Here is a 42,908-nt window from a genome sequence, read left to right as displayed (position 1 = left end):
CCGTTCCAAACCGGGTTTGGCTTGCTGACATTACTTACGTCGATACGGACGAAGGATGGCTCTACGCCGCCGCTATCAAAGACATGGCAACACGTGAAATCGTCGGCTGGGCAATGGACGATCATCTACGATCCGAACTGTGCTGTGATGCCTTGAACATGGCCCTGGGGCGCCGTGGACCGGTTCCAGGGCTCATTCATCATTCGGATCGCGGCGTGCAATACGCAGGAGAAGAATACCGCAAATTGCTCGGGGCGGCACGCATCACGCAATCCATGAGCCGTACGGGCGAATGCCTGGATAACGCTCCAATGGAAAGTTTCTTCGCATCACTGAAAAAGGAACTGGTTCATAGGGAGCGCTTCAAAACGCGCGTCCAGGCAAAGGCGGCGATCTTCGAATACATTGAGGTCTTCTACAATCGCCAGCGGCGTCATTCCGCAATCGGCTACCTAACCCCCGCGCAAGCCTACGAAACCATGACTTGGAAAAGCGCAGCATAGGGTCAATAATCAAACTGTCCGGATATCGGGACGAACTCCACACCTCGGCGCTGGACGTGTCGGTGCAGGCGCAGATCCTGAACCTGATGCGGCGGCTGCAAAAGGAGCTGGGGCTGACCTATCTGTTCATCAGCCACGACCTGAGCGTGGTGCGGCACATGTCGGACATGATCGCGGTGATGTATCTGGGGCGGATTGTCGAGATGGCGCCGGTGGAGGCGCTGTTCAGCCAGCCGCTGCACCCTTACTCGCAGCTGCTGCTGAACACGATCCCTGACATCCATGCCCCCAAACGGGACCGCTGCGTCGACAACGGCGAGCCGCCAAGCCCGTTGAAACCGCCGGCGGGATGCGCCTTTCACCCGCGCTGCGCGCTGGCCACCGAGGCCTGCCGGGAAACAGTGCCGCCGCTGCGGCCTATTTCAGACGGGCATCAGGCAGCCTGCCTGCTGGCGGGCTGAGGCAAGGCGGGGGGGGGGGGCGTGTTCCGCGCGCCACCCGCCTTCCTGCGGATCTGCGTTTACGCACATATGTCCGAAGAAGGTTTCGAAGAATGTTTCCCTGTGCGCATCCTGACAGCGAAATCAGGCGCATGCCGAAGCCTTCTCCGCTTCGCTACAGGGGAGACGCTTCTCGTTTAATGGGGGCGCAGGATTGCTTCCCGGCCGGACCAGAAAATACCTGCCGGGCAGAGCCGCTCCGATCCGGCCGCAAAACCGTGCCCGAGTGACCTGCCATGCTTCAGCAGCCAAGCCAGCCGTGGACGGCGGCTTTGCCCCGGCGGCAGGCCTCCGGCAGGCTGTCTCCCCTGGCCAGGCGGCAGGCGATCGCGGTGGCCAGGCTGCAGCCGGTGCCGCGTTTGGAGCCTGGCAGCCGCGCCGCGGCAAAGGGCGTTGCCGCGCCATCGGCGGTGTAGAGCACATCAATGCTTTCAGCGCCGGTGCCATGGCCGCCTTTGACCAGCACCGCACGGGCACCCTGCGCAAGCAGCTGCGCCGCCTGCGCCTCGATGCTGCCGGTCGAGCCGGAGATTGCTTCAAGCTCCACCAGATTCGGTGTGACCAATGCGGCCCGCTGCAGCAAGGCGCCAAAGCCGCCGGCCGCCATCAGCCTGCCGCCGGAGGAGGCTTTCAGCACCGGATCCAGCACGATGGGCAGGCCTGCGGGCAGGGCGTCATTCACGGCCTCCGCCACCCCGGCCGAGCCCAGCATGCCGATCTTCACGGCGCCGGGTGCAGGCGGTGTTGCCAGGGCAGCGCGCGCTTGGTCCGCAACGGCCTGCGGCGGGCTGGGGTGAATCGCCAGAACCGCCTCCTCGGTCTGCACCGTTACCGCTGTTACAACCGGACGCACTGCCGCCCCAAGCCCGGCTGCCATGGCGGTATCCCGGGTCAGGCCGGCGCCGCCGCTGCTGTCGGTGCCGCCGATTGCCAGGATCACAGTCATGCGCTGTGTCCTGCGGCCAGCAGGGCGAGGTTGCCGTAACCCGCAGCCTTCAGCTCCGCGGCCGCCGCCCAGGCGCGCAGGCCGGTGCGGCAGCACAGAACGATCCGCCCTTTGGTCGGCAGCTCTGCCGTCAGCAGATCCGCCCGGGCAATCCGGCGTGCGCGCGGGGCGGGCAGGCCGGGCGCCTCGGCGGCATCGCGCAGTTCGATCACCGTATCCGCCGCAGTGATTTGCGAGGCCGCGACAAAGGGCAGGGCCCCCTCCGGCTCTTCCGCCTCGTCAAAGCGGAAGCTGCTCACCTGCAGGTCCTCCAGCCGGAAAACAAACAACTGTCCCCGCGGGGACGGCTGGTGATTCAGCAGAGACTTCAGGGCCAGCTGGGCCTGCAGCGCGCCGATCATGCCGACCGACGGGCCCATGACACCGGCGGTTGCACAGGTCGCCGCACGCGCAGGCAGGTCCGGGAACACCGCCCTCAAGGATGGCCCGCCGCCGCAAAATCCCCCGGCATACCCCGATTGCCCCAGGGCAGAGGCCGAGATCAGCACCTTGCCCTGCTGCCGGCATGCATCCGAAAGGACATAGGACACCGCAAAACTGTCGGCTGCATCCACCACCAGATCAGCTGCCGCCACCATACCGGCAGCATTGGCCGCATCCAAAGGCGCAACCTGCGCTGTCACCTGCAGCGACGGATTGGCCGCCAGCAGCTGCCGCCGCGCGGCCGCTGCCTTGGGCCGGCCAAGGTCGCCCATGGTATAAAGAACCTGCCGGTGCAGGTTGCTCTCTTCCACCATATCGCCGTCCATCACGGTGATACGGCCGACCCCGGCGGCGCCCAGATAGAGCAGCACAGGGCAGCCCAACCCGCCGGCGCCGACCACCAGCACATGCGCGCGGGCCAGCCGTTCCTGACCCTCAGTGCCAACATCGGGCAGGATCATCTGGCGCGCGTAGCGGCTCATGTGCGGCAGGCCGCAACCCATTCGCGGGTGCGGAACTCGGGGTCATCGGCCAGCTGAATGTCGGTCACGACCGCCGCGCTGTCGGCGCCTGCAGCAAACACCCCGGGCAGCCGCACGGGCGTCAGCCCGCCAATCGCGACCAGAGGAGTCTCCCCGGCTATCTGCTTCCAGCGCGTCACCCGCTCCAGCCCCTGCGGGTCCCATTTCATCTTCTTCAGCAGCGTCGGATAAACCGGCCCCAGCGCGACATAGGCAGGTCCGAAGGACAGGGCACGCTCCAGCTCGCTCTCGTCATGGGTCGACAAGCCAAAACGCACGCCTTTACGGCGTAGCGCGGCAAAGTCGGCACTGTCCATGTCTTCCTGCCCCAAGTGGACAAAGTTGCAGTTCAGATCCAGCGCCGCCTGCCAGAAGTCATTCACCACCAGCTGTGCGTCATGCACTGCACAGAAGTCGCGGGCGCGGGCGATCTGGCGGCGCACTTCGGCCTCAGGCTCATCCTTGATGCGCAGCTGCACCAGTTTGGCCCCATGGGGCACCAGCAGCTCCAGCCGGCCGACGTGGCCCGTGATCAGGTAAAACCGTTCCATCATGCAAACTCCGCCAAGCCGAGAACAGGGGTCGAGGGCACTGCCATGTCGCGCCGCTCCATCGGGTCGGCCTCATATCCCGCGCGCCCGGCCTCAATTGCCTGCGCCATGGCCGCAGCCATCCGGGCCGGGTCGCCGGCCTTGGCAACGGCGGTATTCAGCAGCACCGCGTCCATGCCCAGCTCCATCGCTTGCGCGGCATCCGAGGGCCGCCCGATGCCGGCATCGACAATCAGCGGCACTTCCGGGAAATGCGCCCGCATCGCCCTGAGCGCATCCGGGTTGCGCATTCCCTGGCCGGAGCCGATCGGCGCCCCCCAGGGCATCAGCAGCTCGCATCCGGCCTCCAGCAGCTTCTCGCCGACCACCAGATCGTCAGTGGTGTAGGGGAAGACCTGAAAGCCGTCTGCACAAAGGACGCGCGCCGCCTCGACCAGCCCGAACACATCCGGCTGCAGCGTGTCCGAATGGCCGATCACCTCCAGCTTGATCCAAGGCGTGCCGAACAGATCCCGCGCCATATGGGCGGTGGTCACCGCCTCCTGCACGGAATGGCAGCCTGCGGTATTGGGCAGGATCCTGCAGCCGGTCTCGCGCAGGCCGTCCCAGAAGCCGGCGCCGGAGCCGTCAGTGCTTTCCCGGCGCAAGCTGACGGTGATGATCCCGGTGCCGCTGGATTTCACCGCCGCCGCCAGAATGGCAGGCGATGGGTATTGCGCCGTGCCCAGGAGCAGGCGGGAGCTGATTTCTGTTCCGTAGAATTGCATCTCAGCCTCCTTGCATCGGGGCGAGCACTTCCAGTCTGTCGCCTTCGCTCAGCTGGACCGCTTCGCGGTTGCCGCGGGCGACGAAAGTGCCGTTCAGTGCAGTCGCCACGGACGAGCAGGCAAAGCCCAGCTCGTGCAGCGCCGCTTTCAGGTCGGTTGCGGATATCTCATGCGGTTTGGCGTTCACGATGATTTTCATCCGATGTCTCCGGTAACAGTTGATCCGCGGCCTGCTGTGCCATCGCGGGCGCCAGCAGAAAACCGTGGCGGTAAAGCCCGTTCAGGTAGAGCGTGCCGTCCTGTTCGGTCAGCCGCGGCAGGTTGTCGGGATAGGCCGGGCGCAGCCCTGCGCCGGTCTCCACCACACTGGCCTCTGCAAAGGCGGGATGCAGGGTAAAGGCGGCATTCAGCAGCTCACTGAGTGATCGCAGGCTGATGGCCCGGACCGAGCTGCTCTCGATCATGGTGCCGCCGATCATGAAATGCCCGTCCCCGCGGGGAACAAGGTACAGCGGCATCCGCGGATGCAAGAGACGCAGGGTGCGGCTGATCTCCACCTCAGGGCACTGCAGGACAGCCATCTCGCCGCGCACCGGGCGCAGGCCGGGCAGGGGTGCCGCCATGCCGGTGCAGTCCAGTGTGACACCCGCCGGGGCAGGGGTGCCATAGCGGATCTCACTCCCCGTTTCTTGCACCTTGGCACTCAGGTCGCGCAAGGCGCGCCGCGGGTCCAGGTGCGCCTCGCCGTCAAAGAACAGCCCCTGCGCGAACCGCCCCGCCAGCACCGGTTCCAGCGCCGCGATCTCCGCCCCCTCGACGCTGCGATGGCCCGTGGTGCGGCGGGCAAAGCGGCTGAGCTCTGCCCGGTCGCGGGGTGGCGCCACCACCAGCGTGCCGCGCCTGTGGACCGGGGTGACCCTGGCCCACCAGTCGAAGGCGCGGCTGCCGAGGGTGATCACTTGCTCCTCGGCGCTTTCGCGTTCGCACCAGGGCGCCAGCATGCCGCCGGCAAAACGCGCGACGCTGCTGTCCCCGGGCGCTTTCCCCCGTTCATAGACAGTGACCCGCGCCCCGCGCTGCGCCAGCTCATAGGCGCAGGCGAGGCCGGCAAGGCCCGCGCCTGCAATGGTGATCATTCCGCCGGTTCCGTCTTGGCCGCGGCGGCCTCGGCGGCAGGCACATACAGCTCGCCGCCCTCACGGAACTTGGCGGCCATCGCCTCCATGCCTTCCTTCTGCGCCTCGGCACGGATGTCGTGGCTGATCCGCATCGAACAGAACTTCGGCCCGCACATGGAGCAGAAATGGGCGACCTTATGGGCTTCCTTGGGCAGAGTCTGGTCGTGGAACTCCCGCGCGGTGTCGGGGTCCAGAGACAGGTTGAACTGATCCTCCCAGCGGAATTCGAACCGGGCGCGGCTCAGCGCATCGTCGCGGCGCTGTGCGCCCGGCAGACCCTTGGCCAGATCCGCCGCATGGGCCGCGATCTTATAGGTGATGACCCCGGTTTTCACGTCGTCGCGGTCTGGCAGCCCAAGGTGTTCCTTGGGCGTCACGTAGCACAGCATCGCGCAGCCGAACCAGCCGATCATCGCCGCCCCGATGCCGCTGGTGATATGGTCATAACCCGGTGCGATGTCGGTGGTCAGCGGGCCAAGCGTGTAAAACGGCGCCTCGTGGCAGCACTCCAGCTGCTTGTCCATGTTTTCCTTGATCTTGTGCATGGCAACATGGCCCGGCCCCTCGATCATCACCTGGCAATCCTTGGCCCAGGCGATCTTGGTCAGCTCGCCCAGGGTTTCCAGCTCGGCAAACTGCGCCTCGTCGTTGGCATCCGCAATCGAGCCGGGGCGCAGCCCATCACCCAGCGAGAAACTCACATCGTACTGGCGGCAGATGTCGCAGATTTCCTCGAAATGCTCGTACAGGAACGACTCCTTGTGGTGATGCAGGCACCACTTGGCCATGATCGAGCCGCCGCGCGACACGATCCCAGTCACCCGCTCCACCGTCATCGGCACCATGTGCAGCCGCACGCCCGCATGGATGGTGAAGTAATCGACGCCCTGTTCCGCCTGTTCGATCAGCGTGTCGCGGAACACTTCCCAGGTCAGGTCCTCGGCAATACCGTTGACCTTTTCCAGCGCCTGATAGATCGGCACGGTGCCGATCGGCACGGGGCTGTTGCGCACGATCCACTCGCGGGTGTTGTGGATGTTGCGGCCGGTCGACAGGTCCATCACCGTGTCGGCGCCCCAGCGGATCGACCAGACCAGCTTGTCGACTTCTTCCTCCATCGAAGAGGTGACGGCGGAGGTGCCCATATTGGCGTTGATCTTGACCAGGAAGTTGCGGCCGATGATCATCGGTTCGATTTCCGGGTGGTTGATGTTGGCCGGGATGATGGCGCGGCCGGCGGCGATTTCCGAGCGCACAAACTCCGGGGTCACGTAGTCGGGGATATTGGCGCCGAAATCATTGCCGTCGCGGGTGCCGTGGCAGGGCGACAGCTCGCGCAGCTGGTTTTCGCGGATCGCGACGTATTCCATCTCGGCGGTGATGATGCCGGCGCGGGCATAGGCCAGCTGGGTCGGCGCCGCGCCATCCTTGCCGCGCAGCGGCGCGGGTTTCACGGGAAACTCCGGCACCAGCCGGTCCCCCGCGACAAAGCCGTTGTCCTCGGGTTTCACGTCGCGGCCCTGGTATGCTTCGACATCGCCGCGGGCTTCGATCCACTGGCGGCGCAGTTGCGGCAAGCCCTGGCGGATATCGGTCAGCACGTCCGGGTCGGTATAGGGGCCGGAACTGTCATAGACCGGCAGCGGCGCTTCGCCCGCGGTGGGGTGGGTGGAGATTTCCCGCATCGGCACGCGGATGTCCTGGTGGACCTCGCCATTGACGTAGATCTTGCGCGACGCAGGCAAGGCGCCCGTGGTGATCTTGGGGTTGGGGACGTTCATTTTGGTGCTCCTCAAAGCCGAAAACTCAGAAAAGACACCAGATGAGGTGTGGCTTGGGAAACCGGCAGGCGAGGAGGCCTGCTTTACCGGAGTGCGCCCGTTTCAAACGGCTGTCCCCGCGGGGACAGGGGGCCAAAAGGCGCGTCCTTGCTTCCTACGCCAGTATCAACTGGGTCAGGTTCAAAGGGTCGCGCCGCCGGTTCGGGTTGCCCCGCACCTAAACGCCTCTCAGTCCCCTTGGCGGGACTCCCCTGCGTGGCTTTAGGGGTAGGGGAGGCGCAGGGGGCGCGTCAACCGGAATCTTTGTAGATTATTTTTATTTATTAAAATCATGGCGTTGTGTGGTGTGTTGGTTAAAATGCGGGGCAAATCGCTGCGGCGCGGCTTTGATGCTTGATCGCGGGTCATGAAATTATCTATAAAACTTGGCAACGCCATCCGCGCATGGCCAACAGGTATACGAGAACAGGAGACAGCATGCTGGACGCTGCACCCATCCGCACCGACTGGACCCGCGAAGAAGCGGAAGCGATTTACAACACGCCCTTTATGGACTTGCTGTTTCAGGCGCACACGGTGCACCGGCAGTATTTCGACCCTAATCAGGTGCAGAAATCCAAGCTCCTCAGCATCAAGACCGGCGGCTGCGCCGAGGATTGCGCCTATTGCTCGCAGTCGGCGCGCAACGGTGCGCAGCTGTCGGCCTCCAAACTGATCGAGGTTCAGCGCGTGATCGCCGAGGCGAAGAAGGCCAAGGAAGGCGGCGCGACACGCTATTGCATGGGCGCCGCCTGGCGCTCGCCCAAGGACCGCGACATGGCCGCACTCGAAGCGATGGTACAGGGCGTCAAGGACCTAGGCATGGAGACCTGCATGACCCTGGGCATGCTGGACGAGGATCAGGTGTTCCGCCTGCGCGATGCCGGGCTGGATTACTACAACCACAACATCGACACCTCCGAGCGTTATTACTCCGAAATCATCACCACCCGCACCTTTGCGGACCGGATCGACACCCTGAACCGGGTGCGCGAGGCGGGTATCAAAGTGTGCTCCGGCGGTATCGTCGGCATGGGTGAGCAGCAGCTGGACCGGATCGACATGATGCTGGCGCTGGCAACGCTGGAGGCACATCCCGACTCGGTGCCGGTCAATATGCTGATCCCGATCGCCGACACGCCGCTGGCCAATGTGGAAAAGCTGGACCCGATCGAATTTGTCCGCTCGGTGGCGCTGGCCCGCATCCTGATGCCGAAATCCCACGTGCGCCTGTCCGCAGGCCGCACCGATATGTCGGACGAAATGCAGGCGATGTGCTTCTTTGCCGGTGCCAATTCGATCTTTGTCGGCGACACGCTGCTGACCGCTGACAACCCGGAAGAGGACAAGGACCAGCAGCTGTTCGACCGTCTGGGCATCACCGCAATGGCGGTGGGATGTGACGGCAGCCGCTGATGGCGGGCGCCTTCCCGAGGCATGAAAAGTCGCTGGAAGCGCTGCGCAGCCGCGGGCGCTACCGGCAGCTGATGCCGCGGGACGGGCATGACTTTGCTTCCAACGACTACCTCGGCCTGGCGGGCAGCGACGTGCTGCGCGCGGCCGCCGCCGATGCGCTGGCGCGCGGCGTGCCGGTGGGGGCGGGCGGCGCGCGCCTGCTGCGCGGCAATGACGCGGAGCACGAGCGGCTTGAGTCTGAGGCTGCAGAATTTTTCGGCACCGAAGCCGCGCTGTTCATGGGCGGCGGTTTCAACGCCAATCAGGCGATCTTCTCGACCCTGCCGCAACAGGGCGATCTGGTCCTGTACGACGCGCTGATCCACGCCAGCACCCATGACGGCATGCGGCTGGGCCGGGCCGAGACCCGCAGCTTTGCCCATGGCGATGCTGCTGACGCTGGGCAGGTGCTGCGCGACTGGCGCGCAGGTGGCGGCACTGGGCAGGTCTGGATCGCGGTTGAGGCGGTCTATTCCATGGATGGCGATCTGGCGCCGCTGGACGCGCTGATGGCCTTGGCCGATGCAGACGGCGCCGTGCTGGTCGTGGATGAGGCGCATTCCTCCGGCCTGTTCGGAGATCTGGGGCGCGGGCTGGCGCATGGCATAGCCCACCGCCCCAACGTGCTGTCCCTGCACACCTGCGGCAAGGCGCTGGGCGCGTCGGGCGCGCTGATCTGCGGCCAGCGGGTGCTGGTCGAAACGCTGATCAACAAGGCGCGCGGGTTCATCTTTGCCACTGCGCCTTCGCCGTTGAACGCGGCGCTGGTGCGCGCGGCCTTGCAGGAGCTGCAGCAGAACCCCGCCCGCCGCGATCAGGCGTGGCAGGGGATCACCCATGCCCAAGCAGAGGCCAGACGCCTGTGCGGGCTGGAGGGCTTTCAAAGCCAGATCCTGCCGGTGGTGATCGGTGATGATAAGCGCACAATGGCGCTGGCGTCCGCAATGCAGGCGCAGGGATATGACATTCGCGGCATCCGCCCGCCGACAGTGCCGCGCGGCACCGCACGGCTGCGGCTGTCGATCACGTTGAATACGGGGGCAGAGGTCATCACCGCGATGTTCGAAGACCTCGCCCGCGAACTGGAGGCAAGCCCATGACGTCCATGACGCCCATGAACACGCTGGTCGTAACCGGAACCGATACCGGCATTGGCAAGACCATCTTCTCTGCCGGGCTGGTGCAGGCGCTGGAGGCCACCTATTGGAAACCCGTGCAATCCGGGCTGGAGGAAGAAACCGACAGCCAGATCGTCACCCGCCTGTCCGGCCGCCCGGCACTGCCGGAAGGCTATCTGCTGCAACTGCCCGCGTCGCCGCATCTGTCGGCCGAGGCAGAGGAGACAGAGATCGATCCGGACAGGCTGGAACTGCCCCAGGTGGATGGCGTGCTGGTGGCCGAGGGCGCGGGCGGGCTGATGGTGCCCTTGAACCGGCGCGCCCTGTATCTGGACCTGATTGCGCGCTGGGGCGCCCCGGTGATCCTGTGCGCGGGCACCCAACTGGGCACGATCAACCACACGCTGCTGTCGCTGAAGGCGCTGCAGGATGCAGGCAGCGACGTGGTTGGCGTCGCTTTCATCGGCAACCCGGAGCCTGAGGTGGAGGAAACCATCTGCCAGTTCGGCAAGGCGGCGCATCTGGGGCGGCTGCCCTATATCGAGGCGCTGCGCAGCGCACCGGGTGTCGGAAGTGACGCAGGCGGCCCGGCTGCGGGCGGTCCAGGCGCAACGCGCCCCGAAGAGGGTGCCGAGGCGCTGGCCACGGCCTTTGCCGAGAACATCAACCTCGACCTGATCCGCGAGGCGCTGAGCAAGGGAGATCCGGCATGACGGCCGACCTCAGCCAGCTGGAATTCGATCAGCAGCATCTGTGGCACCCCTACACCAACGTCGCCAAACCCGGCCCGACTTTTGTGGTCAAGGAATCGGAGGGCGTGCATATTACCCTCGATGATGGCACCCGGCTGATCGACGCCATGTCGTCCTGGTGGTGCATGATGCACGGCCACAGAAACCCGGCGATCACCCAGGCCATCCACGACCAGCTCGACACGCTGCCGCATGTGATGTTCGGCGGGCTGACCCATGATCCGGCGATTGAGCTGGGCCGCAAGCTGCTGGAAATCACCCCCGAAAGCCTCAGCCGCATCTTCTACTGCGACAGCGGCTCAGTCTCGGTCGAGGTGGCGATGAAAATGGCAGTGCAGTACCAGCACGCCATCGGCCAGCCCGGGCGCAAGGAGTTTGCCACCATCCGTTCCGGCTATCACGGCGACACCTGGAAGGCGATGAGCGTCTGCGATCCGGACACCGGCATGCACCACCTGTTCCAGGGCGCGCTGAGTGTGCAGCATTTCGTCAGCCGCCCGCCGATCCGCATCCATGAGGATTGGGTGGATGATCCGGCGCAAAACGGGCTGGGAGAACTGCGCGCGGTGCTGGAGGCCAACACGGATCGTATCGCCGCCTTCATTCTGGAGCCCGTGGTGCAGGGCACCGGCGGCATGTATTTCTACCACCCTGAATACCTGAACCAGGCACGGCGCTTGTGCGATGAGCTGGGTATCCTGCTGATCTTTGACGAAATCGCCACCGGCTTCGGCCGCACGGGTGAGCTGTTTGCCACCGGCTTCTGCACCGTGGAGCCGGACATCATCTGCCTCGGCAAGGGGCTGACCGGCGGTCATATTTCCTTTGCCTGCACCATGACGAACGACCGCGTTGCGGAAGGGGTTGGCGGCGGTAATCCCGGGATCTTCATGCATGGGCCGACCTATATGGCCAATCCGCTGGCCTGCGCTGCGGCCAAGGCCTCGCTGGATTTGCTCACCGGGCAGGACTGGCGCGGCACCGTTGCCGCGATTGGCCAGCAGATGCTGGCTGAACTGGCGCCTGCGCGGGATCTGCCGAATGTGGCGGATGTGCGGGTTCTGGGTGCGATCGGTGTCATCGAGATGGCGCATGCGGTCTCGGCGGACGAAGCCCATGCCCGGGCGCATGACATGGGCGTCTTCCTGCGCCCGTTCGGCAAGAACATCTATACCATGCCGCCCTTCATCACGTCCCCGGATCAGCTGAGCGAAATCACCGCGGGCATGCTGCGGCTGGCGCGGGAGCTGTAGCGATGGAATTCCGCTGGCTCAAACAGAACAGTGCGGCCGAGGCCATCGTGGTCTTCGGCGGCTGGGCTGTGGGGCCGGAGGTGTTCTGGCATCTGGACGGCGCGCAGGACATCCTGTTTGCCAGCGGTTACACCGATTTGGACGCGGAATTGCCGGACCTGTCCGGTTACGGGCAGGTCAGCCTGCTGGCCTGGTCTTTCGGCGTCGCCTCTTATGGCCATTGGCAGCAGGGGCGGCCTGACCCGTTCCGGCGCAAGGCGGCAGTGAACGGCAGTTTGCAGCCTGTGAACCGCGGTGCGGGCATTCCGCCTGCGGTGTTCCGCAGGACAATGGAGACGCTGAGCCTGGAAAGCTACCAAAGCTTTCTGACCCGCGTGTTCGGCGCTGAGCAAAAGGCCGAGGCGCTGGACGTGGAGGCGCGCCGCACCGAGCTCCTGGCGGTTGAGCGCCGCGGGGATGCGCCGCAGATGCGTTTTGACAGCGTCTGGATCAGCTCCGGCGACAAGATATTCCCGCCGGCCAACCTGGCACGGGCCTGGGCAGGGCAGAACGTATCGCATCTGGATGCGCCGCATGCGCCCTTTGACCGCTTCTCGCACTGGGAGGAGCTGTTCCAGTGAAAGACACGCTGCCGCCTCAGCTGGATCAGGGACGTGTGCGCCAAAGCTTCCGCCGCGGGCTGAAAAGCTACCATGGCACCGCATCCGTGCAGGCGGACATTGCGGCGCAGCTTGCCGGTCTGCTGCAAGCACAGGGCGCGCCCCGCCGGTTCGAGGCGGTATTGGAGTTCGGTTGCGGCACCGGCCATCTGACCCGGCAATTGCTGCAGCGGTTCACGGCCGGCAGCCTGCTTTTGAATGACCTGGTGCCCGAGGCGGCGCAGGCGCTGCAGGCGCTGGGGGGCGCAGCCCCGGCGCAGTCCCGGTTCGAGGCCGGCGCTGTCGAGACCCTGCCGCTGCCGCAGCAGTTTGACCTGATCGCCTCAGCCTCGACTGTTCAGTGGGTCGCGGACCTGCCGGCCTTGACCGCCCGGCTGGCGGCGCGGCTGAAACCCGGCGGCTGGCTGGCGCTGTCCGGCTTTGGCCGCAACCAGTTCCGCGAGTTGGCTGCGCTGGGGTCAGCCGCCGCCGCACCCAGCTATCTGGACGCCGGGGAATGGCCGTCGGTGCTGCCGGAAGGCTTGGAGATTCGGGCCGTCAGGCAGCAGCCGGCGGTGCTGGAGTTCGATACCGCCCTGGACCTGCTGAAACACCTGCGCCGGACCGGCGTCAACGGCCACGCCCAGCAAAGCTGGAGCCGCGGGCGGCTGCAGGAATTCGAGGACAGCTACCGGCAGCGCTTCGGCCGGGGCGGCAAGCTGCCGCTGACCTATGATCCGGTGCTGCTGGCGGCGCGCAGGACCGGCTAGCCGGCCAAGGCAGCCAGTTTGCGTGCTCCGCGGTTGAGGCAAGTTTTAGGTTTTTTCCGCGCCATAGGACCGCCGCTTCCGGCCGCGTGTTAACCTTTGTCAACTCCCGCCCGCTATACCGGATCCAGAGCCGTGCCCGGGGGTGCGGCGGGTGGAAATACTGGCAGTACGGGAGTGGCGCTAATGAATTTCAAAGCGTTTGCGGCAGCGCTGGGGGCGCTGGCGGTTTCAGGGGCTGTTCACGCAGCCGACATGGGGGATGCGGGGACGCCGATCCGGTTGTCGCTGAACAACTGGACCGGCCAGCATCTGTCGACATACATCGCCGGCGGCATGCTGGAAGAGGCAGGCTATACGGTGGAATACGTGGAGTCGGATCCGGCCGCCATCTATGACGAGCTGGCCGCAGGTGATGTCCACGCTCTAATGGAGATCTGGACCACCAGCAGCCCGGAGGACTATTACGCCGTGCGCGATGCCGGCCGCGTTGATGAGTTGGGCGACATGGGGCTGGACGCCCGCAATGGTGTGGTTTTCCCGCCCTATGTGGCGCAGATGTGCCCTGGCCTGCCGGATTGGGAGGCGCTGCGCGACTGCGCAGGTATCTTCTCGGCAGATGGCAAGGGCAAGCGCGGTATCTACGTCGGCTATCCGGAATCCTGGGGGTCGCCGGGGGCGGACCGGATCCGGGCCCTGGGCCTGCCGTTTGATGTGGTTGCCGCCGACTCCGAGGCCGCAATCATTGAGCAATTCCAGAACGCCTATAAGGAAAAGCGCCCGGTGATCGCCACCTTCTGGGCGCCGCACTGGGCGATGTCATCTTATGCGTTGCAATTTGTGCGCCTGCCGAAGCCGGAACCCGCCTGTTTCACTGATCCCTCCTGGGGGCCGAACCCCAAGGCCGCAGGCGATTGCGACTTTTACCGCGGCGGGGTGATGAAGGCGAGCTGGTCCGGATTCAAGGCGCGCTGGCCGGCTGCCCATGAGATCCTGAAGAACTATCAGCTGAGTATCTGGGACCAGCAGCCGCTGATCGGCCTGGTGGATGTCCGGGGCGAAACCCCGCAGGGCGCGGCCCGCGGCTGGCTGGCAGTGAACCGGGCCAAGTGGATGCCGATTGTCGAGGAGGCCACCGGCAAGGGCCGGTCCTGACCCGCCGGGCCCGGTTTCCGGTTTCAGTGCTCCCGCCCCGGGCGGGGGCGCTGCTGTTGTTTGCGCGCAATGGCTTGAAGCGGTATCCGCTGCCGCGCTATGCCGGATGCAGGCGTCAGTTGCGCGGAGCAGGGTGCTTTTGGAACTTGACTGATTGCACAAGAACTTAAACCGTTAATCGGAATATTTCGCATTTCCTGCCGCATCGGCTCGACAAACCGTCGTAATATGTTCCAATACTTGCATTATCCCCGGCCACACTTGGAACGTGGGCGTCTGATGGCAACAACAAGATCAGCCGCAAGGCCAGCGGCAGCCATGAACCACCGGGGTCCAAAACAGGCGCCAAGCCGGGCAATCGGCGGCGCAAGGCCACTGACAGGGAGTAGAATAATGAACTTCAAAGGATATGCGCTGGCGCTGGGCGCCGCATCAATGACGGTTGCTGCGGGTTTTGCCTCGGCGGCGGAACTCGGCGATACCAGCAAGCCGATCAAGCTGGCAGTCAATGAATGGACCGGCCAGCATGTGACCACCCATATTGCCGCCGGGATGCTGGAGGCCGCGGGCTATGAGGTGGAATTTGTCTCGGCCGGGATGCTGAACCAGTTCCAGGCGATTGCCGATGGCGACATTCACGCGACGCTGGAAATCTGGTCGTCGAACGTCTCGGATGAATATGCCAAGAAGATCGAAGAGGGCACCGTGGTCGAACTCGGCGATCTGGAGCTGAACGCGCGCGAAGGCATCGCCTATCCGGCGCATGTGGCCGAGATCTGCCCCGGCCTGCCGGCCTGGGAAGCGCTGAAGGACTGCGCGATGCAGTTCGCCACCGCGGAAACCCTGCCCAATGGCCGCCTGGTGGATTATCCCGCCGACTGGGGCACGCCTGGCGCCGACCGCATGGCCGGGCTGGACCTGCCGTTCAAGGCCGTGCCTGCGGGCTCCGAGGCCGCCCTGATCGTTGAACTGCGCGCTGCGACTGAACGCAAGACGCCGCTGCTGGTCACCTTCTGGCAGCCGCATTGGGCGATGTCGGCCTATGATGTGAAATTTGTCGATCTGCCGCCGGGCGAAGAGGCCTGTTTCACGGATCCGGCCTGGGGCCCGAACCCGAACGCGGTGAATGATTGCGATTTCTCGCCCTCGCGCATCTTCAAGGCGGCCTGGTCCGGCACTGAGGAAACCTGGCCTGCAGCCTATGAGATCCTGTCGAATTACACTTTGGCTGTGGAAGACCAGCAGCCGATGATGGGTGCGATTGATGTGGACGGCGGCAAGGTTGAAGAGGTGGTTGCTGCCTGGTTGGCCGAGAATGAGGCCAAGTGGCGCCCGGTTGTCGACGCCGCGATCAAGTGAGCCCTGCCCAGTGAGCGGCCCTGAAGCCGGCACCGGCACGCCTGCCATCACCTGCCGGAATGTCTGGCAGGTGTTTGGCAATGACGCAGGCAGCGCCTTGAAAGAGGCGCTGGCAAACCATCACTCGCCGCATGACGCTGCCGGGGAGCTGCGCCGCAAGGGGCTGATCCCGGCGGTTCAGAATGCTTCCTTTCAAGTGAGGGAAGGGGAGTTGTTTGTGATCATGGGGCTGTCGGGCTCCGGCAAGTCGACCCTGATCCGTTGCATCTCGCATCTGCTGCACCCAACCGGTGGTGAAATCCGCATCGACGGCGAAAACATCGTCGAGGCCAGCGCCAAGCGGCTGATCGAACTGCGCCGCAAAAAGCTGGGTATGGTGTTCCAGCATTTTGGCCTGTTCCCGCATATGACGGTCGTCGAAAATGTTGCTTATCCCTTGCGGGTCCAGGGGGTGAAGAAAAAGCAACGGCAGGCCAAGGCGGAAGAGGTGATCACTCTGGTCGGCCTGCGCGGCCGCGAAAACCACTACCCGCGCGAGCTGTCCGGCGGCCAGCGCCAGCGGGTCGGCATTGCCCGCTCACTGGTGGCGGATTGCTCGGTCTGGTTCCTGGATGAGCCGTTCTCGGCACTCGACCCGCTGATCCGGCGGCAGCTGCAGGATGAATTCCTCGAGATCCAGGCCAAGCTGAAGACCACCATCGTCTTCATCACCCATGACATCAACGAGGCGCTGAAACTGGCCGACCGCATCGCCATCATGCGCGATGGCAGGATTGTGCAGATCGGCACGCCGGCCGACATCGTGCTGCGCCCGGTGGATGATTACGTGCGCGAGTTTTCCAAGGATGTGGCTAAGGGCCGCCATGCCCGTGTGGCCTCGGTGATGGAAACCGGTGCGGAGCTGGTTTATGGCGCCGATGATCCCGGCCTGCGTCAGGACATGACGCTGGATGCCGCCCTGGCACGCTGCATGGAGCTGTACGATCCGGTGCCGGTCCGGTCGGCGGACGGCCAGCTGGTTGGCGTTGTGAACCCGGCAGACCTGGCGGCGGCGCTGCAGGTGGAGCAGGGCTGATGGCGGGTCTGACAAAAGGCGCCGCGGCGGCGCTGATCGCAGCGGCGGTTGGCGCTCTGTGCCTGCTTTTGGAAAGCAGTGTGCCTTGGCTGATGAAATTTCCCGCCGCCTGGGTGCTGCCCGCCACCGACTGGGTGGGGGCCGCCATGGAGTGGTTCCTGGCGCTGATCAAACCTGCGGCCCGCAGTTTCTCGGCGCTGATGTTCTATCCGATGGAAGCCGCCAATTACGTGCTGAGCAACACCCCCTGGCCGCTGGTCATCTGCGCCACCGCGGCATTGGCCTGGACCCTGGGCGGGGTGCGGATGGCGCTGATGGCCATCGCAGGTCTGGGGTTCGTGCTGGCGTCGGGCTACTGGCCCGAGAGCATGAACACGCTGGCGCTGGTCGCGGTCTCGGTACCGCTGGCGCTAATCATCGGCGGCAGCATCGGCATCCTGGCCAATGAATACCCGAAGATCCGCAAACCGGTGCAGGCGCTGCTGGACATCATGCAGACGGTTCCGACCTTTGCCTATCTCACCCCCTTGCTGGTGCTGTTCGGCTTTGGCCCGGTGGTGGGGCTGATTGCCTCCGCCATCTATGCCGCGCCGCCAATGGCCCGCAATGTGCTGCTTGGCCTGGAGCGGGTGGAGCCCGAGATCAAGGAGGCCGCCGTCATGGCCGGCGGCACCCGCCTTCAGCAGCTGTTCCAGTGCGAGATCCCCTCCGCCGGGCAGCAGATCATGGTCGGTGTCAACCAATGCCTGATGGCGGCGCTGTCGATGGTGATCATCGCCGCCGTGATCGGCGGCTTTGACGATATCGGCTGGGAGGTCCTTTTGACCATGCGCAAGGCGCAGTTCGGCCAAAGCCTGCTGGCGGGGCTGGTGATCGTGATCTTTGCAATCCTGATCGACCGGATGAGCGGCACCCTGACCGAAGACCGGCGCGAGAAACACGACCCGCGCATCGCCTGGGGCATTCTGGCCACCGGCGCGGCGGTGAGTGCGGCCTTCTGGGGCAGCCTTCAGCAGCCCGGCGCCTATGCCCTGTTCAACCCGGTGGCGGACAGTGTGGACAGGGGGCTGTCGGCCTTTACCACTGCAAATGCCGATGCGCTGACGGCGCTGAAGACCAACGTGCTGTTCTATGTGCTGCTGCCGCTGCGGATCGGGCTGGATCAGGCGGTGCTGCCCTTCACCTGGGGCTTTGCCTGGACCCCGGCGATGAGCCTGGGACTGTTTGCGGCGGCCGCCGCTGCGGGGCTGGTCCTGGCCCTGCGCGGCCGACTGGCGCTGGGCGTGATGCTGCTGATTGCCGCCGGCATGCTGGAAACGGGTATCTCGCAGCTGCCCTGGCCCTTTGTGCTGGTGGGCGCCGGGGCGCTGGGCTGGGTGGCTGGCGGGCGCGGGCTGGCGATCCTGACCGTGGTCCTGCTCGGTACCATCCTGATCTCCGGCCTGTGGGAGCGGGCGCTGCTGTCGCTGTATCTCTCCGGTGCTGCGGTGTTTGCCTGCGCGGTGATGGGCGGCGCGATCGGCCTTGCCTCGGCGGTGTCGCCGGGCCTGTGGCGGGTGGTGCGCCCGATCTGCGACATGCTGCAGACGATCCCGCTGTTCGTCTTCCTGATTCCGGTGCTGATGGTGTTCCAGATCGGCGAGTTCTCGGCCTTCCTGGCGATCATCGCCTATGCCATCGTGCCGATGATCCGCTACACCCGGCATGGGCTGGTCGCAACGCCGGAAGAGATGATCGAGGCCGCAACCGCCTCCGGTGCCACCAGATGGCAGACGCTCAAGGACATTCGCGCGCCTTATGCGGCGCCGTCGATCCTGCTGGGGCTGAACCAGACCATCCTTTACGCCTTTGCAATGCTGGTGATTGCGGCGCTGATCGGCACCACCGGCCTGGGCCAATCGATTTATCTGGCGCTGGGGCAGGCGGATGTCGGGCTGGGCATTTCCGCCGGGGCGGCGATGGCGATCCTGGCGCTGATTGCCGACCGCATGGTGCAGGGCTTTGCCGAGGAGCGGCGCAAGGCGCTGGGGCTGTAAGCCTGGCTGCAGCGACATGAGAAGGGCGCCCCGGCGGCGCCCTTTTTTGATCTGGGGCAACGTTCTATACTGCCCGCCCGCGTATAGCCTTGATCGAGACTGATCTAATTCTGGAGAAACCCCGATGGGCTGGCTTGAATTCACCGCGGCGCTGGCACTGTTTCTGCTCAGCCACGCGATCCCGGTGCGCCCGCCGGTGCGGTCCTGGCTGGTGCGCCACTTGGGGCTGGGCGGCTATACCATCGCCTACAGCCTGCTGTCGCTGGCAATTCTGGCCTGGCTGGCCGTGGCGGCGGCACGGGCGCCTTATGCCGGGGTGCTGCCACATTGGAACCTCTTGCGCTGGGCGCCGCTTCTGCTTATGCCGCTGGCCTGCCTGCTGGCTGTGGCGGGGATGATGCGGCAGAACCCGTTCAGTTTCGGGGGCCTGGGGCTGCGGGCCTTTGATCCGGCGGATCCCGGCATTCTGGCGGTCAGCCGCCATCCGCTGCTGGCCGCGATGGCGCTGTGGGCCGGGGCGCATCTGCTGGCCAATGGCGATCTGGCACATGTGATCCTGTTCGGCCTGTTCGCGGGGTTTGCCTGGATCGGCATGGGACTGATCGACAGCCGCACACAGCGCCGGCTGGGGCAGGGCGAATGGAACCGTCTCAGCCGCAATACAGCGCGGCTGAATCTAGCGCGCCTGCGCCCTGCAATGCTTGAGGCGGTGCCGGCGGCAGCGGTTTTCCTGATCCTGCTGATCCTGCACGCGCCGGTCATCGGCTATCAGCCTCTGCCCTGGTAGGGGTTGACCCTGCACGCCGTATGACCACCTATGAAAAGACACGAGACTGGAGAGAGTAACCGATGCACCTGGCCTATGTGATGACCCAAGAACGCGGTGCCACCGACCGATTGCTGAGTGAGCTGGCAGAGAAACTGCGAGCCAAGGGCTTTCGCCTGGCGGGCATCGTGCAGACCAATGTGGAATGCTACGACAAGGAACTCTGCGACATGGATGTGCGGGTTCTGCCAGACGGCGAAACCATCCGGATTTCGCAATCCCTGGGCGCGGGTGCCCGCGGCTGCCGGCTGAACCCGGAAGCGCTGGAGCGGGCGGTCGGGAAGGTCTCGGCCGCGCTGCAATCCGAACCGCGGCCGCAGCTGATGATCGTCAATAAATTCGGCAAGCATGAGGCCGACGGACGCGGCATGCGCCCCATCATCGGGGAGGCGCTGGCATTGGGCATTCCGGTGATTTCCGGCGTCAACAAAATGAATGTGGAGCCGTTCCAGGCTTTTGCCGACGGCATGGCGGTGGCGGCGGGGCCGGATCTGGACGCGTTGATCGCCTGGGCAGACCAGGCCGTGGCCGAAACCGCCTGACCGGCACATTCGCATTCTAAATCAATTGGAAAGCCCGCGAACTTCATGCGGGCTTTTTGCTGTGCCGGGCAGCGTTCAGCCTGTTCAGCTTGCAGCTGAACCACCATCGTCCGGTCTGTAAAAGAGAGAAGATGGTGGGCGACCCTGGAATCGAACCAGGCGTGCGTCTCCGCGAGGGAGTTACAGTCCCCTGCCACACCTTGCGGCCTGTCGCCCACTGTCAGGTGAGTGTTGCACCTGACGTGGAGGCGTGATTACTAGCAGGCCAAACGGGCGTCAACAGGAAAATCGCAAGTTTTTCAAAGCGCCCGGAAATTCTTTCTGCTGGAGAGCAAAATGTCCAAGAAACCCAAATGGGTCGTCGAAAAAGAACAGTCCAAAAAGGCCGCTACGGCAGAAACTGTATGGCTGTTCGGGCTGCATGCGGTGCGCGATGCGCTGATGAATCCCCAGCGGGAAAAACTGCGCCTGATGGTGACCATGAACGCCGAAGTGAAACTGTCCGATGCGATTGCGGCCTCGGGCGTCGAGGCCGAGGTGATCGACCCGCGCAAGTTCAATCCGCCGATCGATGCGCAGTCGGTGCATCAGGGCGCGGCGCTGGAAGTGAAGCCGCTGAACTGGGGCGGCCTGGCAGAAAATTGCATCGGCCGCGAGGCGCCGCGGGTCTTGCTGCTGGACCGGGTGACCGATCCGCATAACGTCGGCGCGATTCTGCGCTCGGCCGAGGTGCTGGGTGCCAGCGCGGTGATCGGCACCCGCCATCACTCGGCGCCGGAAACCGGGGCGCTGGCCAAGACCGCCAGCGGCGCGCTGGAACGCCAGCCCTACCTGCGGATGCGCAACCTGTCTGATACCATCACCGAACTGCAGCGGATGGGCTTCATCGTGCTGGGGCTGGACGGCGAGGCGGATCAGACCGTCGAGGCCGCGCTGGACGGCAAGAAGCACCTGCCTGTGGCCCTGGTGCTGGGCGCCGAAGGCCCGGGACTGCGGCAGAAAACCAAGGAGACCGTTGACGGGCTGGTCAAGATTGACGCCGCGGGCGGCTTTGGCTCGCTCAATGTGTCCAACGCGGCCGCCATCGCGCTTTATGCCTCTATCGCCCGGTAGGGCCGCGGTGCCGGCCGTCACAGGCTGATCACATCTGCGTATGCCGCCTTTGCAAAGGCGGAGCGGTGCGGCAGAGTCAGAAGTCTGTTGCAGCAAGTGAATGGAGTGCAATGTGACCTTGCGTCTGGTCCTGATGGCCGTTGCGGTGATGGTGATGTCCCTGCCGGGGACGGTGCGGGCGGATGCTGCTGTTTACTCCTCTCGCGCAGGGGTCGCTATCGGCGGCTATGATGCAGTTGCGTTCTTCGAACACGGCGCGGCAGAGCCCGGACGGCGCAGCCATGCGGTGATGTGGAAGGGTGCCGTCTGGCGCTTTGCCTCGGCCCGCAATCAGGCGCTGTTCGAGGCCAATCCCCGGGCCTTTGCGCCAGCCTTTGGCGGCTATTGCGCCTATGCAGTGTCGCAGGGGCAGCTGCATGACGGAAACCCGCAGATCTGGGCCATCGTGGACGGAGATCTGTATCTTCTGAACAACCGAAGGGTTCATCATCTGTGGCGCGCAGACACCGTGCAATTGATTGCGGATGGGCGTGCCCACTGGCCTGCGGTTCTGCGCAAATAGCCTGTCACCTCACAAATGCGAGAGGTGGTCTTTTATTTTTTCAACTGTGGCCCATATTCAATAGGGACTGCGGAATGGAACCACCGCAGATCTTTTTCACTGTCCCTCGTTCCATACCTAGCGCCCGGTTCGTCCGGGCGCTTTTTTCTGGGCCGGAGGTGAATCCGGCTTTGCGGATGCGGAAGGCAGGGCTAGGGTGCGCGGCATGACGGAATACAGTGATAACCATCTGAAAGCGGTCCTGCAGCGGGCCAAGACAGTGGCCGTGGTCGGTGTGTCGATGAACCCGGTGCGCCCCAGTTATTACGTGGCGCGGTATCTGGGGCTCAAAGGCTACCGGGTGATTCCTGTGAACCCCGGCCATGCAGGCAAGATGCTGTTCGGGGAAACAGTGCGGGCCGGCCTTTCTGAAATCGATGTGCCGGTGGACATGGTCGACATCTTCCGCCGTTCCGAGGCGGTGCCGCCCATTGTGGACGAGGCGCTGGAGCGGTTCCCTGAGCTGCAGACTATCTGGATGCAGATCGGTGTGGAACATGCCGAAGCCGCTGCAAGGGCAGAGGCGCGCGGTGTCACTGTGATCCAGAACCGCTGCCCCAAGATCGAATACCAGCGCCTGTTCGGAGAACTGCGTTTTGGCGGTTTTGCCACCGGGATCATTTCCTCGAAGCTTTGAGGCTGCGGCAGGGCGGAGGTGCTCCCGCCCATGCCTGCCGCCCTTCGGGGCGGCCTTCACGGTTGGGCCGGGCGCCGCTGCGCGGCGCGGCTTGCCATTTACATGGCAAGCCTCAAAACAATCGTGAAAGGGCCTAAGGGAAATCCTGACCTTTAAGGGCCCGGCAGCGGAGGCTCTGCGCCGCGCAGCGGCGCCACGCCCAAGGCGGAGAGCTTGTGCTTGCCGCAGGCAAGTGCATCTGTCCGGCGCGGGAGGCCTGGGCTGCCTGCATGTGTCCGGGACGGATCAGCCCTTGGGGCGGCTGGCCTTCTCGGCGATGCCGCTCAGGCCCTGACGCTCGGTCAGCATCTGCAGGACATCCTCCAGCGCCACATCCCGGGCCGCCAGCATCACCAGGAAATGATACAGTACATCAGCGCCTTCCGAGGCCAGTTTGCCGCGGTCGCCTTTCACCGCTTCAATGATCGCCTCGATCGCCTCCTCACCGAATTTCTCGGCGCATTTTTCCGGCCCCTTGGCAAGCAGCTTGGCGGTCCAGCTGCTGTCCGGATCTGCCCCCTTGCGGGACAGGATGGTGGCTTCGAGATCGTGCAGAATACTCATGACAGCCTCATCGGGATGCCGGCCGCGGCCATGTGCTGCTTGGCTTCCTGGATGGTGTATTCGCCGAAGTGGAAAATCGACGCCGCCAGCACCGCCGAGGCGCCGCCCTTGGTCACCCCCTCCACCAGGTGATCCAGGTTGCCGACGCCGCCTGAGGCAATCACCGGCACATCCACCGCGTCGGAAATCGCCCGTGTCAGCGGCAGGTTGAAGCCCGACTTGGTGCCGTCGCGGTCCATCGATGTCAGCAGGATCTCCCCGGCGCCCTTCGCTGTGACCAGCTTGGCAAACTCCACCGCGTCGATGCCGGTCGGCTTGCGGCCGCCATGGGTGAAAATCTCCCAGCGGCCCGGCGCCACCGTCTTGGCGTCGATGGCGCAGACGATGCATTGGCTGCCGAACTGATCGGCGGCTTCGGCAATCACATCCGGATTGGCCACGGCCGCGGAGTTGAAGGAGACCTTGTCGGCGCCTGCCAGCAGCAGCGCGCGCACGTCGTCCTTGCTGCGCACCCCTCCGCCCACGGTCAGCGGCACAAAGCACTGCTCGGCGGTGCGGCGCACCACGTCGAACATGGTGCCGCGGTTTTCATGCGTCGCATGAATGTCGAGAAAGCAGATCTCATCCGCACCGGCCGCATCATAGGCCTTGGCCGATTCCACCGGATCGCCCGCATCGCGCAGGCCGACAAAGTTGACACCCTTGACCACGCGCCCGTCGGCGACGTCGAGACAGGGAATGATACGGGTTTTCAGCATGATGCCGTGCCTTTCGAACTGCTTGGCCCCGTGGGTACGCAAACCATGCTGGAATCGCAACAGATATGGCAGCCTGTGCGCGTTTTGGTCCGGGATGCGGGCCGTGGTGTCCAGCGCATTGCGGCGCCCGCTGTATTTTCAGGGCGGCGAGGACACGCCGATGCCGCAGATGTGAATTGCCTGCCGGCGCCCGTTCCCTTGTTTTCGTATCATCACCGTACATTTTGGAGCAGCCGTTATGACAAAACCCCTTATCGTTGCCGGAGCCATCGCCCTCATGTCCGCATTGCCCGCCGCCGCAGACCTGATGCAAATACCCAGCCATAAACCTGTGGCGGAGACCATGGATGCGCTGCAGGCCGCCGTTGAGGGTGCCGGCGCCACCGTCTTTGCCCGCGTCGACCATGGCGCAGGCGCCCGGAAGGCGGAGCTGGAGCTGGGGGCTTCGCAATTGCTGATTTTCGGCAACCCCAAGCTGGGCACCCCTGCGATGCAGGCCGACATGAGGGCGGGCCTTTACCTGCCGCTCAGGGTGCTGGCCTATGAAGATGCGGAAGGCCAGGTCTGGCTGACCTATGAGGACCCGGCTGAGATGCTCTCCGCCCTCGATATCCCCGCGGATGCCGGCTTCCTTGCCAAGATGCAGGGCGCCTTGGGCAAACTGACGGCTGCTGCCGCGCAATAGTCCCGGGTACCGGGCTGGCCTTTCTGTTCCCTACCGGGGCGCGCGGTTGCGGTGGCGGTCGATCGCCACCGCAACCGCCCAAAGAAACCCGCCGCCAAGGGAGGCCGGTCCGAACATCAGCGGCCCCCAAGCGGCAAACAGGCCCAGGGAATAGGCGGTCTCGCTCAGGTCCCGGCCAAGTACCACGCAGGGGGTGGCAAAACCTTCGTTGATGTCGCAGCCAAAGCCAAACCCCAGCAGCATCACACAGGCGATGCACAGCATCCACAGGGCAATGGGCGCCAGCGCCACGATGGCAAGGATACGGCGGATCAGGCGCATGCGGCCTCCCGGTTCCTGCGCCGTGTCAGCCCTTCAGAACCGCCAGCGCCTCATTCAGATCAATGGCGCCATCATAGAGCGCCCGCCCGGAAATCGCACCATTCAACGGCGCACCGCAGGACTTCAGCGCCCTGAGGTCGTCCAGCGAGGACACGCCGCCCGAGGCAATCACCGGGATGCTGACCGCATTTGCCAGATCGGCGGTGGCCTCCACATTCGGGCCTTTCATCGCGCCATCGCGCAGGATGTCGGTATAGATGATCGCAGCAACGCCTGCGTCTTCAAAGCTTTTGGCGAGGTCGGTGACCATCACGTCCGTCTCTTCGGCCCAGCCTTTGGTCGCGACCTTGCCGTTGCGGGCGTCGATGCCAACCGCGACCTTGCCGGGGAACTCCCGTGCTGCCTCGCGCACCAGGTCGGGGTTCTCCACCGCCACGGTGCCCAGGATCACCCGCGCCAGGCCCTTGTCAATCCAGCGTTCGATGGTCGCCATATCGCGGATGCCGCCGCCCAGCTGGGCGGGCACCTTGGTCTGCTTCAGGATCTCCTCGACCGGTGCGGCGTTCACCGGCTCGCCGGCAAAGGCACCATTGAGGTCCACCAGATGCAGCCACTCGCAGCCCGCCGCGACAAACTCCAGCGCCTGGGCGGCGGGGTTGTCGTTGAACACGGTGGTCTTGTCCATCTCGCCATGCAGCAGGCGCACGGCCTGGCCGTCTTTGAGGTCAATCGCAGGGTAGAGGATCATCCGGGCGGTCCTTGGTAAAGATATGCTGGCGGTGTTTTGCACAACGTAAGGGCAGAATGCAACGCGACCCAAAGTCAACCTTGCCTCAGCGGGCGCATCAGGGACAGGCTGCCTGAAAAACAGGGAGGAATTGGAATGAAACATCTTCTGGCAGGTTTGGCCGTTGGCTTGGGGCTGGCAGGCGCCGCCGCGGCGGATCCGGTGCTGGGCGTTTGGAAAACCCAGCCCGATGACGGTTCTTATGCCCATATCCAAATGGATCAATGCGGCGCCGCCGTCTGCGGCAAGATCGCCCGCACTTTCAACAGCGAGGGAGAGTATCAATCCCCCAACATCGGCAGGACGCTGGTGATTGACATGGTGCCGAACGGCGACGGTTCTTACGAGGGCAAGGTCTGGCGGCCGTCAAATGACAAGGTCTACATCGGCAAGATGGACATGGCCGGCAATAACCTCGCCCTGCGCGGTTGTGTGGCGGGCGGGCTGATCTGTTCGAAACAGACCTGGACCCGGATCGAATAAAGCTAAAGCAGACCCAGCTGCACCGGGATCGGCGCATAGCCACGCTTCATCTGCCGGTCCCGGAAGCGTTCAAAGATCGCCATCGCCTCAGCTTGCGCGGCAAAATACGCGCGCTTCTGGACCCCGCCCGGCGCATTCAGCGGTCCCGACACACGCTCAACGCACCAGTCGCCGAACAGGGTCGGCGTCAGGCTCAGCTGGCAATAGCGGTGCTTGCCTTCAGTATGGTCGTATTTCTCGAAACGGATGTGCAAGGGGAAACCTGAAGCGCGGAAAAAGGTCCGTCCCGTATGCATGGAAGCGGACCCCTTGTCCATTGCCGGACTCAGCCGATTTTACAGGCTGGCGGCGGTGCTACACAGCACCGGTATACTCGCCGCGCGCCGGGTAGTTGTTGGGGATCGCGAAATCCAGCGCCGCGACCAGCTCGGCGAAATGCGGGCGCACAAACGGCATCGTCTGCACCGCGCCGTAATACAGCGTCTGCTCCGGCGTCACCAGAAACAGGCCGGGTTCGGCAAACAGCGCCGGCTCCTCAATCCCGATCGAAGTCTTGCCGCGCGAGGTCGAGATGTACAGCCCCCAATCCCTGGCCACGGACAGCGGCAGACCGAAACCGAACCGCAGATCCTTGGCGTCGATCTTCTCGGCCATCGCGCGGGTGCGCTCTTCCCCGTCAGTACTGACCGCAATGCAATTGACACCGCGCTCGGCAAAGGCCGCGACCTTCTTTTCGAACTCTTTCAAATAGGTCGCGCAGATCGGGCAGTGCAGCCCGCGGTAGAAACAGATCACGGTGCCGCGTTCTGCCGTTTCCGCAGACAGGTCGAACGGGCCGTGGTCCAGCGTCGGCAGGGTCAGGCCGGGGGTCTTTTGGCGGGGGATCAGCATGGGGTGTTCCTTGTGCGTGATGACGTGAGTGGTGGTTGCTTCTCTGTATCGTACAGCTTACTGTCGGATAAATCCGAAAAACCTGACTGAAACACCGGAAATATGGACCGCCTCACCACCTTGATCGACCGCTTTCAGCTTGCAGTGCAGGCCGCCGGGCCTGCGGAGTCCAATCTGATTGCACTGGCAGATGCAGCGGGGCAGCCGGTGCGGATCCTCTATCGCACCAGGAGCGCGCCGGCGGACCCGGCTCCGGGCGCGGTGATGTGGGCTGCGCGGGTGACCTGGTCGGGCAACAGCAATCCGTTCCTGGCGGCGCTGCCGCCGGTGGTGGATTACAGCATCAGCGGCAATGCCGAGGCGCAGGGGCTGGTGCGCCTGATGCGGGACGAATCCGAAGGCCGGCACTGCGGCGCGCAATCGGTGGTCAACCGGCTGGGCGAGGTGCTGATGGTGCGCCTGTTGCGCAACCAGATCCGCAAAGGCGCCACTGAACCGGGGCTGCTGGCAGGCCTCGCGGACCCGCGCCTCAGCCGTGCGATTGTGGCAATGCACGACCGCCCCGGCAGGCTTTGGACCAACGCCGATCTGGCGCAGGAGGCCGGGCTTTCACTGTCGCGCTTTGCGGAACTTTTTTCCACCGAAGTCGGAGAAACCCCGATGGGCTACCTGCGCCGGTGGCGGTTGATCCTGGCTCATCAGGACCTCAGCCGCGGCGACCGGGTCGAGGCGGTGGCGCGCCGCTATGCCTACGGTTCTCCCGAAGGCTTCACCCGCGCCTTTCGCAAGGTCTATGGCGTGGCGCCTGTTTCGCTGAGAAGCGCGGCTTAGGGGGCACCCGGCCTGAAAGGGCGGAGCAGGCTGCGCTGGGGTATTGAGTATTTTTTGAAAGATGAAGGAGCAGGCTGTGCCATTTCATCTTTCAAAAAATACTCCCTTTACCTGCCCGGCAGGCGGCGTTGCCGCGGTGAGGGGAGGCAACGCCGCGCCAGCGGCGTCCTCTTAGGGCTTCCAGGTCAGAAAGTTGCCGATCATCCGCAGCCCCGTCGCCTGGCTCTTCTCCGGGTGGAACTGCATTCCCACCATCGTGTCCCGGCCGATGACCGCGGTCACCTCACCCGCATAATCCACATGCGCCAGCCGTTCTGCCGGGTTGGCGGCGCGGAAATGGTAGGAATGCACGAAATACACATGGTCGCCGGATGTGATGCCGTCAAACACCGGGTGCCCGGTTTGGATCACCAGATCGTTCCAGCCCATATGCGGCACCTTCAGGGACGCATCTGCCGGGGTGATTTTCACCACATCGCCGCCGACCCAGCCAAGGCCTGGCGTCTCTTGATACTCGTGCCCGGTGGTGGCCATCAGCTGCATGCCGACGCAGATGCCCAGAAACGGGCGGCCCTTCTGCTCCACCGCCTCGACCATTGCGTCATAAATGCCCTTGTGGCCGCGCAGCTCTGCCGCGCAGGCCGGGAAGGCGCCATCGCCGGGCAGCACCAGCCGGTCGGCCCGCGCAACCACATCCGCGTCCGAGGTCACCACAACCTCGCCCGCGTCCAGCTCCCGCGCCATGCGCTGAAAGGCTTTCTCGGCAGAATGCAGGTTGCCGGATTCGTAATCGATGATCGCGGTCAGCATGTACGGGCTCTCCAGGGGTGTGAAACTCGCATGCTGCCTAGCGCAACAACCCGGCGCTGCCAAGCCTTCAGCGGATGTGCAGCACCTCGTGCAGCACCTCCGGCTCCAGCGGCGTGCCATCCGCGGTGGCGGCGTGCTGCCGGAACACCTTGAAGCCCGCCGGAACCATGGCCCCGCGCACCGCGTCGTCGAGAAAGATGAACTTGCTGTTCTCCGGAGTGAACGCGAACCAGCCCGGATCATCGAAGCTGCCCGCATAGACGCCCAGCCGGTCCGGCCAGCGCTCGAAGGTCAGGTGGGTCTTGGTGCCGCAGGTTGCGCAGAAATGCACGTTCACCGCCTTGCCGCTGCCGGCCGAGACATGCACGTAGCGCGATGGCGCCCCTTCGATGATCTGAAAGCGGGTGATGTCGAAAATGGGTTCCACCATTCCCAATGCACCCGTTGCCCGCTGGCAGAAGCGGCAAAAACAGGCCGTCACCCACAGGGGATCACCGCTTACCCGATATCGCAAGCCGCCGCAGAGGCAGCCACCATCATGTGTCGTCATTGCGTCGCCTCCCTGCAGATATCTCTGCAGGGAGGCTAGCACGGATCGGCCGTTACAGCGCGCCCTTGGTCGAGGGGATTGCGTCCGCCTTGCGCGGATCGGTCTCTACCGCCAGCCGTAACGCGCGGGCCACCGCCTTGAACGCCGCCTCGGCGATGTGGTGGCTGTTGAACCCGTGCAGCTGGTCGATGTGCAGGGTGATGCCGCCATGGGTGCTGAGCGCCTGGAAAAACTCGCGTACCAGCTCGGTGTCAAAGGTGCCGATCTTCTGGGCCGGCAGCGCCGCGTTCCAGATCAGGAAGGGCCGCGCCGACAGATCCAGCGCGCAGCGCACCTGCGCGTCATCCATCGGCAGGTGGCACTCGCCATAGCGCCGGATGCCCTTTTTGTCCCCCAGCGCCTGCACCAGCGCCTGACCCAGCGCGATGCCGGTGTCCTCCACCGTGTGGTGGTCGTCGATGTGGTAATCGCCCTTGGCGCGGATGGTCATGTCGATCAGCGAATGGCGCGCCAGCTGGTCCAGCATGTGGTCAAAGAAACCAACCCCGGTCCGGTTGTCATAAACCCCGGAACCGTCGAGGTTGATCTCGACCGAGATATCGGTTTCCGCGGTTTTGCGGGTCACTGTGGCGGTACGCATCGGCGGGCTGTCCTTCGTCAAGCTGCGAGGCGCTTATAGGGCGGGCAGGGGGGCTGGCTCAAGTGCGGCATTGTGCATGGGGGCAATCTGTTGCAGCAATCCCGGTCTCTTGCGCCCGGATGCGGCGCATGCGAGCTTGGAAGCAATTCCTTGACCATCCATGAGGGGCACCCATGTCCACCTGCGTCTTTGTCCAGATCCGCTGCAAACCCGGCACCACCTACAAGGTGGCCGAGGAAATTGCGCTGCGTGAAATCCACTCCGAGCTTTACTCCACCAGCGGCAATTTCGACCTGTTGATGAAGCTCTACATCCCCTCGGGCGAGGATGTGGGCAAATACATCAACGACCAGCTGCTGCAGATCGGGGGGATCGAGCGGTCGCTGACGACAATGACCTATAAGGTCTTCTAAGCAGACGGACAAACGAAACGCCCCGCATTGCGGGGCGTTTTCTTTTGGTCAGGGCAGATCAAGCCGCAAGCAGGCCTTTGTCTTTCAGATCCCCATAAGCGCTGTCGATGGCAGCCTTCAGCCGTGCCAGCATGTCGTCGACCTCATCCTTGGTGATGATGATCGGCGGGCACAGCGCCACCGCATTGCCTGCCACCGCCCGGATGATCAGCCCGTTTGCCTCGCAGGCCTTTTGCGCGGCGGCGCCAGCGGCGCCTTTGTCAAAGCTGGCGCCGGTGGTCTTGTTCGACACCAGCTCCAGCGCCGCGATCAGCCCCTTGCCGCGCACCTCGCCCACCAGCGGGTGGTCGGTGAAAATCTCGCGCAGCTGCGCCTGCATATAGGCGCCGACCTCGGCCGCATGTTCAAACAGGTTGTCGCGCTCGTAGATTTCCAGCGTCTTCAGTGCCGCGGCACAGGCCGCCGGGTGGCCGGAATAGGTGTAGCCGTGGCCAAAGACGCCGACCTCATTGGTCTGATCGATCATTGCCTCATACATCCAGCCGGGAATCACCGAGGCCGAAATCGGAAAATAGGCCGAGCTCAGCTGTTTGGCAAAGGTCATCAGGTCCGGCTTGATACCCATGGCGGTGGAGCCGAAATCAGCACCGGTACGCCCGAAGCCCGTGATGACCTCATCCGCCCAGACCAGAATGCCGTGTTTGCGCAGCAGCACCTGCAGTTTCTCGTAATAGCCCTCCGGCGGCACGATCACGCCGGACGCACCGGTGATCGGCTCTACAATCATCGCAGCAATCGTATCCGGTCCTTCGGCCAGGATCTGCTGTTCCAGGTTGCCGATGATCCGGTCGACGAACTGCGCTTCGGTCTCGTTGCCCTGGCGGCCGGTGTAATAATGCGGCGCGTCGGAGCGCAGAATGTGCAGCGCCTCCAGCGGCGCGTCGAAATGCGCCAGATTCGCGGGCAGGGAGGTCAGCGAGCCCGCCGCCACCGTCACCCCGTGATAGCCGCGCTCGCGGGTGATGATTTTGCGCTTTTCTGGCTTGCCGATGGCATTGAAGTAATAGCGCAGCATCTTCACGTGGGTGTCATTGGCGTCCGAGCCTGAGTTGCCAAAGAAGATATAGGCATCTTCGACCGGCACCATCGCCTTCAGCTTCTCCGCCAGCTGCATGATCGGTGCGTGGGTCTTGCCGCCGAAGGTGTGCGAGAACGGCAGCTTGTGCAGCTGTTCGGTGATCGCATCCATGACCTCGGTGTTGCTGTAGCCCAGCGAGGTGCACCACAGGCCCGCCAGCCCTTCGATGTATTTGTTGCCGTCCGTATCATAGACATAAATACCTTCGCCGCGGTCCAGGCACAGCTGCTCGGTCGCGGTGAAATTGGTGGTGGGATAGATCACAGGGGCCATGGCCAAACTCCTCCGGTAAACCGCCCTCAAGGGGCACATTTGCCAATAGGTTTGGCGCGTTTTGCATCCTGCGTCAAAGGAATTTGATCAAATTAATCGCGAGGAATGCGGAAAAGCGAAAAGCCGCCCCGGGGGACGGCCTTTTCGGTTCCAAATGGAGCGGGCGAGGCGATTCGAACGCCCGACCCTAACCTTGGCAAGGTTATGCTCTACCCCTGAGCTACGCCCGCGCTGCCATTCGGTGAGGCGGTATCTAGGGTTTTCCGAAATGACCCGCAAGAGGAAAATGACCGGGGAGGGAAGAAAGTGCGGCGCGTCCCGTTGGGGCAGAAACGCGAAAGGCCGCCCCAAGGGCGGCCTGTCCGGCTTTCGAATGGAGCGGGCGAGGCGATTCGAACGCCCGACCCTAACCTTGGCAAGGTTATGCTCTACCCCTGAGCTACGCCCGCGCTGCCATTCGGTGAGGCGGTGTTTAGGGCGTTCCCGAACAGGCCGCAAGAGGGAATTTTGAAAACTGCGCAAGTATCTGTGGGTAAGCGTTATTTATCAGTTTCCAGGAATAGCCTGAGACGGTTCTGCAAGGCGTTCAAATCCTTAGTTTCACATTCCCAGATGATCAGTACCTGCCAGCCCGCGGCCTGCAGGTCAGCCAGTTGCTCGGCGTCCCGCTGCTTGTTGCGCAGCAACTTGGGTTTCCAGTAATCCCGGCGGCTTGCCGGAACGCGCCCGTCTCGGCACTCATGCAGATGCCAGAAGCAGCCATGCACAAAGATCACCTTGCGGCGCGGGCCGAACACCAGATCGGGTTTGCCCGGCAGCTCCTTGCGATGCAGCCGGTAGCGAAAGCCCATCCCGTGCACCATCCGCCGCACCAGCATCTCCGGCTTGGTGTGCTTGGCGCGGATCTTCGCCATATTGGCGCTGCGCCGTTCCGGTGTCAGGCTGTCGGCCATTCCACGTGATGCCTGGATTGTTCCACCATGCGGGCATGGTAGCCGCTTTCAATCCGGCAGGAAACAAAGGCGCTGGCCGGGCAGGGCGGCAGCTCCAGCGCCTTGATCAGCTGGGCGTCCTTCTGGCCTTCCAGCAGCACGATCTGCTCGCGTGCCAGTATATCGCGGGTGCCGTGGCCGCCATCCGCCCGGATCCGGCGCATGAAGTCCTTCTGCTGCGCCACCGCCTCAACCACGTCGCGGGGGATCGGGCGCCCTTGGATCAGCCGGAACAGCTGCGCCATCCGCTCGTTGCCGGTCACGCCGGCAAAGATCTGCTCCACCGCTGCCTCATCCGCAGTGCGCCAGAAATTGGCGGGATAAGGCTGCGCCTCCAGCAGCCACAGAATATGGCGGAACCCTTCCGCCGAGATACTGCGCTTGGCGTCCTTGTTCTGTCCGGCGGTCAGGTATCCGGGCCGGGCAATGATCAGACCCAGATAGCAGCGCGCCCGCACCTCATCCGCCGCCACCAGCAGGCAGGCGCAATCCAGCGCCTCGGTCGGGATCATCCAGTTGCTGCCCATTGTGTGCTTGATATCGACATCCCGTCCCAGGATCTCGGTATCCAGCCGCCCCTTGCGCAGGCGCAGCAGCGCCCGCAGCTCGATCTCGACCCGGGTGCCGATATAGGTCTTTTCGGTCTTCTCCAGCTCTTCATAGGCGCGCCGCCCGGTCTTGGGCGTCATGATCACGTCGTCGATGCATTGGCGCAGCATCTGCGGCACGTCGTGTTCCAGCGCCAAGGCACCGCCGGCGCGGGCGGTGATCTCCTCGGCGAGTTCAGAAAGGACAGCGAAATCCGGGTGGCCGGGAAGAACGAGGCTGCCGGGGAGCTTCTGTTTCATATCGCGTTCCGCCTGCCCAGGGCCGGTCGCTGCCCTTGGCTCTGGAATGACGGGGAGGCTTTACGCCCGCACAGCATGCAGCTTCGGCTTGGCAATTGCCGCCTTGAGTTCCCGCGCGACGGCTTCAGCCACCGGCGGCGGAAAGGCATTGCCGACCTGGCGGTAGGCATTGGTCTTGGCGCCGGTGAAATGCCAGGCATCGGGAAAGCCCTGAATGCGCGCCACCATCCGCACCGTCAGCCGCGGCATGTCGTTGTGAAACGGATCCGGCGCCTCATAGGCGATGGTGCGCCCCTCGACACCCAGCGCGGCCCAGGCGCGCCGGGCGCGGGTCGGCCCCAGATCAGGCCCCCCGTGCTTCTTGGAGCCGCCGACGATGGTCGGCGCGATTTCATCGGCCTTGGCGGCCCAATCCTCGGCCCCGCGCCAGCCGCGCTCTTTCATGAGGTCGAGCAGCGTTTCACCAACAGTACGCGGATTATGCGGCAGCGGCTCGGGCCAGTTGAACTGGCCGGCAAATTCCTTGCGCAGGGCAACAATCGCCACCCGCGGCCGCAGCTGCGGCACCCCGAAATCAGACGCATTCAGCAGCCGCCAGTCGGTCTCGTACCCCAATTTCGACAGCTGCTTCTTCAGCTTCTCGCGGTAGTCATGGAACACCGCATCCAGAAAGCCGCGCACGTTTTCGATCATCACCGCGCGGGGGCGGGTGGCATCGACGATTTCAATCGCGTCGTCAAACAGGTTGCGCTCGTCCTTTTCGCCCAGCTGCTTGCCAGCGACCGAAAACGGCGGGCAGGGCAGGCCGCCCGCCAAAAGGTCGATTCCCTTGTAGTCGCCTGCGGCGTCCTTGAACTTGCGCACGTCCTCTTCCAGCACATTCCACTGGGGCCGGTTGTGGCGCAGGGTGGCGCAGCAATGCTTGTCGATCTCTACCAGCGCCGTGTGGTCAAAGCCCGCCGCCTCCAGCCCCAAGGCCTGGCCGCCCGCACCTGCGCATAGTTCTACCGATGTCAGCATTCTGCTCTGCCCGTCCGTTCGTGTTCTTGCTCTGTTCCTAGGCGGAAAGGTGATTCCGCACAAGGGTTTCCGCACCGGTGCAGGGTATGCTGAAAACCCCAAAAGCGAAAGGCCGCCCCGAAGGACGGCCTGTTCGTTTCCCGATGGAGCGGGCGAGGCGATTCGAACGCCCGACCCTAACCTTGGCAAGGTTATGCTCTACCCCTGAGCTACGCCCGCGCTGCCATCCGGTGAGCGGTGATTTAGGGCGTCGCCGCAGGCGCTGCAAGAGAAAAATCGGCAGCGGAAGAAAAAAATCCGCACCCGCCGCGACGGAAGAGGCCAGACCGTGCGTTTCACCTTCAAACAAGCGGATTTTCTAAGGGAGATTGAGGCCGTGCTTTGGAAAGACTATCTGCGGATCGGCAGCTTGAGCGCAGCGATTGTCCTGGGAACGGTTCTGCAGGGGGCGCAGCCTCGCGGCACGCCCGAGCCGGAGGGCTGGACCGTACAGATCGAAGGCATCAAACCGGTTCCGGTTGACACCGTGAGGCTGCCGCATCCTGAAAAATTCAGAACCTGATCCGGAGGCTTGGAATTCCCGGCCCGCATTATGTGCAGGGTTCCGGTTCCGCCAGTTACCGGCAGGCAATGAAAAAAAAGGGCGCCCTGCCGGCTGGCGGGGCGCCCCTCGTGCGGGTGCTGGACTGCGGCTTATTCCAGCTCGATCAGCAGGTCCTTGGCGTCGATCTGGGTACCGGCCTGAACGTGCACGGCTTTCACCACCGCGTCGCGCTCGGCGTGGATGCCGGTCTCCATCTTCATTGCCTCGATCGTCAGCAGCATATCGCCTTCATGCACCTGCTGGCCCACCTGCACCGCCACGCCTGCCACAACACCCGGCATCGGCGCGCCGACGTGGTTCGGGTTGCCGGCTTCGGCCTTGGGGTTGGCCTGGGTCGAGGCCTTGACCAGGCGGTTCGGCACCCGGATCACCCGCGGCTGGCCGTTCAGCTCAAAGAAGACCTTCACTTCGCCTTTCTCATCGGTTTCGGAAATCGCCTGCAGGCGGATTTCCAGGGTCTTGCCCGGATCGATCTCGGCGGTGATCTCCTCGCCCGGCTCCATGCCGTAGAAGAAGGTCCGCGTCGGCAGGCTGCGCACCGGTCCGTACTGGCGGTGGCGGCCCATGTAATCCAGGAACACCTTCGGGTACATCAGGTAGCCATTCAGGTCCTCATCATCGACCTTGAAGCCTTCCAGCTCTTTTGACAGCTCGGCACGGACCGCTTCCAGATCCACCGGTTCCAGATGCTTGCCGGGGCGCTCCACATTCGGGGCGTCGCCTTTCAGCACCTTGGAGACGATACCCTCGGGGAAGCCGCCCGGAGGCTGGCCCAGATTGCCGCGCATCATATCCACGACCGAGTCGGGGAAGGCCACGTCGGTTTCCGGATCCTCGACCTGATCACGGGTCAGGCCCTGGCTGACCATCATCAGCGCCATGTCGCCAACCACTTTGGACGAGGGCGTCACCTTGACGATATCGCCGAACATCTGGTTCACGTCGGCATAGGTCTGCGCCACGTCGCCCCACTTCTCCTCCAGACCCAAGGACCGCGCCTGCGCCTTCAGGTTGGTGAACTGGCCGCCGGGCATCTCATGCAGGTAAACTTCCGAAGCCGGGGCTGCGAGACCCGATTCAAAGGCTGCATACTGCGCCCGCACCTGCTCCCAATAGCCCGAGATTTCACGCACCGCTGCAATGTCGATACCGGTGTCGCGGTCGGTGTTGCGCAGGCTCTCGACAATCGACCCGAGGCAGGGCTGCGAGGTGCCGCCCGAGAAGGCGTCCATTGCGGCGTCCACAGCATCCACGCCGGCATCTGCGGCGGCCAGAATGGTGGCCCCGGCAATGCCCGAGGTGTCATGGGTGTGGAAATGGACCGGCAGGCCGACCTCTTCCTTCAGCGCCTTGACCAGCTGGCGGGCGGCGGCGGGCTTCAACAGGCCCGCCATGTCCTTCAGGCCCAGGATATGGGCACCTGCGGCCTCCAGCTCTTTCGCCATGCCGACATAATACTTCAGGTCGTACTTGGCGCGGTTCGGGTCCAGGATGTCGCCGGTATAGCAGATGGTGCCTTCGCAGACCTTGCCGCTTTCGACCACCGCGTCCATCGCGACGCGCATGTTTTCAACCCAGTTCAGCGAGTCAAAGACGCGGAACACGTCGACACCGGTTTTCGCCGCCTGGCGCACAAATTCCTGCACCACATTGTCCGGATAGTTGGTGTAGCCGACGCCGTTGGAGGCGCGCAGCAGCATCTGGGTCATCAGGTTGGGCATCCGCTCGCGCAGATCGCGCAGGCGCTGCCAGGGGCATTCCTGCAGGAACCGGTAGGCCACATCGAAGGTCGCGCCGCCCCAGCATTCAACCGAGAACAGCTGGCTGAGGTTCTGGGCATAGGCCGGCGCCACCTTGATCATGTCGATCGAGCGCATCCGGGTTGCCAGCAGCGACTGATGGCCGTCGCGCATGGTGGTGTCGGTCAGCAGCAGCTGGCGCTGCGCCTTCATCCAGTCGGCCACCGCCTGGGCGCCCTTCTGCTCCAGCAGGTTGCGGGTGCCATAGGGCTGGTTGCCCGGCTCGGCATGCGGCGCGCGCGGCTCTTTCAGATCGGCAGCGGGGGCAGCGCGGCCCTCTGTTTCCGGATGGCCGTTCACCGAGATGTCCGCGATATAGGTCAGCACCTTGGTGCCGCGGTCGCGCCGCTTCTTGAACTGGAACAGCTCCGGGGTCTCGTCGATGAACTTGGTGGTGTATTCATTCGACAGGAAGGTCGGATGTTTCAGCAGGTTCTCGACAAAGGCGATATTGGTCGACACACCGCGGACCCGGAATTCGCGCAGCGCCCGGTCCATGCGGGCAATTGCCTTCTCCGGTGTCTGGGCCGAGGCGGTGACCTTGGTCAGCAGCGAGTCATAATAGCGGGTGATCACGCCGCCCGCATAGGCGGTGCCGCCGTCCAGGCGGATGCCCATGCCGGTGGCCGAGCGGTAGGCGGTGATGCGGCCATAGTCGGGGATGAAGTTGTTCAGCGGATCCTCGGTGGTCACCCGGGTCTGCAGCGCGTGGCCGGTCAGCTTGATCTCACCCTGGCTGGTTTTGCCGGTGGCCTCGGCGAGGGTCTTGCCCTCGGCGATCAGGATCTGCGCCTGCACGATGTCGATGCCAGTGACTTCCTCGGTGACAGTGTGTTCCACCTGCACCCGCGGGTTCACCTCGATGAAGTAGAACTTGCCGTCGTTCATATCCATCAGGAATTCGACGGTGCCGGCGCATTCATAGTTCACATGGGCGCAGATCTTGCGGCCCAGCTCGCAGATCTCGGCGCGCTGCTCCTCAGTCAGATAGGGGGCAGGGGCGCGCTCGACCACTTTCTGGTTGCGGCGCTGCACCGAGCAGTCGCGCTCGAACAGGTGATAGATCTCACCGTGCTTGTCGCCCAGGATCTGCACCTCGACGTGGCGGGCGCGGGTGATCATCTTTTCCAGATAGCCCTCGCCGTTGCCAAAGGCGGCTTCCGCCTCGCGGCGGCCTTCCAGCACCTTTTCTTCCAGCTCGTCCTCGCCGTGGATCGGCCGCATGCCGCGGCCGCCGCCGCCCCAGGAGGCTTTCAGCATCAGCGGATAGCCAACCTCGGCCGCTTCCTTGCGGATCGCGTCCATGTCGTCGCCAAGCACCTCGGTCGCGGGGATCACCGGCACCCCGGCCTCGACAGCGACCCGGCGGGCGCTGGCCTTGTCGCCCAGGGCGCGCATGGTCTCGGCCTTGGGCCCGATGAAGGTGATGCCGTTGCGGGCGCAGGCATCGACGAAATCCGGGTTCTCCGACAGCAGGCCGTAACCGGGGTGGATCGCATCGGCGCCGCTTTCCTTGGCGACGCGGATGATCTCGTCAATCGACAGATAGGCCGCAACCGGCCCCATGCCCTCGCCGATCCGGTAGGCTTCATCCGCCTTGAACCGGTGCAGGCCGAGCTTGTCTTCCTCGGCGTAGACGGCGACGGTGCGTTTGCCCATTTCGTTGGCGGCGCGCATCACGCGGATGGCGATCTCACCACGGTTGGCAATCAGGATCTTTTTGAAGTCGGTCATTTCACCCTCGGGGTCCGTGCAAGTTGGTGCAGTGTTAGGCGGATATTAGCGAGCCGCACAACAGGTGTTCTGGGTATTTCCGGCATGATTGCGCTCTCAAGCGGCTTGTTTTCTCTTTCCTGGCCCGCGTTTCGCCGTCTGATGCGGTGGATCCGCAGTTGGGCCGCCCGCTTGCAACGGGGCGGGAAACCGCAGGAATTTCGCGCTTGCAGCACGATTTTGTAACTATTTTTGCCGCGACGCAGCGGGCAAGCGGCGGCTGGGGTGCGTCATTTTGGCGCTATTCTCCGGTTTTTGGGTAAATTGCGCCAGCACGGCGCGCAGTCAGTCCAGTTTGCGCCGCTGCAGGCTGCGGACTGCGTCCAGTCCGGACAGGCCAAGCTGGCACATGTTTGCCTGCATGTCCTTGGCCAGCATGTCGGTCAGATGCGCCGGGCCGGCGGTGCCCAGGGCGGCCAGCGCATAGTGAAAAGCACGCCCCAGCATGACGAAATCCGCCCCCAGCGCCAGCGCCCGCAGAATGTCCAGACCGCCCTCGATGCCGCTGTCGAAGATCAATGGCAGGTCCACCGCGGCGCGGATATCCGGCAGCAGATCAATCGCCGCCGGGCAGCCGTCGAACTGGCGCCCGCCATGGTTGGAGATCCAGACCGCATCCGCCCCCGCCGCCTGCATGCGCTTGGCGTCTTCGGCACGCTGCACCCCTTTGATGACAAAGGCGCCGTCCCAGTTGCGCCGCAGCCAATGCACATAATCCCAATCCGGCGAGGTGCGCAGCAAATAGCCAATATGGGCCGTCGGCGGCAGGTTGGCCTGTTCACCCGGTATGTACTTGTCCAATGTCCGCATCCGCGGCAGGCCCCGGCGCGCCATTCCCAGCGCCCAGGCCGGGCGCTGCGCAATCTGCGCCAGCAGCCGCGGGGTCAGCCGCGGCGGTTGGGTCAGCCCCGACCGTGTCTGCCGTTCGCGGCGCGAGGCGGCGGGCACATCCACCGTCAGCACCAGGGTCTTGAAACCGGCATCCCGTGCCCGCGCCAGCAGATCGCCGCGGATGGCCTCGTCCTTGGGGGGATACAATTGGAACCAGCCATCCCCGCCCAGATGCGGCGCCAGGTCCTCCGGCGATTGGCTGGCAACCGTGGACAGGCAATAAGGAATGGCGGCGGCGGCGGCGGCGCGGGCCAGAATAGCCTCGGCATCCGGCCAGATCAGCCCGGACATGCCTACCGGCGCGATTCCGAAAGGCAGCGCATAGGCAGTGCCCAGAAGCGGAGTGGAAAGATCCGGTTCCATCGGCCCATGCAGCACTGACGGCAGAAAGCCCAACCGGTCCAGGCCCGTCCGGTTGCGCACCCGTGCGGCCTCTGTTCCGGTGCCGCTGTCCAGATACTCCCAGACAAACCGCGGCAGCCGCCGTTCGGCGCGGCGTTTCAGGTCTTCAAGGCCGGGGTAGCGTTGATGCAAATCCATGCGGGCATTAGCCGGCGGGCGGGGCGGAATGTCCAGCCCCTGCAGTTGCGGACCCTGCGGCGCGCACCCGCTGCAGACCTGTCCGGCACTCCAGCGAACAGAGTGTGAACGTCCTCTTTCCGCCGGGATTGAATCAGGCTAGGATCGCACCCATGAGCAGTTTTGACGAAATGGACGCCTTTGAGGGCGCATCATTGTCGGCCCGCGCCATGGGTGCGCGGCCGATGCCCTATCTGGACGGCCTCAACCCGGCGCAGCGCGAAGCGGTGGAATGCCTGGACGGCCCGGTGCTGATGCTGGCAGGGGCGGGCACCGGCAAGACCAAGGCGCTGACCACCCGGATTGTGCATCTCCTCAGCACCGGCCGGGTGCGCCCGAACGAGATCCTGTCGGTGACCTTCACCAACAAGGCCGCCCGCGAGATGAAAGAGCGTGTGGCCGCAATGCTGGGCCAGGCGGTCGAAGGGATGCCGTGGCTTGGCACCTTCCATTCGGTCTGCGTGAAACTGCTGCGCCGCCATGCCGAACTGGCGGGGCTGAAATCCAACTTCACCATTCTCGACACCGACGATCAGATCCGGTTGCTGAAACAGCTGATCAAGGCGGAAGGCATCGACGACAAGCGCTGGCCTGCGCGGATGCTGGCGGGCATCATCGACGATTGGAAAAACCGCGCCCTGACGCCTGAGAAAGTGCCGGCGGCTGATGCCGGCGCCTACAACAACCGCGGCACTGATTTCTACGCTTTGTACCAGACCCGCCTGCGCGAGCTGAACGCGGTGGATTTTGGCGACCTCTTGCTGCACATGGTGACGATCTTCCAGACCCACCCCGATGTGCTGCAGCAATACCAGCGCTGGTTCCGCTACATCATGGTGGATGAATATCAGGACACCAACGTGGCGCAGTACCTCTGGCTGCGGCTCTTGGCGGGCGCCCATAAGAACGTCTGCTGCGTCGGCGACGACGATCAGTCTATCTATGGCTGGCGCGGCGCCGAGGTCGGCAATATCCTGCGGTTCGAAAAGGATTTCCCCGGCGCCATGGTGGTGCGCCTGGAGCAGAACTACCGCTCCACCGGCCATATCCTGGCAGCGGCGTCAAACGTCATCCGGGGCAATCAGGGCCGTCTGGGCAAGGAGCTGTGGACGGCCGCCGGCGACGGCGAAAAGGTCCGGCTTATCGGCCATTGGGACGGCGAGGAAGAGGCCCGCTGGATCGGTGAGGAAATCGAGGCGATGCAGCGCGGCACCCGCGGCCAGCCGCCGATCGGCCTCAACAGCATGGCGATTCTGGTCCGCGCCTCGCACCAGATGCGCGCGTTCGAGGACCGGTTTCTGACCATCGGCCTGCCGTATCGCGTCATCGGCGGCCCGCGATTCTATGAACGGCTCGAGATCCGCGACGCGATGGCCTATTTCCGCGTTGTGGTCTCCCCCGACGATGATCTGGCCTTTGAGCGCATCGTCAACACCCCCAAGCGCGGCCTTGGCGACAAGGCGCAGCAGACCATTCAGGGCATCGCCCGCGAAAACGGCGTCTCTCTGGTCGAGGGCGCCCGGCTGGCGGTCGAGGGCGGTTTGATCAAGGGCAAGGGCGGCGGCGCCCTGCGCCAGCTGGTCGAGGGCATCGCCCGCTGGGGCCGCATGGCCGGCGACGCCGGCATCACCCATATGGAACTGGCCGGGATCATCCTGGACGAGTCCGGCTACACCACCCATTGGCAGAACGACAAGAACCCGGATTCGCCGGGCCGTCTGGAAAACCTCAAGGAACTGGTCAAGGCGCTGGAAAATTTCGAAAATCTCCAGGGTTTCCTCGAACATGTCAGCCTGGTGATGGACAATGACAAGCAGGACGCGGACGAGAAGGTCTCGATCATGACCCTGCACGCTGCCAAGGGGCTGGAATTCCCCGCGGTGTTCCTGCCGGGCTGGGAGGACGGCCTGTTCCCCTCGCAGCGCTCGATGGATGAAAGCGGCCTCAAGGGGCTGGAGGAGGAACGCCGTCTGGCCTATGTGGGCATCACACGGGCCGAGCAGATCTGCACCATTTCCTTTGCCGGCAACCGCCGGGTGTTCGGGCAATGGCAATCGCAGCTGCCCTCGCGTTTCATCGACGAACTGCCCGAGGAGCACGTCGAAGTGCTGACCCCGCCGGGCCTTTATGGCGGCGGCTACGGGGCGGCGGCGCCGGGCAGTACTCCCGGTGGCGGGCAAGTCCGCTCCACCATCGAAGAGAAAATGGCCCAGGCCGACGGCTACAACTCGCCGGGCTGGAAGCGGATGCAGGCCAGGGCCGGCCAGTACGGCATGTCGCAGCCCAAGGAAAGCAAGCATCAGGTGATCGACCTCACCGCCACCTCCAGCTTCACGTTGGGGGAGCGGGTGTTCCACCAGAAATTCGGCTATGGCGCCATCACCGGCATCGAGGGCGACAAGCTGGAAGTGGCGTTTGAGAAGGCTGGCACCAAGAAAGTGGTCGCCCGCTTTGTGGCTGCCACCGACGACGTGCCATTCTGATTGCTCCCGTTTACCAGGCTTGACCGGCGGATCGGATCGCGCAGCGATCCGATCCGTGCGCAGGCGCGGCGGGGGGGGGGGGGGGGGGGGGAGGAAGCGACGCAGCACCACCTCCAACCCGACCCGCAACAACCAACAAA

Annotated in this window: 45 protein-coding genes, 4 tRNA genes and 1 riboswitch; of the genes, 23 read left to right on the top strand and 26 right to left on the bottom strand. The window is 64.3% G+C overall.

The features are described 5' to 3' along the window. Both AC0KW6_RS20145 and AC0KW6_RS20140 read left to right on the top strand, forming a co-directional pair. A partial coding sequence (locus AC0KW6_RS20145; RefSeq protein WP_474035266.1) for an IS3 family transposase occupies window positions 1-503 on the top strand: 503 nt, incomplete at its 5' end. Then, window positions 485-964, top strand: a complete 480-nt coding sequence (locus tag AC0KW6_RS20140) for an oligopeptide/dipeptide ABC transporter ATP-binding protein (protein WP_474035857.1) — start codon at window positions 485-487, stop codon at window positions 962-964. The genes AC0KW6_RS20145 and AC0KW6_RS20140, both read left to right, overlap by 19 nt. Window positions 965-1,244: 280 nt before the next feature. On the opposite strand, the gene thiD is transcribed toward AC0KW6_RS20140, so the two are convergent. Genes thiD through thiC form a run of 7 tightly spaced genes read right to left on the bottom strand, consistent with a single transcriptional unit; the run spans window position 1,245 to window position 7,230 of the window. Beyond that, the gene (thiD, locus tag AC0KW6_RS20135) at window positions 1,245-1,949 is read right to left on the bottom strand and encodes a bifunctional hydroxymethylpyrimidine kinase/phosphomethylpyrimidine kinase (RefSeq protein ID WP_474035856.1); all 705 of its coding nucleotides are present in this window, start codon (window positions 1,947-1,949) and stop codon (window positions 1,245-1,247) included. Continuing rightward, window positions 1,946-2,914 (bottom strand): HesA/MoeB/ThiF family protein, encoded by a 969-nt coding sequence (locus AC0KW6_RS20130; RefSeq protein ID WP_474035855.1) that lies wholly within the window; start codon window positions 2,912-2,914, stop codon window positions 1,946-1,948. Before AC0KW6_RS20130 ends, thiD begins: the two co-directional genes overlap by 4 nt. Continuing rightward, the gene (locus AC0KW6_RS20125; RefSeq protein WP_474035860.1) at window positions 2,911-3,504 is read right to left on the bottom strand and encodes a thiamine phosphate synthase; all 594 of its coding nucleotides are present in this window, start codon (window positions 3,502-3,504) and stop codon (window positions 2,911-2,913) included. Before AC0KW6_RS20125 ends, AC0KW6_RS20130 begins: the two co-directional genes overlap by 4 nt. After that, window positions 3,504-4,271 carry a thiazole synthase gene (locus tag AC0KW6_RS20120; RefSeq protein WP_323782655.1) on the bottom strand — a complete coding sequence of 256 codons (768 nt, stop codon included), beginning with the start codon at window positions 4,269-4,271 and terminating at the stop codon, window positions 3,504-3,506. The genes AC0KW6_RS20125 and AC0KW6_RS20120 overlap by 1 nt, the downstream gene beginning before the upstream one ends. Window position 4,272: 1 nt before the next feature. Further along, a complete protein-coding gene (thiS, locus tag AC0KW6_RS20115) occupies window positions 4,273-4,470 on the bottom strand; it encodes a sulfur carrier protein ThiS (RefSeq protein ID WP_474035854.1) in 198 nt (65 codons plus the stop codon). Beyond that, window positions 4,439-5,407: an FAD-dependent oxidoreductase gene (locus tag AC0KW6_RS20110; protein WP_323782650.1), complete on the bottom strand. Its 969-nt coding sequence runs from the start codon at window positions 5,405-5,407 to the stop codon at window positions 4,439-4,441. Before AC0KW6_RS20110 ends, thiS begins: the two co-directional genes overlap by 32 nt. Beyond that, the gene (gene thiC, locus AC0KW6_RS20105; protein ID WP_323782647.1) at window positions 5,404-7,230 is read right to left on the bottom strand and encodes a phosphomethylpyrimidine synthase ThiC; all 1,827 of its coding nucleotides are present in this window, start codon (window positions 7,228-7,230) and stop codon (window positions 5,404-5,406) included. Before thiC ends, AC0KW6_RS20110 begins: the two co-directional genes overlap by 4 nt. 134 nt (window positions 7,231-7,364) lie before the next feature. After that, a riboswitch (TPP riboswitch) is annotated at window positions 7,365-7,493 on the bottom strand. 214 nt (window positions 7,494-7,707) lie between these two features. On the opposite strand from thiC, the gene bioB reads away from it, so the two are divergent. The 12 genes from bioB (at window position 7,708) to AC0KW6_RS20045 (ending at window position 20,245) form a co-directional block, all read left to right on the top strand. After that, window positions 7,708-8,685, top strand: a complete 978-nt coding sequence (bioB, locus tag AC0KW6_RS20100; protein ID WP_474035853.1) for a biotin synthase BioB — start codon at window positions 7,708-7,710, stop codon at window positions 8,683-8,685. Next, entirely contained in the window at window positions 8,685-9,824 is a 1,140-nt protein-coding gene (locus tag AC0KW6_RS20095) for an 8-amino-7-oxononanoate synthase (protein WP_474035852.1), read from the top strand. The genes bioB and AC0KW6_RS20095 overlap by 1 nt, the downstream gene beginning before the upstream one ends. A gap of 14 nt (window positions 9,825-9,838) precedes the next feature. Next, a complete protein-coding gene (bioD, locus tag AC0KW6_RS20090; RefSeq protein WP_474035859.1) occupies window positions 9,839-10,555 on the top strand; it encodes a dethiobiotin synthase in 717 nt (238 codons plus the stop codon). Continuing rightward, window positions 10,552-11,847, top strand: coding sequence for an adenosylmethionine--8-amino-7-oxononanoate transaminase (bioA, locus tag AC0KW6_RS20085; protein WP_474035850.1), 1,296 nt, complete (start codon window positions 10,552-10,554; stop codon window positions 11,845-11,847). The genes bioD and bioA overlap by 4 nt, the downstream gene beginning before the upstream one ends. Before the next feature lie 2 nt (window positions 11,848-11,849). Continuing rightward, window positions 11,850-12,467, top strand: coding sequence for a pimeloyl-ACP methyl esterase BioG family protein (locus AC0KW6_RS20080; protein WP_474035849.1), 618 nt, complete (start codon window positions 11,850-11,852; stop codon window positions 12,465-12,467). Then, entirely contained in the window at window positions 12,464-13,255 is a 792-nt protein-coding gene (locus AC0KW6_RS20075; RefSeq protein ID WP_323781673.1) for a methyltransferase domain-containing protein, read from the top strand. Before AC0KW6_RS20080 ends, AC0KW6_RS20075 begins: the two co-directional genes overlap by 4 nt. A 183-nt stretch (window positions 13,256-13,438) precedes the next feature. After that, a complete protein-coding gene (locus AC0KW6_RS20070; RefSeq protein ID WP_474035848.1) occupies window positions 13,439-14,407 on the top strand; it encodes an ABC transporter substrate-binding protein in 969 nt (322 codons plus the stop codon). Between the two features lie 393 nt (window positions 14,408-14,800). Further along, window positions 14,801-15,766, top strand: a complete 966-nt coding sequence (locus AC0KW6_RS20065) for an ABC transporter substrate-binding protein (RefSeq protein ID WP_323781679.1) — start codon at window positions 14,801-14,803, stop codon at window positions 15,764-15,766. 10 nt (window positions 15,767-15,776) lie between these two features. Then, window positions 15,777-16,841: a quaternary amine ABC transporter ATP-binding protein gene (locus AC0KW6_RS20060; protein WP_474035847.1), complete on the top strand. Its 1,065-nt coding sequence runs from the start codon at window positions 15,777-15,779 to the stop codon at window positions 16,839-16,841. Beyond that, complete coding sequence (locus tag AC0KW6_RS20055; protein WP_474035846.1) at window positions 16,841-18,877, top strand: ABC transporter permease; 2,037 nt, start codon at window positions 16,841-16,843, stop codon at window positions 18,875-18,877. Before AC0KW6_RS20060 ends, AC0KW6_RS20055 begins: the two co-directional genes overlap by 1 nt. A gap of 124 nt (window positions 18,878-19,001) precedes the next feature. Continuing rightward, entirely contained in the window at window positions 19,002-19,664 is a 663-nt protein-coding gene (locus AC0KW6_RS20050) for an NnrU family protein (RefSeq protein ID WP_474035845.1), read from the top strand. Between the two features lie 62 nt (window positions 19,665-19,726). Continuing rightward, entirely contained in the window at window positions 19,727-20,245 is a 519-nt protein-coding gene (locus AC0KW6_RS20045) for a DUF2478 domain-containing protein (protein ID WP_323781690.1), read from the top strand. 132 nt (window positions 20,246-20,377) lie between these two features. On the opposite strand, the gene AC0KW6_RS20040 is transcribed toward AC0KW6_RS20045, so the two are convergent. Continuing rightward, window positions 20,378-20,461, bottom strand: a tRNA-Tyr gene (locus AC0KW6_RS20040). A 120-nt stretch (window positions 20,462-20,581) separates the two neighbouring features. Here AC0KW6_RS20040 and rlmB point away from each other — a divergent pair. The 3 genes from rlmB (at window position 20,582) to AC0KW6_RS20025 (ending at window position 22,596) form a co-directional block, all read left to right on the top strand. Further along, on the top strand, window positions 20,582-21,358 hold the full coding sequence (gene rlmB / locus AC0KW6_RS20035) for a 23S rRNA (guanosine(2251)-2'-O)-methyltransferase RlmB (RefSeq protein WP_474035844.1): 777 nt from the start codon (window positions 20,582-20,584) through the stop codon (window positions 21,356-21,358). 112 nt (window positions 21,359-21,470) lie between these two features. Beyond that, window positions 21,471-21,920, top strand: coding sequence for a YHS domain-containing (seleno)protein (locus AC0KW6_RS20030; protein ID WP_474035843.1), 450 nt, complete (start codon window positions 21,471-21,473; stop codon window positions 21,918-21,920). A 205-nt stretch (window positions 21,921-22,125) separates the two neighbouring features. Beyond that, the gene (locus AC0KW6_RS20025; protein WP_474035841.1) at window positions 22,126-22,596 is read left to right on the top strand and encodes a CoA-binding protein; all 471 of its coding nucleotides are present in this window, start codon (window positions 22,126-22,128) and stop codon (window positions 22,594-22,596) included. 285 nt (window positions 22,597-22,881) lie between these two features. Here AC0KW6_RS20025 and AC0KW6_RS20020 read toward each other — a convergent pair whose 3' ends face one another. Together AC0KW6_RS20020 and hisF are read right to left on the bottom strand one after the other, a co-directional pair. Then, window positions 22,882-23,199 (bottom strand): phosphoribosyl-ATP diphosphatase, encoded by a 318-nt coding sequence (locus AC0KW6_RS20020; RefSeq protein WP_323782712.1) that lies wholly within the window; start codon window positions 23,197-23,199, stop codon window positions 22,882-22,884. Then, window positions 23,196-23,957 carry an imidazole glycerol phosphate synthase subunit HisF gene (hisF, locus tag AC0KW6_RS20015; protein ID WP_323782715.1) on the bottom strand — a complete coding sequence of 254 codons (762 nt, stop codon included), beginning with the start codon at window positions 23,955-23,957 and terminating at the stop codon, window positions 23,196-23,198. The genes AC0KW6_RS20020 and hisF overlap by 4 nt, the downstream gene beginning before the upstream one ends. 238 nt (window positions 23,958-24,195) lie before the next feature. Between hisF and AC0KW6_RS20010 the strand changes: the two genes are divergently transcribed. Beyond that, window positions 24,196-24,642 (top strand): DUF302 domain-containing protein, encoded by a 447-nt coding sequence (locus AC0KW6_RS20010; protein ID WP_474035839.1) that lies wholly within the window; start codon window positions 24,196-24,198, stop codon window positions 24,640-24,642. A gap of 30 nt (window positions 24,643-24,672) precedes the next feature. Here the strand turns inward: AC0KW6_RS20010 and AC0KW6_RS20005 are convergent, their stop codons facing one another. Both AC0KW6_RS20005 and hisA read right to left on the bottom strand, forming a co-directional pair. After that, a complete protein-coding gene (locus AC0KW6_RS20005; protein WP_474035838.1) occupies window positions 24,673-24,963 on the bottom strand; it encodes a hypothetical protein in 291 nt (96 codons plus the stop codon). 25 nt (window positions 24,964-24,988) lie between these two features. Continuing rightward, window positions 24,989-25,711 (bottom strand): 1-(5-phosphoribosyl)-5-[(5-phosphoribosylamino)methylideneamino]imidazole-4-carboxamide isomerase, encoded by a 723-nt coding sequence (gene hisA, locus AC0KW6_RS20000; RefSeq protein ID WP_474035837.1) that lies wholly within the window; start codon window positions 25,709-25,711, stop codon window positions 24,989-24,991. A gap of 135 nt (window positions 25,712-25,846) precedes the next feature. Between hisA and AC0KW6_RS19995 the strand changes: the two genes are divergently transcribed. Further along, the gene (locus AC0KW6_RS19995; protein ID WP_323782727.1) at window positions 25,847-26,233 is read left to right on the top strand and encodes a DUF2147 domain-containing protein; all 387 of its coding nucleotides are present in this window, start codon (window positions 25,847-25,849) and stop codon (window positions 26,231-26,233) included. A gap of 2 nt (window positions 26,234-26,235) precedes the next feature. Here the strand turns inward: AC0KW6_RS19995 and AC0KW6_RS19990 are convergent, their stop codons facing one another. Together AC0KW6_RS19990 and AC0KW6_RS19985 are read right to left on the bottom strand one after the other, a co-directional pair. Further along, the gene (locus tag AC0KW6_RS19990) at window positions 26,236-26,487 is read right to left on the bottom strand and encodes a WGR domain-containing protein (RefSeq protein ID WP_474035858.1); all 252 of its coding nucleotides are present in this window, start codon (window positions 26,485-26,487) and stop codon (window positions 26,236-26,238) included. Window positions 26,488-26,587: 100 nt separating this feature from the next. Further along, on the bottom strand, window positions 26,588-27,124 hold the full coding sequence (locus AC0KW6_RS19985; protein ID WP_323782731.1) for a peroxiredoxin-like family protein: 537 nt from the start codon (window positions 27,122-27,124) through the stop codon (window positions 26,588-26,590). A 102-nt stretch (window positions 27,125-27,226) separates the two neighbouring features. Here AC0KW6_RS19985 and AC0KW6_RS19980 point away from each other — a divergent pair, with 102 nt between their 5' ends. After that, complete coding sequence (locus tag AC0KW6_RS19980; RefSeq protein ID WP_474035836.1) at window positions 27,227-27,955, top strand: helix-turn-helix transcriptional regulator; 729 nt, start codon at window positions 27,227-27,229, stop codon at window positions 27,953-27,955. 171 nt (window positions 27,956-28,126) lie between these two features. On the opposite strand, the gene hisH is transcribed toward AC0KW6_RS19980, so the two are convergent. The 3 genes from hisH to hisB all read right to left on the bottom strand — a co-directional run bounded on the left by hisH (window position 28,127) and on the right by hisB (window position 29,955). Further along, complete coding sequence (gene hisH, locus AC0KW6_RS19975) at window positions 28,127-28,765, bottom strand: imidazole glycerol phosphate synthase subunit HisH (protein ID WP_323782737.1); 639 nt, start codon at window positions 28,763-28,765, stop codon at window positions 28,127-28,129. 67 nt (window positions 28,766-28,832) lie between these two features. After that, on the bottom strand, window positions 28,833-29,315 hold the full coding sequence (locus AC0KW6_RS19970) for a GFA family protein (protein WP_323782740.1): 483 nt from the start codon (window positions 29,313-29,315) through the stop codon (window positions 28,833-28,835). Between the two features lie 52 nt (window positions 29,316-29,367). Next, window positions 29,368-29,955: an imidazoleglycerol-phosphate dehydratase HisB gene (hisB, locus tag AC0KW6_RS19965; protein WP_323782743.1), complete on the bottom strand. Its 588-nt coding sequence runs from the start codon at window positions 29,953-29,955 to the stop codon at window positions 29,368-29,370. Window positions 29,956-30,128: 173 nt separating this feature from the next. Between hisB and AC0KW6_RS19960 the strand changes: the two genes are divergently transcribed. Next, window positions 30,129-30,368, top strand: coding sequence for an Lrp/AsnC family transcriptional regulator (locus AC0KW6_RS19960; RefSeq protein WP_323782746.1), 240 nt, complete (start codon window positions 30,129-30,131; stop codon window positions 30,366-30,368). Window positions 30,369-30,426: 58 nt separating this feature from the next. Here the strand turns inward: AC0KW6_RS19960 and AC0KW6_RS19955 are convergent, their stop codons facing one another. From AC0KW6_RS19955 to AC0KW6_RS19925, 7 genes are all read right to left on the bottom strand, one after another. Beyond that, window positions 30,427-31,779 carry an aminotransferase gene (locus AC0KW6_RS19955; protein ID WP_474035835.1) on the bottom strand — a complete coding sequence of 451 codons (1,353 nt, stop codon included), beginning with the start codon at window positions 31,777-31,779 and terminating at the stop codon, window positions 30,427-30,429. Between the two features lie 155 nt (window positions 31,780-31,934). Next, window positions 31,935-32,009, bottom strand: a tRNA-Gly gene (locus AC0KW6_RS19950). Window positions 32,010-32,153: 144 nt separating this feature from the next. Continuing rightward, a tRNA-Gly gene (locus AC0KW6_RS19945) sits at window positions 32,154-32,228 on the bottom strand. Window positions 32,229-32,318: 90 nt separating this feature from the next. Continuing rightward, window positions 32,319-32,732 carry a very short patch repair endonuclease gene (locus tag AC0KW6_RS19940; protein WP_474035834.1) on the bottom strand — a complete coding sequence of 138 codons (414 nt, stop codon included), beginning with the start codon at window positions 32,730-32,732 and terminating at the stop codon, window positions 32,319-32,321. Further along, window positions 32,717-33,619, bottom strand: a complete 903-nt coding sequence (locus AC0KW6_RS19935; RefSeq protein WP_323783477.1) for a NaeI family type II restriction endonuclease — start codon at window positions 33,617-33,619, stop codon at window positions 32,717-32,719. The genes AC0KW6_RS19940 and AC0KW6_RS19935 overlap by 16 nt, the downstream gene beginning before the upstream one ends. Before the next feature lie 60 nt (window positions 33,620-33,679). Next, window positions 33,680-34,639, bottom strand: coding sequence for a DNA cytosine methyltransferase (locus AC0KW6_RS19930; RefSeq protein WP_474035833.1), 960 nt, complete (start codon window positions 34,637-34,639; stop codon window positions 33,680-33,682). Window positions 34,640-34,783: 144 nt separating this feature from the next. Continuing rightward, a tRNA-Gly gene (locus AC0KW6_RS19925) sits at window positions 34,784-34,858 on the bottom strand. 157 nt (window positions 34,859-35,015) lie between these two features. Between AC0KW6_RS19925 and AC0KW6_RS19920 the strand changes: the two genes are divergently transcribed. Then, complete coding sequence (locus AC0KW6_RS19920) at window positions 35,016-35,201, top strand: hypothetical protein (protein ID WP_474035832.1); 186 nt, start codon at window positions 35,016-35,018, stop codon at window positions 35,199-35,201. Between the two features lie 131 nt (window positions 35,202-35,332). Here AC0KW6_RS19920 and AC0KW6_RS19915 read toward each other — a convergent pair whose 3' ends face one another. Further along, entirely contained in the window at window positions 35,333-38,776 is a 3,444-nt protein-coding gene (locus AC0KW6_RS19915) for a pyruvate carboxylase (RefSeq protein ID WP_474035831.1), read from the bottom strand. A 324-nt stretch (window positions 38,777-39,100) separates the two neighbouring features. Continuing rightward, complete coding sequence (locus tag AC0KW6_RS19910) at window positions 39,101-40,246, bottom strand: alpha-hydroxy acid oxidase (protein WP_474035830.1); 1,146 nt, start codon at window positions 40,244-40,246, stop codon at window positions 39,101-39,103. Between the two features lie 152 nt (window positions 40,247-40,398). On the opposite strand from AC0KW6_RS19910, the gene AC0KW6_RS19905 reads away from it, so the two are divergent. Then, entirely contained in the window at window positions 40,399-42,768 is a 2,370-nt protein-coding gene (locus AC0KW6_RS19905) for an ATP-dependent helicase (protein WP_474035828.1), read from the top strand. Window positions 42,769-42,908 lie beyond the last annotated feature (140 nt).

The sequence above is a fragment of the Leisingera sp. SA215 genome (assembly GCF_055902035.1).
The sequence above is the reverse complement of the archived record's forward strand: the minus strand, read 5'-3'. Positions and strand labels throughout refer to the sequence as shown.

What these genes read in the sequence shown, in the direction of transcription:
- AC0KW6_RS20110 (WP_323782650.1), bottom strand. Translation starts at nt 5,407, where the DNA reads ATGATCACCATTGCAGGCGCGGGCCTTGCCGGCCTCGCCTGCGCCTAT.
- AC0KW6_RS19910 (WP_474035830.1), bottom strand. Translation starts at nt 40,246, where the DNA reads ATGGATTTGCATCAACGCTACCCCGGCCTTGAAGACCTGAAACGCCGC.
- AC0KW6_RS19955 (WP_474035835.1), bottom strand. Translation starts at nt 31,779, where the DNA reads ATGGCCCCTGTGATCTATCCCACCACCAATTTCACCGCGACCGAGCAG.
- AC0KW6_RS20080 (WP_474035849.1), top strand. Translation starts at nt 11,850, where the DNA reads ATGGAATTCCGCTGGCTCAAACAGAACAGTGCGGCCGAGGCCATCGTG.
- AC0KW6_RS19970 (WP_323782740.1), bottom strand. Translation starts at nt 29,315, where the DNA reads ATGACGACACATGATGGTGGCTGCCTCTGCGGCGGCTTGCGATATCGG.
- bioB (WP_474035853.1), top strand. Translation starts at nt 7,708, where the DNA reads ATGCTGGACGCTGCACCCATCCGCACCGACTGGACCCGCGAAGAAGCG.
- bioD (WP_474035859.1), top strand. Translation starts at nt 9,839, where the DNA reads ATGAACACGCTGGTCGTAACCGGAACCGATACCGGCATTGGCAAGACC.
- AC0KW6_RS20005 (WP_474035838.1), bottom strand. Translation starts at nt 24,963, where the DNA reads ATGCGCCTGATCCGCCGTATCCTTGCCATCGTGGCGCTGGCGCCCATT.
- AC0KW6_RS20050 (WP_474035845.1), top strand. Translation starts at nt 19,002, where the DNA reads ATGGGCTGGCTTGAATTCACCGCGGCGCTGGCACTGTTTCTGCTCAGC.
- hisB (WP_323782743.1), bottom strand. Translation starts at nt 29,955, where the DNA reads ATGCGTACCGCCACAGTGACCCGCAAAACCGCGGAAACCGATATCTCG.
- AC0KW6_RS20070 (WP_474035848.1), top strand. Translation starts at nt 13,439, where the DNA reads ATGAATTTCAAAGCGTTTGCGGCAGCGCTGGGGGCGCTGGCGGTTTCA.
- AC0KW6_RS19930 (WP_474035833.1), bottom strand. Translation starts at nt 34,639, where the DNA reads ATGCTGACATCGGTAGAACTATGCGCAGGTGCGGGCGGCCAGGCCTTG.
- AC0KW6_RS20055 (WP_474035846.1), top strand. Translation starts at nt 16,841, where the DNA reads ATGGCGGGTCTGACAAAAGGCGCCGCGGCGGCGCTGATCGCAGCGGCG.
- AC0KW6_RS19915 (WP_474035831.1), bottom strand. Translation starts at nt 38,776, where the DNA reads ATGACCGACTTCAAAAAGATCCTGATTGCCAACCGTGGTGAGATCGCC.
- AC0KW6_RS20125 (WP_474035860.1), bottom strand. Translation starts at nt 3,504, where the DNA reads ATGGAACGGTTTTACCTGATCACGGGCCACGTCGGCCGGCTGGAGCTG.
- AC0KW6_RS20010 (WP_474035839.1), top strand. Translation starts at nt 24,196, where the DNA reads ATGACAAAACCCCTTATCGTTGCCGGAGCCATCGCCCTCATGTCCGCA.
- hisH (WP_323782737.1), bottom strand. Translation starts at nt 28,765, where the DNA reads ATGCTGACCGCGATCATCGATTACGAATCCGGCAACCTGCATTCTGCC.
- AC0KW6_RS19940 (WP_474035834.1), bottom strand. Translation starts at nt 32,732, where the DNA reads ATGGCCGACAGCCTGACACCGGAACGGCGCAGCGCCAATATGGCGAAG.
- AC0KW6_RS19960 (WP_323782746.1), top strand. Translation starts at nt 30,129, where the DNA reads ATGTCCACCTGCGTCTTTGTCCAGATCCGCTGCAAACCCGGCACCACC.
- AC0KW6_RS20095 (WP_474035852.1), top strand. Translation starts at nt 8,685, where the DNA reads ATGGCGGGCGCCTTCCCGAGGCATGAAAAGTCGCTGGAAGCGCTGCGC.
- AC0KW6_RS19995 (WP_323782727.1), top strand. Translation starts at nt 25,847, where the DNA reads ATGAAACATCTTCTGGCAGGTTTGGCCGTTGGCTTGGGGCTGGCAGGC.
- AC0KW6_RS19905 (WP_474035828.1), top strand. Translation starts at nt 40,399, where the DNA reads ATGAGCAGTTTTGACGAAATGGACGCCTTTGAGGGCGCATCATTGTCG.
- AC0KW6_RS20025 (WP_474035841.1), top strand. Translation starts at nt 22,126, where the DNA reads ATGACGGAATACAGTGATAACCATCTGAAAGCGGTCCTGCAGCGGGCC.
- hisA (WP_474035837.1), bottom strand. Translation starts at nt 25,711, where the DNA reads ATGATCCTCTACCCTGCGATTGACCTCAAAGACGGCCAGGCCGTGCGC.
- AC0KW6_RS20020 (WP_323782712.1), bottom strand. Translation starts at nt 23,199, where the DNA reads ATGAGTATTCTGCACGATCTCGAAGCCACCATCCTGTCCCGCAAGGGG.
- AC0KW6_RS19935 (WP_323783477.1), bottom strand. Translation starts at nt 33,619, where the DNA reads ATGAAACAGAAGCTCCCCGGCAGCCTCGTTCTTCCCGGCCACCCGGAT.
- thiC (WP_323782647.1), bottom strand. Translation starts at nt 7,230, where the DNA reads ATGAACGTCCCCAACCCCAAGATCACCACGGGCGCCTTGCCTGCGTCG.
- AC0KW6_RS20065 (WP_323781679.1), top strand. Translation starts at nt 14,801, where the DNA reads ATGAACTTCAAAGGATATGCGCTGGCGCTGGGCGCCGCATCAATGACG.
- AC0KW6_RS19985 (WP_323782731.1), bottom strand. Translation starts at nt 27,124, where the DNA reads ATGCTGATCCCCCGCCAAAAGACCCCCGGCCTGACCCTGCCGACGCTG.
- bioA (WP_474035850.1), top strand. Translation starts at nt 10,552, where the DNA reads ATGACGGCCGACCTCAGCCAGCTGGAATTCGATCAGCAGCATCTGTGG.
- thiS (WP_474035854.1), bottom strand. Translation starts at nt 4,470, where the DNA reads ATGAAAATCATCGTGAACGCCAAACCGCATGAGATATCCGCAACCGAC.
- thiD (WP_474035856.1), bottom strand. Translation starts at nt 1,949, where the DNA reads ATGACTGTGATCCTGGCAATCGGCGGCACCGACAGCAGCGGCGGCGCC.
- AC0KW6_RS20120 (WP_323782655.1), bottom strand. Translation starts at nt 4,271, where the DNA reads ATGCAATTCTACGGAACAGAAATCAGCTCCCGCCTGCTCCTGGGCACG.
- rlmB (WP_474035844.1), top strand. Translation starts at nt 20,582, where the DNA reads ATGTCCAAGAAACCCAAATGGGTCGTCGAAAAAGAACAGTCCAAAAAG.
- AC0KW6_RS20130 (WP_474035855.1), bottom strand. Translation starts at nt 2,914, where the DNA reads ATGAGCCGCTACGCGCGCCAGATGATCCTGCCCGATGTTGGCACTGAG.
- AC0KW6_RS19980 (WP_474035836.1), top strand. Translation starts at nt 27,227, where the DNA reads ATGGACCGCCTCACCACCTTGATCGACCGCTTTCAGCTTGCAGTGCAG.
- AC0KW6_RS20045 (WP_323781690.1), top strand. Translation starts at nt 19,727, where the DNA reads ATGCACCTGGCCTATGTGATGACCCAAGAACGCGGTGCCACCGACCGA.
- hisF (WP_323782715.1), bottom strand. Translation starts at nt 23,957, where the DNA reads ATGCTGAAAACCCGTATCATTCCCTGTCTCGACGTCGCCGACGGGCGC.